This window comes from Gordonia sp. UBA7599, assembly GCA_002477755.1.
Lineage (GTDB): Bacteria > Actinomycetota > Actinomycetes > Mycobacteriales > Mycobacteriaceae > Gordonia.
The window spans coordinates 1-56,286 of the sequence record DLKD01000062.1 but is presented as its reverse complement, the minus strand read 5'-3'; the positions used below and the strand labels follow the sequence as shown (position 1 = coordinate 56,286).

Genomic DNA, 56,286 nt, shown 5'->3' with positions numbered 1-56,286 from the left:
GCGCCTCCTCTCCGATATGTGGCACTGCCACTATGTCCACCTCTGGCTTCGCGACCGTTGTCACGGCTGTCTCCCTCCGTCGCGCCCGATGGGCCCCTTTGACAGCGAGGCTAATATGAACACCAGGTCGCATATAAGTCTCGTTCGGAGGGCGTGTGACGGCGGAAAACCCCAGTTCAGGGCTTCGGAAGAAGCCGCAGCAGCAGCGATCGAGAGAGCTGGTCGCAAAAATCATCGCCGCGACGAGCGAATTGCTGCGCACTATCGGGCCCGACGCCATCACCACCAACCACATCGCCGAGGTCACCGGCATCGGCAAGGGCTCGATCTACCAGTACTTCCGCACCAAGGACGACATCATCGTCGCAGCGATCCAAGACACCGCGCGGAGTCAGACTCCGACGCTGCGCACCGCGCTCTCGCAGATCGCGCTCATGCCCCCGGAACAAATGATCGATTCCTCCATCGACATCCTCGTGTCGTTCAGCACCGACAACGCGGCAATGATCCGCTATCTCGCCACCCGCCCCGACATTTCACAAGAGGTCGAGGCGAACTCGGACATGTCTGTGCTCATGCAGACGATGGTCACCATGCATGTGCAGCAGTACCGCGATCGCTACCGCAGCGACCTCGCCCCGGAGAACATCGCCTGGCTCTTCATCAACTCGGCTATCGCCACGACACTGGTGTACTTCGAGACGGCGCCTTCGATCGACTTGGAACAGTTCCGAACCGGCCTCAAGCACATGGCGCACGGGCTGCTTGTCGGCGCCGCGGCAGCGAGTTCGGGATAGTCGTGGTTGCCCGACAGCGCGTCGGTGGCAGTATCGAAGGCATGACATATCCCGACGATGAGTCCGATCGGACTCCGACGCAGGCCGAGCTCGACGCGATGGACCTGGCCGCATTGACCCGCTCGTCGACGGAGTCCCACGTCGGGTACCCGGCGCGCCAAACGGCGGAGGGCCCGCCGCCGGCCGCGCTGGTGCGTGACGCCTGGGTGTTTTGGTGGATCGCCGCCGCCGCAGGCATCGCGTCGGCGGTCTACCTGCTGTTGAACATCGGCTCGATCTCCGATTCGCTCCAGCAGCGCCTCGTCGACGACATCGCCTCCGAAGGCCCCAACGCCAAGGCCCCCGCCGACCAGTTCAACGGCCTTGCCCACTTCTTGCCGCCGTTCATGCTGGTCGTACTGATAGTGCTGCTGGTCTTGCAGTACGTACTGCTGCGCGCGACGGGGGTCCACCACAGCCGCAACAGCCGCAACATCTTCCTGGCCCTGGTGCTGATCAATCTCGTCTGCATCCCCACCGGCATGGACTTGCTGCAGTTTGCCAAAGACGCGCCGACGATGGTCATCGTCGGGTGGATCCAGTTCGGGGCGCTCATCCTGGCGGCGCTGTGCACGCTGCGCCCGAGCCTCGGCCGGTGGCTGCCGCCCTCGCGGGGGTTGAGCCCGGTCAAAGCCATGCGTCGCGACGGCAGTCTCTGAGCACGTCAGAGGGTCCACGCGCCGAGAAGCAGTTGCACGACCCGAGAAAGATGGAGGAATGAAAAATGAGTATTGATCCTGTGTACCGCGTGACCTCGACGGCGACGGGCGGCGGACGCGACGGCCACGTCCAGTCCGAGTCCGGCCGCATCAATCTCGACCTGCGCCCGCCGGTGGAGATGGGCGGCAGTGGCGACGGCGCCAATCCGGAGGAGCTCTTCTCCGCGGGCTACGCCGCCTGCTTCATGGGCGCGCTGCGCCTAGTCGCGAAGAACGCCAAGGTTGCCGTGCCCGACGACGCCGCGGTGACCGTGACGATTGGGATCGGCAAGGACCCCGCCGACGGCGGCTTCGGCCTCGTCGCCGACATTGTCGCAGCGCTGCCCGGCCTGGACCAGGCGACCGCCGACGAACTCGTCCAGGCCGCCCACGGGTTCTGCCCGTACTCCAAGGCGACGAAGGGCAACATCGCCCACCACGTGTCCGCCACGGTGTGAGCCGCATCGCGATCGGCAGGCGGTCACCGATCCGGGCTACGGTACCGTGATCAATCGTGAAGGAATCTAATCTCGTCCTTGGCGGACTGCCACTCCTGCTGATCGCGGTCACGATCGCCGTCCTGGCGTTCGTCGCCTACCGTCGTCGCGAGTCGAAGGCTTTGGCCCGCGACGCCGCGCTGGCCCGTGAGCTGCGCGATGCCGCCTACGGTGATGCCGTGCGCCTGGCGGCGGTCGAGGAGTTCGAGACCACCATCTACCAGCGGTTGTTCTACACGTCGGTCGTCGGTCCGAAGGTACGTGCCGCGGCATTCTCGCTGCTCGGCCTGGCGTTGTCGCTCGGTGTTGCAGTGACCGTGGCACCGCTGTCCGGTCTCACCGCGACCACGTCCAAGACTATCGCCGCCATCCTCGCCATCGGGTTCGGCATTGCCACGGTCGTGTACGCGGGCTGGGCGGTTTACCACTTGGTGAGCACGCCGCGGGTCTCGTTCGCCGAGTCGTACGCGGACGACGACGAGGACTGACCTCTGGAGTCCGCCGCCACCGCGTGGTCCGACCGCGTGACCCGTCCTCGCCTTCTCATCGCCGGCGGGGCGGTCATCGTCGTCGCGCTGGTGTTGGCGGCGTGGGCACTCGCCGGTGACTCGCCGGCACAGGGCGGTCAGTCGGCACAAGGCGCGCAATATTCGACGGCGCTGGGGGCCCCGAACGAGCCGGACTCAGTCGTCACCAGTCGTGCGGTGTTTGCGCACTCGCCGTCGGCGATCCTGGTGCGTGACGACGCCCCGGCCGACGTCGTGGCGCGCAGCGCCGAGGCCGCGCATGCTCGGCACATTCCGCTGCTGACCGTCGGTCCGACATCGGTCGCGCCCGTGCGCGCCGAACTCACTCGGCTCGGCGTCGCCACCGTGGCTGCCGTGGATCCCGCCACGATCCCCGATGTCGGCCACACCGTTGTCGGGATCGATGCTGTCGGTACCCAATCGGCGCCGCTGACCGAGCCGACGCTGATACTCATCTCGTCGGGTCCGGGCAGTGCCGCCGCCGCGGCGACGGCTACCGCAGCCGGCGCGACCCCCGCCGTGGTCGGTCGTCCCGATCCACTGGCCGCGGCCGACTCCATCGACTGGGTCAAGCGCCACCCCGACGGACGGGTCGTCGGCGTCGGCGGGCAATTCGGCACCCCGGAGCTGCTCGCGTCGCGCGTCGAGACTGCGCGGCGCGCACCCGAACTCCCCGGTGGCGGCTACACCATCTTCCCGGGCCGGCGAATGGTGGCGCTGTATGGCTCGCCGGGCGCGCCCGCGCTGGGGCCGCTGGGCCGCCAGGACCTGCCGCGGTCAATCGCACGGGTGAAGCAGCTCGCCGCGAGTTATCAGCCGTTCAGTCCGGAGAAGGTGATCGGTGCGTTCGAGATCATCGTGACCGTCGCGTCGGCAGCACCGGGCGTGGGCAACAACTACACCAACGTCATCGATCCCAAGACGATCCTGCCGTGGGTCATCGAGGCCGGGAAGGCGGGTGTGTACGTGACGCTTGACCTGCAGCCGGGCCGCGTTGATTTCCTCACCCAGGCCAAGATCTACACCGAGTTGTTGAAGTATCCGCATGTCGGACTGGCACTCGACCCGGAGTGGCGCCTCAAGCCGAACCAGGTGCACCTCACGCAGATCGGCTCGGTGTCGGCGGCCGAGGTCAACCGGGTGGGGGACTGGTTGGCGGCGCTCGTGCGGGACAACCGGCTGCCGCAGAAGCTGTTCGTGCTGCACCAATTCGACTCGGACATGCTCGCCAACCGCAATCTCATCAGTACCGCCCACCCTGAGCTGGCGGTGATGATCCACGCCGACGGCCACGGCACGCCGCCGGTGAAAATGTCGACGTGGAACCGGCTGATCACCGACCTCCAACCCGGCATCTGGATGGGATGGAAGAACTTCTACACCGAGGATCATCCGCCCTTCACACCGAAGCAGACGATGGCGGTGCGACCCACCCCGTGGTTCGTCTCCTATCAGTGATGGCGGTCGGAAACCCGATTTCATCCCTGCGATCCGACGCGGTAAGCTGATCCAGGTTTGACACGGGGTATGGCGCAGCTTGGTAGCGCGCTTCGTTCGGGACGAAGAGGTCGTGGGTTCGAATCCCGCTACCCCGACGCAAGGTTGAGATTGCAGAAGAGGCCCTGACCAGGGAAATCTGGTCGGGGCCTCCTCGTTTATCGGAAGGTCGCGCGGTGAGCAGATCGGGCCGTCGGAGAGTCGTCGGTGTCGGATTCACGCTGGCCGCCGCGATGGTGGCGTGCCTGGCGCAGCCGGGGATGAGCGCTGCCGCCGTCGACCCGCTGTCCGGGCAATCAATCCACTCCACAACCGCAGACCTGGTCGGTATCGCACCGCGTCGGACCGGGTCGGTCGGCGGGAAGGCTGCCGCCGACTACGTGCAGAAGCGGTTCACCGGCGCCGGCCTGGACCGGGTCTACGTCGAAGAGGTCACCTCCTACGACTGGCAGGCGTCGAACGCAGGGCTCTCTGTCGGCGACAAACGGATCGACGCCTTTCCCGTCTCGCACTCGTTCATCCCGGCCGACGGGCGTGCCGGAGTCCGCTCCACCGGGTCGGACGGTCGAAGCGCGCCGGTCGTCGACATCGGCTCGGGCAAGGTCGGCGACCACGACGTGCGCGGCAAGATCGTCCTGTTCGACCTGGCCTTCTATCTCCCGACGGCTGGCCTGCTGCCGCTGGCCGAATACATCCACGACCCCGACGACACGCGTTTCAACCCGGGCGTCATGCTCACCGCAAACCCGTACCTGACGTCCCTGGAGTCGACGGTGCGCGCGGCACAGGCCGCCGGGGCAGTCGGGTTCGTCGGCGTGCTCCGCGACTACTTCAACTCGAATCGCTATCACAACGAGTACTACCGAAAACTCGCCATGACGATCCCCGGAATGTGGGTGACCAAGGCCGACGGCGCCCGGATGCGGGCGCTGTTGCCCGCAAGCGGCAATCGCGCGCGAATCGATCTGACGGTGCGGCGCAACGCCGTCGTCGGGCGCACCGTCGTCGGGATCCTCGACGGTAAGAGCCGCGACACTGTGATGGTCCAGTCCCATCACGACTCGGTCGGCCCGGGTGCGGTCGAGGACGCGACGGGAACCTCCGAGGTGATCGCGCTGGCCAATCACTACGGTCGGCAGGTGAAGCGGCCTGGCGGTCATCGGCGTGACAAGACGCTGATGTTCATCACTTTCGACACCCATTTCACCGGGTACCAGGCGCACCAGGCATTCGTCGACAAGTACATCACCCGCCGCGCCACGCCCTACAACATCGTCGCCAATGCGACCATCGAGCATGTGGGCAAGTTCGCGCGCAAGACCGACTTCGGTCGGCTGGTCACCACGAGGCTGCCGGAGCCGAAGGGTGTGTTCGAAAACCTCAACCTCGGTCTGAAGGTTGCGACTGCGCAAGCCCTTGCGCGCAACAATGTCCGGGCTGCCACGATGCTCAATGCGACGCCCTTCCAGTTGACCGAAACGGGTATTCCGACCGACGCGTCGTTCGTATTGCTTGCGGGAGTGCCGATCGTCAGCCTGATTGCCGGGCCGATGTACATGTACGACGACGCCGACACGATGGACAAGGTCGACCGGGGTCAGCTCCGTCCGGTCGCACTGTTCTTCCGCGACGTGGTGGACGCCATCGATACGACGCCAGGCAGCCGCATCGGACTGCTGCCATGATGAGGCGCCTCGTCGGGCTGGTGGCGGCGACGGCGCTCGCCGTCGCCGGTGCTGGCGTCGTCGGCGCCGGAACGGGCACCGCATCGGCGGAACCGGCGGTACTCACCCCGGTGAGCAACCCCGTTGTCGCATTGACGGCGGCCGGCCAGGCGTTCACGGTGCGCTACCGCTCGACCTCGGTCGTCGGGAAACCGGTCATGCTGACGGGTTCGCTCCTGTTGCCGAAGGGACCGGTCCCCAAGGGCGGCTGGCCGCTGGCCGTGTGGAACCACATGACCACCGGCGGGGCCGACGCATGCGCCCCGTCGCGCGCAACGAAAGCCAGCCCGTCGCTGGCCTACATGACGTCGGGCGATCGCATCGCGACGGACCTGCTCGGCAAGGGGTTCGCGGTAGTGCGGCCCGACTACGAGGGGATCGGAAGTCCCGGCCCGCACCCGTACCTCATCGGGAAGTCGCTGGCGCGCGCGGTGATCGACGCGGCGCGCGCGGTGGCCGCTGCCGAGCCTCGGGTCGGCCGCCGAGTGGTCGTCTCCGGTCACTCCGAGGGGGCCGTCGCGTCGCTGTTCGCGGCCGCTGCGCCGCGCGCCGAATGGGGTGCGCTTCAGCTGAAAGCAGTCGCCGCGGTCACCCCGCCGACCCGTCTGGGCGACATCGTGCACGTCGTCGCGCGGGTGCCGGTGCGCGCCGGATCGCCGACTGGCGAGCTCGTCGCGCTGGCGGCACTGCTGATCTCCGGTGCCTCAACCGTCGATCCCGCGTTCGCCGACCTGGTCACCTACGGAGGCGGCCTGAGCCCCGCCGCGACGGCACTGATGCCACTGGTCGAGAAGGTGTGCTACCGAGAACTGGCCGGCCCTCGCGCATTCGGCGCGCTGGCACCTGCTGACCTTCTGGGGGCCCGTGGTGCGCGGGCGCAGCAGCACCTCGCGACGATCGTCGACCACAACGACGTCGTGCACCTGAGACTGCCGACGAGTCTTCCGATCCGGATCGATTCGGGTGCCGTGGACATCGTGGCCCCGGCGCCGTTCATCAACGACCTCGTTGAGACCTACCGTGCACGGGGTAGTCGTGTTGACGTGGCCGTGCACCCGGGCGGGCACTCGCAGGTGCCGCGCGACCCGGTGACCGCCGCTGAGGTGGCCGACTGGCTTTCCCGCTGGTAACAGGTGTCAGGAATGGTCCTCGACCAGTGAGGGCAGCGACTCGACGTCGAACTCTGCGTCGCCGTGTGACACCGGTGTCAGCGTCAGCAGGGTGGCCTCGGGTCGGCAGGCGAACCGTGCCGGCGCATACGGCGAGGTGCCCAGGCCCGCACTGACGTGCAGCTTCATGTGGTTGCCCCAAACCGACGGCCCCTTCACGCGGGAGCGGTCGAGTTCGCAGTTGGTCACGATCGCGCCGAAGAATGGCAGGCAGAGCTGGCCGCCGTGGGTGTGCCCGGCCATCACAAGGTCGTAACCGTCGTCGGCGAAGCGGTCCAGAACACGCGGCTCAGGGGAGTGGGTCAGACCCAGGCGCAGTTGTGCGAGCGGATTGGGCCGACCGGCGATCGTGTCATAGCGATCACGGTCCAGATGCGGGTCGTCGACGCCCGAGGCCACGATCCGGGTGCCCGCCACCTCGATCTCGTGCGTGCGGTGGGTCGCGTCGAGCCAGCCGCGCTCGATGAATGCCGCGCGGAGGTCCCGCCAGGGCAGGGGTTCGCCGTGCTGGCGCTCGTGGTCGGTGTCGAAGTACTTCAGCGGGTTCTTCGGCGTCGGACCGAAGTAGTCGTTGGAGCCGAAGACGAACAGCCCCGGGTGCGCGAGCAGGCCGTCGAGGGACTGGATCACCGCTGGCAGGGCCTTCGGGTGGGCGAGGTTGTCGCCGGTATTGACCACCAGGTCCGGCTCGAGCGCGGCGAGCTCGGAGACCCAGGCCTGCTTGAGATACTGGTTGGGCATCATGTGCAGGTCGCTGATGTGCAGGACGCGAAGTGGCGTCGAGCCTGGCTCAAGCACCGGCATCGTGACGTGGCGCAGGGCAAAAGCGTTGCGCTCGATCACCGTCGCATAGAACAACCCGGCGGCTCCCGCCCCGACGGTCGCCGCGATTGCGCGACCGGCGGGGGTGGCTACCAGGGAACTCAGGCGGCCGAAACTGCGATCAGACATGCGGTCAAGGATACGCCGCGCGGCGCCCATCGCACGATCGGCGGGAATTCACGACGGCGGTCGAGTGCCCGCGACGAAGGACGGGCGGGCGTATCGAGACCCAGGAGTGTGTCGAGAACTCAGCCGGGGATCTGAATGATGACGGGGCCGACGCCGGGGACCTCGACCGTGGTCTCGGTCGGTCCGGAACTGCCGCTGCGCCGCCCGTCGCTCACATAGATCGTGATCGTGCTGCCCGGCATCGCCGAGTCCGACGGCGCGGTGAACACCACCGACCCCTGGGGGCGCGAACTCGCCGCAGACAGCTGCGTCACTTTGAACCCGGCGCGCTGCAGGCGTGCAGTCGCCTCACTGGCCTGCAGACCTGTCACGTTCGGGACGCGTCCGCGCGGGGTGCCGCCGACGTACTCCGGTGGGTTGGGAGGGAGGAACGTCGGCCCGAAGTTCCCGGCGACCGGGCCGATCGCGGCGAACCAGGTCCGTGCCGGCTCGCTCCCGCCGTAGAGGTTGCCGTAACCGCACTGGCGCAGCGGACCCGAGCAGAGTTCCGACGGCAGCGGGCCGTCGTTGTACGCGTAGACCGCGGCGGCCAGGTTGTTGGTGTATCCGAGGAAGGCCGACGAGCGGTGCGCCTCGGTGGTTCCGGTCTTGCTCGACAGGGGCAGGCTCCAACCCGCTCCACGGGCCGCTGCGGCGGCGGTACCGGCACCGACATCGTCCTTGCTCAGCAGATGGGCCATCGCGTTGGCCAGACCGCGGTCGACGACCTGCTCGCACTTGGGCACCGCGACCGGGACCGGGGCCTGAGCGGGCTTCCCGTCGGGGCCGATGATGACGTTGCCGTAGCGGTCGCGCTTGATCTTCGTGATCGACGCGATGGGATTGGGCGGGCACCACACGCCGCCCGAGGCGAGGGTGGCGGCGACGTTGGACAGTTCGAGCCCGTTCACCGGGAACGGGCCGAGGGTGAACGAGCCGAGGTTGCCCTCCTTGACGTACGTCGCGATCGACTTGTCGCCGAATCCGGAGGAACCGGGGATTGTGTAGCTGCGCAGACCGAGGCGCACGGCCATGTCGACGGTGGGCTTCACGCCGGTGCGCTGCAGCAGCTTCACGAACGCGGTGTTCGGCGACTGCGCGAGCGCATTGGTCAGCGACATCATCGCCGGGTACTTGCCGTCGTTCTTCACGCAGTAGTACATCGGTGGGCAACCGTTGACCCCACCGCTGTTACCCATGCCGGTGACCTGCAGCGTGGCCGGCACCGGGATCATCGCGTTGGTGCCCAGCCCCTTCTCAAGCGCGGCCGCCGTGGTGAAAACCTTGAACACCGAGCCGGCACCGTCGCCGATGAGGGAGAACGGCTGCGGTTGGACGGTCTCGCCGGCTTTGAGGCGCAAGCCGTAATTGCGCGACGACCCCATCGCGACGATCGCGTGCGAGTTGCGCCCGGGACGGATCACGCTGGACACCTGGGCGACGCCGTCGGCTTGCGGGGCCGCGTAAGCCTGTAGCGCAGCGACGGTGGATCGCTGGACTTCGGGGTCGAGAGTGGTGCGGATGATGTAGCCGCCGCGCAGCACGGTGTTGCGGGACAAGCCGTTCTCGGCGAGGAACTTCAACGCGTAGTCGCACAGGAATCCTGCGCTCTTGGCGGAGATGCAGCCCTGCTGGGCGATTCGGGGTTGCGGCAGGGTCCCCAGGGGAAGCTTCTTGGCGGCTTCCAACTCGTCGCGACGATCGGGGAAGTTGGCGATCATCTGGTCGAGAACGAGGTTGCGCCGCTCCGTCGCACCCTCGGGATTGGTGTACGGGTTCAGAGCCGAGCTCGACTGCACCATGCCGGCGAGCATGGCCGCCTGCTCGACTCGGAGCTTGCTGGCCGGGACACCGAAGTAGGTCAGCGAGGCTGCCTCGACACCGAAGGCGTTGTTACCGAACGGGACGGTGTTGAGGTAGCGCGTGATGATCTGCTTCTTGGCCTCTTGCTTGGCCTCTGCCGGGCCCAGGCCCTGTTCGCGCTTGGCCTGATCGGCCAGCGTCTGCTCCAGGGTCAACGCCATGCGGACCTCGCGCAGCTTGCGCGCAGGGGTGGTCTCGGTGGCGGCCTGCTTCTCGGCCTCGGTCCGCGACAGCACGAACAGCTGGTAGTTCTTGATGTACTGCTGGTCCAGCGTCGATGCACCCTGTTGGACCTCGCCCGACGACGAGTTCTTCAAGGCTGCGCGAATGGTGCCCTTCCAGTCGACGCCGTCGTGATCGAAGAAGCGCCGATCCTCGATCGACACGATGGCGCGCACCATGTCCGGTGCGATGTCGTTGAACCCGACTTGGTAGCGGTACTGGTCGTAGAGCAGTGCGATCGGCCGTCCGGTCACGTCGGTCATCGTCGTGACCTCTGGGACGGTTCCGTTCAACAACTCCGACGAGACGTTCTCCACCGCTGCCGCCGCGCGGTTCGACGCGACGCCGAGCCCGCTGGCGACGGGGAACAGCAAACCGGCGACGAGAAGGCCGGCGACGAACATCGCACCGACGAGCTTGCCGAGACTGCTCTTGTTCTCCGCTGTCATCGAGGCAGTGGTTTTGAGAGGCACACGTCACAGGATACGGGGTGGCGCCTGAGAAGTCCGAAGCTGCGTCCCGGCGGGCGCGTACGGAACTGTGAGAAGCGACCGTGACCGTTTCGTGACTATCGTTTGCGGCCTCTTTAAGGTCGCGACCAGCAGTGCTTGCTGCTGGTTAGCACGAATGTCCCATTTTTTCCGACCAGGTCTTGCTTTCTCAGCTGCCGCATACATAGATTTGACGGCGGGTGTGACCTACACAACAGTCTGTGCCAGCAGTGGCATAGCCAACGCGGTAGGTGAATTGGTCTTCGAGGTAGACAGGGATTTGGTAATGACGCCAACGACACTGACCACAGGGGAATCCGAAGCGCGACAGGCATGGGTTGCGCAGGCCAAGTGTCGAGGTGAAGACCCGGACCAATTGTTCGTCCGCGGGGCGGCTCAGCGAAAAGCCGCGACGATCTGTAGGCACTGCCCGGTCCAGCTCGAATGCGGCGCCGATGCCCTCGACAACCGTGTGGAGTTCGGTGTGTGGGGCGGTATGACCGAGCGCCAGCGCCGCGCCCTCCTGCGCCAGCACCCCGAGGTCACCTCCTGGGCCTCCTTCTTCGAAGCCCAGCGGCGCCGCCATCGCGCCGACGTCGGCTAGTACCGCGCGCGACATGCATTAAGGCGGTCGATCATTACCTCCACGAGGTAACGATCGACCGCCTTGATGTGACTGTCAGCCGCGGACGACGATCTGCTCGGCCACCACGCGCAGCGCCTTCGCGTCGGCGACCTCGAACGGCAGCGCCGGCACACCGACGAGCGGAACGTTCGGGTGCACCGTCGTGAACCGACCCAGCAAGTCCAGCTCCCGCCGCGCCGTACCCGCACGCAGTGCGTGCATCTCCAGGACGCCCTTCGTCAGCTCATCGTCGACCTTGTCCACGGTGGTCAGTGCCGTCGCCTCAGAGATCGACGTCAGATTCGGATGCGTGCGATTGACGATGAGTCCGGCAAGTGGCATCTGCTCGGTCGACAGGCGGTCGACGAAGAACGTCGCCTCGCGCAGCGCGTCGGGCTCCGGCGCGGCGACGACGGCGAACTGCGTGCCCGGCTGGTTCAGCAGCGAATAGGTGCGCTCGGCGCGCTCCTGGAATCCACCGAACATCGAATCCAGTGACTGGACGAACGTCGCCACGTCGCGCAGTGTGTCACCGCCGACGATGGTGGAGACGCCCTTCATCGCCAAGCCCACCGCGCCGGTGACGACGCGGCCGACACCGCGGCCGCCGCCGATCAGCACCTTGCTCAGGCGCCCGGAGAGGAACGAGCTGAGGCGCTTGGGCGCGTCGAGGAAGTCCAACGCATTGCGCGACGGCGGGGTGTCCACGACGATGAGGTCCCAGCGGTCCTCCTCGAGGAGCTTGCCCAGCTTCTCCATTGCCATGTACTCCTGCGTCCCGGAGAACGACGAGGCCACGGTCTGGTAGAAGGCGTTCGCCATGATCGCCTCGGCGCGCTCGGGGGTGGAGTGCTCGATCACCATGTCGTCGAAGGTCCGGCGCATGTCGAGCATCATCGCGTCGAGCGTTCCGGCGTCGGTGATCGCGTTGCCGTCGGCGTCGAAAAGTGGCACCGGCTGCGGCTCGTTGGTCAACGAGTTCACTCCGAGCGACTGTGCCAGCCGTTTGGCCGGGTCGATTGTCAAGACGGCGACGGTCCGGCCGTGCTCGGCCGCGTAGAGGGCCATGGCGGCTGCGGTTGTCGTCTTGCCGACGCCACCGGCGCCGCAACAAATGATGACCTTGGTCTTCGGGGAGAGGATGATCTGCCCCATCTTCAGCACGGCGGTCATCAGACGCCTTCCTTCCGCAGTACCTGCGCCAGTTCGTACATGAAAGCCTTGTCGCGCCCTTCGAGGTTGGGCAGTTCCAGCGTCGCCACCGGCGTGCCCTGCTTGGTCTCGACGGTGTCGAGCTGGCCGGACGCGACCTGCTGGGCCTGGTAGCGGACTGCGTGCTCGATGGTCTCGGTCAGCAAACCGGTCAGCTCTTCCTGGTCGAGATCGAGCCCGGCGCCGGCCAGATTCGACTTGATCCGGGCGCCATCGATGTTGCCCTCGGCGATCGCGTCGATGTCCTCGTCGGGCAGCAGTGCCGGCACGACGCGGTTGACGAAGATGACTCCGACGCGCAGGTCCTTGGAGAGCAACTCCTCGACGGCCTCGATGGTCTCCTGGATGGGCATCGCCTCCAGCAGCGTCACCAGGTGGACGGCTGTGTCGGCGGAGCGCAGCAACTGGGTGACGCCGTCGCTCTGGTTGCGGATCGGGCCGGTCTTGGTCAGGTCGGCCATCGCCTGGGTGACGTCGAGGAAGTTCCCGATGCGCCCGGTCGGCGGCGAGTCGACGACGATCGCGTCGTAGACGCGCGAGCCGTCCTTGTTCACCGCGATGACGCGTTCCTTGATCTTGCCGGTGAGGATGACGTCGCGCAGACCGGGGGCAACCGTCGTCACGAAGTCGATGGCGCCGATGCGCTTCATCGCCCGGCCGGCGAAGCCGAGGTTGTAGAACATGTCGAGGTACTCGAGCAGGGCGTATTCGATATCGATCGCGAGCCCGTAGACCTCGCCGCCCTCGACGGTGGCGATCAGGTCGTCGGTCGGGGGCAGGGGCGGACGGTCGAAGAGCTGCGCGATCCCCTGGCGGCCCTCGCACTCGACGAGGAGGACGCGCTTGCCCTCCTGAGCCAGTGCCAGAGCCAGGGCGCCCGCGACGGTCGTTTTGCCCGTCCCGCCCTTCCCGGAGATGAAGTGGAGCCGAGCCCGTTTTGCGGAAGTCGGCCAGGAGTCGGGCGATGCGACGCTCTCGTCACTATTGGATTTGGTGACCACGAGGTAAAGACTAGCCAGGTCGTGTCGGACGGATACGCTGGACTCCATGACAGAGTCCACATCAGCTTCCCGCACCGCGTGGGAATACGTCACCGTGCCGCTTCTGACCCACGCCACCAAGCAGATCCTCGACCAGTGGGGAGCCGACGGGTGGGAGCTCGTCAGCGTGCTGCCCGGCCCTACCGGCGAGCAGCACGTCGCCTACCTCAAGCGGGCGAAGGGCTAAGCGGTGGCTGCGCAAGGAGCCTGGTCGGCGCGCCTGGCGGAGCTGGGCCTGAGCCTCCCGCCGGTCGTCGCACCGCTGGCCGCCTACCAACCGGCGGTACGGACGGGCAACCTCGTCTACACCGCCGGGCAACTGCCTATCGTCGACGGTGAGTTGGCGCTGCGGGGCAAGGTCTCCGAAGGTGCCGAGGGCATCGTGACGCCGGAGCAGGCGAAGGCGGCAGCGCGCACGGCCGCCCTCAATGCGATTGCCGCGATCGACGACCTTGTCGGAATCGACTCGATCGTCCGCGTCGTCAAGGTCGTCGGATTCGTGGCGTCTGCCAACGGGTTCTCCGGGCAGCCGGCCGTCGTCAATGGTGCGTCGGAACTCCTCGGCGAGGTGTTCGGTGACGCCGGTAAGCATGCGCGCTCGGCGGTGGGGGTGAGCGAACTGCCACTCGGCGCACCGGTGGAGGTCGAGCTGATCGTCGAGGTCTCGCCGTGAGCGGCACCGATTCCGACGGTGTGGCGCCAGCACGGCCGCTGAGCCATCCCGCCTACGGTGAACTGCGGGAGGTGACACCGTTCGCGTCGGTGATCCTCTGTGAGAACCCGGGGATCATGGAGCTCGACGGCACCAACACGTGGATTCTGCGCGCCCCCGGCCACCCGGACTGTGTGGTCGTCGACCCGGGGCCGCGCAAGCACAAGAAGCACGTCAAGAAGGTCGTGGCAGCGGGCGGCCACGTCGTGCTGACGCTGATCACCCACCGTCACCACGACCACATAGGGGCCATCGGCGCGCTGCACAAGCGCACCGGTGCCCCGGTCCGGGCCAAGCGGCCCTCGCTGTGTCGCGGCGCCCGGCCACTCGTAGACCGCGAGGTCATCAAAGCCGCCGGTTTGCGCATCACCGTCCTGGACACGCCCGGTCACACCGGCGATTCGACGAGCTTCCTCGTCGAGTGCGACGGCAAGCGCGCGATGATCACCGGCGACACGATCCTGGGCTCGGGCACCACGGTGCTCGACCCGCGCGACGGTGGGCTGCGCGACTACCTCAATTCGCTGAACCGGCTCATCGTCGAGGGCAGTGGCCCGATGGAATCGGCGACGGCGCTGTTGCCCGGCCACGGTCCCGACCATCCCGACCTGGTGCCGGTGGCCCGCTACTACAAGCAGCACCGCGAGGAGCGGATCGACCAGATCCGGGCCGTGCTCGACGAGATGGGGGTGTCACCCCGCGACGCGAAGCCGATGAAGATCGTGCGGCGCGTCTACTCCGACGTCGACAAGACGCTGTGGCCGGCCGCACGGATGTCGGTCAAGGCGCAGCTGGAGTACTTGCGCTCAGAATGAGCGCACCGATGGACGTCGGATAGTCGGGTCAGCGGGCCCGGCGCGCGAGGCGCTCGGAGTCGGCGATCAGCACGCTCTTGCCCTCGAGGCGCAGCCAGCCGCGCTGGGCGAAATCGGCCAGCGCCTTGTTCACGGTCTCGCGCGAGGCACCGACCAGCTGAGCGATCTCCTCCTGGGTGAGGTCGTGGGTCACGCGCAGCGAACCGTTCTCCTGCGTACCGAAGCGCTGTGCCAGCTGCAGCAGCTGCTTGGCCACGCGCCCGGGGACGTCGGTGAAGATCAGATCCGCGAGGTTGTTGTTGGTGCGGCGCAGGCGGCGGGCCAACACGCGCAGGAGCTGCTCGGCGATGTCGGGGCGGTCCTGGATCCAGCCCTTGAGCGCGTCGCGGTCCATCGACACCGCGCGGACTTCGGTCACCGTCGTCGCCGACGAGGTGCGCGGTCCGGGGTCGAAGATCGAGAGCTCACCGAACATGTCCGACGGACCCATGATCGTCAGAAGGTTCTCGCGGCCGTCGGGGGAGCGTCGGCCGAGCTTCACTTTGCCCGACTGGATGATGTAGAGACGGTCGCCCGGCTCGCCCTCGTTGAAGATCACGTGCCCGCGCGGGAACTCGACCGGCTGAAGCTGCTGGGACAGCGCCGCCACAGCGCTGGGCTCGACGCCCTGGAAAATGCCTGCCCGTGCCAGAACCTCGTCCACGGTGAACCTCTCTTATCGCGTCACAACCTGGGGACGGGCCATTCAGCCCACCCGCTCAACAAATCACAAGGCTACTGGAAAGAAGGCCGGAATTGTTGGATGGGTCACGTTTGACCCGATGGGTTTCAGCTGGCTCGACGAGCGCTGTCGGCGGTGTCGGGGAAGGTCGTCGGCAGGACCGCGACCTCGGCCACCTCGACGATCTCGGCGTCGGTGACGCGGACTCCGGTCAACAGTGAATCCACCTGGTCCGGGCTCACTGCGCCCGATCCCCTCGTTACCAGTTTCTCCAGCCGCTCCATGCCAAGGGCGACCAGCATGAGAAGCAGAGGATAGAGAATCGCCGCCAGTCCCTGCATGTCGAACAGTTAACAACATTGCGGCGCCCCCGGCCACGGAACCGACGTGTCTTCACACCATCGTTACAACCGCCGTTGCCGATCGCGGCGGGTGCGCGGCGCAAAGCTACTCTGGGTTGGTGAGCACGGGAGGCAAGCAGCCGACGCACCTGTCCCTGGTGCGCCGTGCCCGCCGGATCAACCGGGAGCTGACCGTCGCTTTCCCCCACGTGTACTGCGAGCTGGACTTCACCACGCCGCTGGAGTTGTCGGTCGCGACAATCCTTTCCGCGCAGTGCACCGACGTGCGAGTGAACCAGACGACCCCGGCGCTGTTCGCCCGGTATCGCAGCGCGGCCGACTACGCCGGCGCGAACCGCGTCGAACTCGAGGAACTCATCCGGCCGACCGGGTTCTACCGCAACAAGGCGAATTCGATCATCGGCCTCGGCCAGGCGTTAGTGGAGCGTTTCGACGGCGAGGTCCCGGGCACGCTGGAGGAGCTCGTCACGCTTCCCGGATTCGGCCGCAAGACGGCAAACGTGGTGTTGGGCAACGCATTCGGTGTTCCGGGCCTCACCGTCGACACTCATTTCGGCCGACTCGTGCGCCGCTGGGGGCTGACCGAGGAGACCGATCCGGTGAAGGTCGAAAAAGTCATCGGTGGTCTTATCGAGCGCCGCGACTGGACCGACTACTCCCACCGCGTCATCTTCCACGGCCGCCGTGTCTGCCACGCTCGCAAACCGGCGTGCGGCGTGTGCTTCATCGCCCGCGACTGCCCGTCCTATGGCGAGGGCCCGGTGGAGAAGGAAGCCGCCGCCAAGCTGGTGAAGGGGCCCGAGACCGATCATCTGCTCGCCCTCGTCGGGATGAGTGCCTCGTGAGTGGGTGCCTCGTGACCAGGTGCGCTGTCACCGGGCTGATCGTGACCGGGTGGACGCGGTGAGCGGATCGGTGCGCGAGGTGTTGCGCTCATCGGTGTTCCGCTGGACCGTCGTGTTCGGCGTCCTCGTCTTTGCGATGGTGCTGGCTATCTGGCCGCGATCAAGCGCTCCTCAGACTGGCGCGCCGACCGCGTCGGGCGCTGCGCCGCGGCCCCTCCCGTCGTCGCGGCCCGACCCTGCCGAACTGGCCGAGGTCCGGACCCGAGCGGCCCTGCGGGGGTGCCCCGACACCGGCGGTGCCGTAGGGCCGAACTCGGTGCTGAACGGAGTGATGGTGACCTGTCTTGCCGACGGACGCCAGATCGACATCGGGGTGGCGACCGCTGGGCGTCCACTTGTCGTCAACATCTGGGCAACCTGGTGCGGGCCGTGTCGCCGCGAACTTCCGGTGCTGGATGCCTTCGCCGCCCGTGCCGGCGACAGCGTCACCGTCCTGGCCGCCCACGACAAACAGGGCGCGGACGCCTACCTTGCACTGGCCCTGTTGGCCGAGGTCGACGTCCATGTTCCGACGGTGCTCGACCAGACCGGCGCGATGGCGCGGGCGCTGGGCGTGCGGCAGGTCTTGCCGTCGACGGTGTTCGTACGGGCCGACGGGACCGTGGCCGGTGCGCCGGTGCGCCTGTATGAGAGCCCCGACGACCTCGCCGCCGACACCCGCAAGTACTTGGGGGTGGCAGTATGAGTGGCCGACCGATGCCGACGGGATTCCCCACCGGTCCGCTTGTCGACGATGGGTTGATCCCGCCGTGGATGCACGCGCTGACCGGCGACGTCACGCAGCTGACCACCATCGTCAACAACCGCGGCGGTGACCGCGCTCGGCTGGCGCGGATGATGGTGAAAGCCCGCAACCGCCGTGCCGCCGCCGTCCTGGTTCTGCTGTCCGGAAGGTTCGACGCTGATCCGGCGCGCCCGGGCGGGCTGCCCGACGACGCGGAGATCCTGTTGCTCGAGCGAGCCACCACGCTGCGCCAGCACAGTGGCCAGGTCGCTTTTCCCGGCGGTGCGCACGACGAGGGGGAGGACTACCCGGTGCGCACCGCACTGCGGGAGGCGCAGGAGGAGACCGGGCTCGACCCTGACGGCGTGCGCGTGCTCGCCAATCTGCCGTCGTTCTCCACGCTGCCCAGCCCGTTCGAGGTCGTCCCGGTCCTGAGCTATTGGGAGCGTCCGAGCCCGGTGTGGGCGGTAGATCAGGGCGAGACGGCGCGCGTCGCCCGCGTCCGCGTCGCCGAACTGCTCGACCCGGCCAACCGCTTCCAGGTGCGCCGCGACTTCCTGGGCGGCCGCGTGTATCAGGGGCCGGCGTTCCTCGTCGACGGGATGCTGGTGTGGGGCTTCACCGGCGGGCTGTTCGACGCGATCAGCAAAGCGTGTCGATGGGACGTGCCGTGGAATACCGACGACGTGCGGCCCCTCGACGAGGCGATCGCGTCGGCTCGCTCTGAGCAGGACCACGGGCTCCCGCTGGACCTGCCGTTCCCCCCGGACGCCGACGACTTCGACGGCGACGGTGACGACCTCGACGGTGACGACCTCGACGGTGACGAGGCCCCCGCGGGGGACAGGCGGTGAATGCCGGCCTGGTGATCGACGTCGGGATCGCGGTCCTGGTGGTCATCGCCGGGATCTCCGGCTATCGGCAGGGAGTGCTCGCCTCGGCGATGTCACTGGTCGGCCTCGTGATCGGGGCCGTCGCGGGCATCCTCGTGGCCCCGCGGCTGATCTCCGGGATCGACTCCGCGCCGACCAGGATGGTTGTCGGGATCGGTGCGCTGGTCGTCCTCGTCGTCGTCGGCGAAGTCGCCGGGATGATCGTCGGTCGGGCGATGCGCGAGCGACTCCGGTCGACACCGGTGCGCACCCTCGACAGTGTGGTGGGCATGGTCCTGCAGGCCGCAGCGGTGGTCATCGCGGCCTGGTTGTTGGCCACCCCGATCCGTGATTCCTCGCTCGCAGCGGCCGCCGGGGCGGTGGAGGACTCGCGGGTGCTCACCGCCGTCGGCGATGCTGCGCCGGGATGGCTGCGCGGCGTGCCCGACGGCTTCCGTGCGCTACTCAACGATTCGGGTCTGCCCGATGCCATCGGACCGTACGGGCGCACGACGATCACCCCCGTCGACCCGCCCAACCAGCGGTTGTCGCAGGTACCCGCAGTCGGGCAGGCGCGGAACTCGGTGGTCAAGATCCGTGGCGAGGCGCCGTCGTGCCAGCGGGCGCTGGAGGGCAGCGGATTTGTGTTCGCGCCCGAGCGGGTGATGACCAACGCGCACGTCGTGGCCGGGACGACGCGGGTCACCGTGCAGGCCGGGTCGGCAGTGCTCGCCGCGCGGGTCGTCCTGTTCGACCCGCAGGTCGACGTCGCCGTCCTCGACGTCCCGGGGTTGGAGCACCGCCCGCTGCGCTTCGCCGACGAGACGCTGGCCACCGGCGCGGACGCCGTGGCCCTCGGGTACCCCGAAGACGGCCCGTTCCGTGCGATCCCGTTGCGCGTGCGCGGCCGGGTCAACCTGTCCTCGCCCGACATCTACGGTGCGAATCCCGCACGGCGTGAGGCGTACATGCTGCGTGGTGACATCCGTCCGGGGAACTCGGGAGGTCCGATGATCACCCCGGAGGGTGAGGTGGCCGGCATGGTGTTCGGGGCCAGCGACAAGGCGAGCGATGAGACGGGCTTCGCGCTCACCGCCGCGCAGCTTCGCTCTCACTCCGCCCAGGGCGGAGAATCCGAGGCGGCGGTGCCGACCGGGGCGTGCGTGTCCGGCTGAGTCAGTCGTCCTTCGCGAGCCAGTCCAGCAGGAGTTTGGTGGTCCGGTCGGGCTGCTCCTCGTGGACGAAGTGTCCCGCACCCGGCACCTGCCAATAGTCGAATCGCGGAGCCCAGTCACGGCTGGCCGCCATCGTCGCGTTGGTGATGTAGGAGTCGTCGCGGCCCCGCAGCGCCAGGACCGGGACGCCCAGCTGGGTGTCCATCAGATCCATGAACCGCATGCCGTCCGGGCGGAACTGGGACCGGTATGCCCATCGCTGGTACTCCAGCATGCAGTGGGCGACGCCGGGGATCTGGATGGCCTCGCGATTGCGTGCGAGCACCTCGTCGAACTCCCATGACTCTTTCCAGCGCGCACCGGCACGGTCGCGGAAGTAGTCCAGGAGGTAGGCGCCGTTGTTCTTCGTCAGTGTTCGCTCGCCGAATCGTGGCAACTGCTTGTAGAGGAATCCGCCGAGGAACGCGTCCCGCTGATCCTTGTTGCGCAGCACCGCCCGACGCAGCGCGATCGGATGCGGAGAGGCGACAACGGCGATGCGCGACACGACGCGCGGGTGCAACGCCGCCGTGCCCCAACACACCAGCCCGCCGTCGGCGTGGCCCACCAGAGTGGCGTTCGAGTGGCCCAGTGAGCGGATGAGTCCGTTGGTATCACCGGCCAGCGTCCAGCCGTCATAGCCGCGCGGTGGCTTGTCGGAGTCCCCGTAGCCGCGCAGGTCGACCGCAACGGCTCGATAACCGGCCTCGGTGAGCGACGTGAGCTGGTGCCGCCAACTCCACCAGAACTCGCCGAACCCGTGCAGCATCAGCACCAGGGGTGCGTCGGCGGGCAGTCGAGGGGAGGCCTCGACGGCATGGAAACGAAGCCCGTTCGAACGGACATCGAAGTGCGTCCAGGGGCCTTCGAACCGGACGACAGACGGGTCGGGTGCGCTCACGCAGTCCTACGAGTCAGTGGGAGCGCACCGGCGGCAACTGCGGGTGCGCCGACGAGGAGCCGGGCTCGAGCTGCGACTGGCCGGGAATGACGGACTTCAGCGACGTCACCGACTCGATGGTCTTGCTCGGCGCGCGCATACGACGGAAGACGACGTATCCGAAGCCGGCGGCCGCGATCGTGATGATCAGCAGCAGTAGGAACACGATGCCGAACGCCGCCCATCCGGGCAGCCAGATCATCAGCAGTGCGCCGAGGAAGATGAAGAAGAACAGGCTCGTGTACAGCAGCATGACACCGGCGGCGGCGAGAAGACCGGTGCCCGCACCGGCCTTCTTGGCCTCCGCGGTGAGCTCGGCCTTGGCGAGCGCGACCTCGCCGCGGAACAGCGTCGAGACCTGTGCGGTGGCGTCTTTGACCAGATTGCCGATGGTCGGTTCGCCGCTGGGGCCCGCGTTGGCATCCGACAGCGGGATAGCCGGCACCGGCTGGGTCGGTCCGGGCACAGGCGAATGCGGCTTCTTACCGGTCACGTCGTCGTCCTCCGTAGATGGGTACCCAGGCTATGTTGCCATGCCCGGCACTGCGGGAGGACGACTACTGCCGCCGACTTCGGATGGCTTCGAAAACGCTCGGGTCGACCAGCGTCGAGGTATCGCCGAGTTCGCGGCCCTCGGCGACGTCCTTGAGGAGGCGCCGCATGATCTTTCCCGACCGAGTCTTCGGCAGCTCGGGCACGACGTTGACTTCGCGCGGCTTGGCAATCGGTGAGATCTCGACCGCCACGTGCTTGCGCAACTCCTCGACGAAATCGTCAGCGGTATCGCCGATCCCCTCGCGCAGGATGACGAACGCGACGATGCCCTGACCGGTGGTCTCGTCGGAGGCGCCGATCACGGCGGCCTCGGCGACATCGGGGTGGCTGACCAGGGCCGACTCGACTTCGGAGGTGGAGATGCGGTGGCCCGACACATTCATCACGTCATCGACGCGGCCGAGCACCCACAGGGCGCCGTCCTCGTCGTAGCGCGCGCCGTCACCGGCGAAGTACCAGCCCTGCTCGGCGAACCGTGACCAATAGGTGTCGCGGTAGCGGTCGTCGTCGCCCCAGATGGTCAGGAGCATCGACGGCCACGGCTGATCGAGGACCAGGTAACCCTGCTCGCCCTGCGGGACATCGTTGGCGTCGTCGTCGACGATGCGGGCGCTGATCCCCGGCAGCGGGCGCATCGCCGAGCCGGGCTTGGTCGCAGTGACGCCGGGCAGCGGCGAGATCATCGCCGATCCGGTCTCGGTCTGCCACCAGGTGTCAACGATGGGGCAGCGGTTGCCGCCGATCGCGTCGCGGTACCACCGCCACGCCTCGGGGTTGATGGGCTCGCCGACGCTGCCGAGCAACCGCAGGGACGACAGATCGTGAGCGTCGGGGATGTCGCGACCCCATTTCATGAAGGTGCGGATCAGGGTCGGCGCCATGTAGTAGATCGTCACCCCGTACTTCTCGATGATCTCGAAGTGGCGGTGCTCGTTGGGGGTGTTCGGGGTGCCCTCGTAGAGGATCTCGGTTGCTCCGTTGGAGAGCGGTGCGTAGGCGATGTAGGTGTGGCCGGTCACCCAGCCGATATCGGCGCCGCACCAGAACACGTCGCGGCCCGGCTTGTGGTCGAAGACGTTGTGGAACGTCGAACTGGCCTGCGTCAGGAAACCGCCGGAGCCGTGCACGATGCCCTTCGGCTTGCCCGTGGTGCCCGACGTGTACAGCAGGAACAGCGGGTGGTTGGAGTCGAACGCCTCCGCCTCGTGCTCGGGCGACGCCTCATCGACGGTGTCGTCCCACCACACGTCGCGGCCCCGGACCCACGGCAGGTCGGGGTCGTGGTTGGTGCGGCGCACCACGAGGACGTGCTCGACCGACGGGGCCGCATCGTCGCCGCTGCCCAGCGCTTCGTCGACGGCGATCTTGAGCGGTGCCGGCTGGCCGCGACGGTATTGGCCGTCGGTGGTGACGACGAGCTTGGCCTCGGCGTCGTCGACGCGCGAGCGCAGTGCCGCGGCGGAGAAGCCGGCGAATACGACCGAGTGGGTCGCGCCCAGGCGTGCGCAGGCGAGCATCGTGATGATCGCCTCGGGGACCATCGGCATGTAGATCGCGACGCGGTCACCGGCGCGGATCCCAAGATTGGTGAAGGCGTTGGCGGCCTTGCACACCTCGTCCTTCAACTGTGCGTAGGTGACGTCGCGGGAGTCGCCCGGTTCGCCTACCCAGTGCAGGGCGACACGGTCGCCGTTGCCGGCCGCGACGTGGCGATCGACGCAGTTGACCGCCACGTTGAGCTTGCCGCCGGGGAACCACTTCGCGAAGGGCGGGTTCGACCAATCGAGGACCTCGGTGAACGGGGTCTCCCAGTCGAGTCGGCGGGCCTGCTCGCCCCAATACTCAAGTCGGTCGGCATCGGCGCGGTCGTAGATGTCGGCGCTGGCGTTGGCCTGCTCGACGAACTCGGGGGGCGGGGGGTACATGGCCGGATTTGCAGACATATTGTGAGGGTAGTCACGACGGTCGCGCTCGCGCAGGGATGCCGGGAAGATCGGACATTCGAGTGCAACGCCCATGCAACGGAGCCGCTAATCGGCGAAGCGGGCCACCGTCACGCACGGCCGGATGTTGCGCATCAGCGGCCAGTTCGCGGAGGAACGCATGAGGGGGTTGCCCCACACTCCGCGACCTTTCGGGAGCATCACGTCGGCGGTGTCGGTGATGCGCGGAACACGCTTGGGGATCGCCGCGGCCTCGTCGACGGTGAGCGCGAACGGCATCGGTGGCGTGCGGTAGGTCTTCGTCAGGTCGAGTCCGGCGAGGGTCTTCTTGGAGAACCAGTGGGGGATCGAGTCGAACACCAGACCGCCGCCTGCAAAGCGCGCCGCCATGTCCGACAACAGCGCCCACACGTCGTCGGGCGGGAAGTACATGAACAAGCCCTCGGCGATGATGAGCACCGGTTGGTCGTCGGGCACGGCGTCGAACCAGCTGCGGTCCAGGGCCGACGTGGGGCACTCGATGATCTGCGGATCGGCGGGCAAGAGTCGGCGGCGGACGTCGATGACCGGCTCGAGGTCGACGCTCACCCAGCGGACGGTCGGGTCGCCGACGCGCCAGAAGCTGGTCTGCAGACCCTCGCCGAGGTTCACCACCGCCGCGCCCGGGTGGCGCGCGAGGTGGTCGCGGGTCGTGGCGTCGGCGAGCAGTGCGCGCAGCGGGTGGGTCTGACTCGGCTTACCGAACTTGTCGTAGTCGTAGTCGATCGTGTCGTAGAGCATGACGGCCAACGGGTCGTCGATGATCCCGTCGGGGCGCTTGGCCTCGACGGCGCGGTTGCGCAACGTCCAGAGGGTTGTCGCGGATACGCCTTGCAAGGTGTTGCCGTCGATGCGGTCCGTCATCCTACTAAGGTAACCCTAATTTCGGTGGGTCGGTAGGTGTCCGACGTACTCTTGGTGGCGATGACCACCGCTGCAGGGCCCGGACGCCCCGAATTCCCGCACCCTCTTGCACCGCTGGTCGCGCTGCCCGGGGTGGCGGCGGCAGCGGAACGGGCGCGCGATGCGCTCGCGGCGGTGCACCGCCATCCGGCGAATCTGCGTGGATGGCCGTCGACGGCGATGGAGGCATCGTGGCGAGGGGGTCGGAGTTCGGCCGCGATCGACGGCGGCAGTGTGGAACTGCGCCGTGACGGTGACTACGACGATCCGCTGCTCGCCGGTGCGATGCGCGTCGCGCAGGCGCTCGACGGGGATTCGCTGGAACAACTCGTCGGTGTCTACCGGCGGGCGCCCGCTCAGGCGCTGGCCCGGCTGCACATGCTCGCCGCTGCCGACTTGGTCGCTGATGCCGATGATCTCGGGCGTCCCCGGCCGGACCCCGATGTGAGTGCACGGCTGAACTTGCTCGCCCAGATCATCACCGCGCCGGCCGGAGTTCCGGCCCCGGTCGTCGTCGCCGTCGTGCACGGCGAGCTGCTGGCGCTGGCGCCGTTCGCCGAGGCGAACGGGATCGTGGCGCGCGGTGCCTCCCGGTTGGCGTGCGTAGCCACGGGTTTGGATCCGCACAACCTCGGCGTACCGGAAGTGGCGTGGCTCAAGCGGTCGCCCGAATACCACCGGTTGGCGCAGGAATTCGGTGCCGGGACGCCGGACGGGTTGGGTGCGTGGATCGTGCTGTGCTGCGAGGCGCTCGAGGCTGGGGCGGCCGAAGCGGCGTCCATTGCCGAAGCGGCCCGGCCCAGGTAGGACCCCCTAGACAGCGCTGCGGGCGGCGACCCAATGGTCGCCGCCCGCATAGCACGGACCCAAGTTACCAAGCGTGCAAGGTGGGTTGTGTTCTCACCTCGGCGAATGGGGTTGTCGATCCGAGACCGGCAATTCGCAGGTGCACAACGCTTTTGCCTCTATAGCGGCGCGCTCCGCGTGGGTGCTTGCCGCCCGTGCTGGGAATTCCGGTTGGGAGTTCGATCCTTCTCTTCCGGGTCGGACTTGGCCTTCCGGGCTTCCGTAGGATCAGTTCTACACCCGTGACCTACGTCACAGCAAGGGTTTCCCGGCTACAGATTCTCGCGCCGAAAACTGTGCACGTCCCCACTGGGAAGTGTGGGTTGCAGGGTCTTAGATATGCGCGCCGGGAGCCAGCCGCTTGCGCAGCCAGCCGTAGTAGAAGAGCGCGCCGACGGCGGCCACGCCGGCACCCGCCGCGGCCGACACGGCCACCGTGCGGGCCGACGGTGTGAGGCGGTCGGCGAGGCCGACGGGCCGGTCGAACGAGAGGATCGGCCAGCCGGCTGTCGTGGCCTCGCGGCGCAGTGCACGGTCAGGATTGACTGCAGTCGGATGTCCGACGGCGGCGAGCATCGGCAAATCGGTGATCGAGTCGGAGTAGGCGTAGCACTCGTTCAGGTCGTAGCCCTTGGTCTGTGCGAGTTCCCGGATGGCATCGGCCTTGGCCTCGCCGTAGCAGTAGAACTCGAGCTCGCCGCAGTACTTGCCGTCGACGACGGCCATGCGGCTGGCGCGCACTGCGTCGACGCCCAGCATGGCGCCGATCGGCTCGACCATCTCCAACCCCGACGCGGAGATGAGGACGACGTCGTGCCCGCGCGCCTGGTGGTTCGCGATGAGCTCGGTGGCCTCGGCGAAGACCAGCGGCTCGACGATGTCGTGCAGCGTCTCGTCGACGATGGAGCTGATCTGGTCGACCGGCCAACCCTGGCACATGTCGGTGACGTGGGCCCGCAGGCGTTCGACCTGATCCTCGTCGGCGCCGGTCAGTGTGAACAGGAGCTGGGCGTAGGCAGACTTGATCACCGAGCGGCGGTTGATGAGGCCGCCCGAATAGAACGGCTTGGTGAAGGCGAGCGCACTGGAGCGGGCGATCACCGTCTTGTCCAAGTCGAAGAAGGCGGCGATGCTGTTGCGGGTATTGGCCCTGCTGGTGGCGGGCGCGCCGACGGATGACACGCCCTTGAGGGTACGACCACGCCGACGTTCCGGGGCCGGGCACGAGAAAATGGCCAGGTCAGGCAAAACAGGTACTTGCCAATGCAAGTTGCTATTGCACATTCACAGGGAACGCGCGTAGAGTGAGTTTTACCCGGTTGAAGAAACCGGGTGATTTCAGCCCGACCCCCCGGGGCTGAAACGCGATGACCCCGGCCTTCTCCCCCCATTGGCCGGGGTCGTCCTCTTTCTCCGGCAGGTGTTGGACTGTGGTCCACTTGTCGTTCCATGAGCGCTCTTCGCGGTGATGTCTCTCCCCCTCACGATTACTTAGACGCATCCGGTGTCCGTTCGGTTCCATCGACTTGCATGTTGATCTGTGCGCTTCTCGCCTGACGGTCGTGGTGCCGGCGGTAGATTCTCGACAACACGACGGCACGGGGGAGGCGGCAGTGATGGCTGGACATGGTCGGGGGCGTCGATTCGGTCGACGATCCACGGGTACACGGCGGAGTGTGCGCGCCGTGCTTCTCGCCATCGCAGGTGGGCTCACCATCGCACTCGCAGCCGCGCCGCTGGCCGGGGCAGCGCCGCGCTACCCCGAGGATTTCAACTTCTTCTCCGGCATCCCGTACGAGCTGAGCAACCCCGGCGGCTCTCTGCCGGGGACCAACAACCCGCGGTGCAAGCCGTCCGCGGCCCACCCGCGCCCCGTCGTGCTCGTGCACGGCACCGGGGGCGGGCAACAGACGAACTGGGGGGCCTATGGGGGATTCCTCGCCAACGAGGGCTACTGCGTCTACGCGCTGACGTATGGCGCGCTGCCGCTGCCGTGGCCACTCACCGCACTGGGCGGGATGGGGGCGCAGGAGCAGTCGGCGCAGCAGCTGAAGGTGTTCATTGACGGCGTCCTCGCGGCGACCGGCGCGAAAACCGTTGACCTGGTTGGGCATTCGCAGGGAACGCTGATGCCGTCGTACTACCTCAAGCATCTCGGCGGGGCGACGAAGGTGACGAACTACGTGTCACTGGCGCCTTTGTGGCGGGGTTCGGGCGGGGCGTTGATGGAGCCGGTGTCGCGGTTCATCGGCCGGCTCGGCGCCCAGGACAAGTGGGTGCCGGTCTGCGCGGCCTGCGGCCAGATGATGCCCGGATCGGCGTTCCTGGACAAGGTGTGGAGCGGTGGGTCGCCCTACGTGAAGGGCATCAACTACACCAACATCTCGACACGATACGACGAGTTCGTCATCCCCTACATCAGCGGGCAATTGCCAGCTCAGCGCCCCGGCGAGAACGTGCGCAACATCGTGGTCCAGGACACGTGCGCGAGCGACTACAGCGATCACCTGGCGATCGCCGGGTCGCGCCGGGCCGCCTACATGGTCCTCAACGCGTTGGATCCGCAACGACACATCGCGGTGCCGTGCATGTTCGTGCCACCGCTCTTCGGCTGAGTGTCTGGATGACTCGCAGATCCGTGGAATCCGTCACTGTCGCGGCGCAGGGCTCCGGACGGCTCGTCGCCCATGCCCCTGCCCGCGCGCTGGTAGTCCCCGGGGTCGGACTCTCGGCACGGGCGTTCAGCATCCGCTACACGACGACGACGGCCCTCGGCGAGCTCATCGAGACCACCGGGACCGTGCTGGTGCCCACGCGGTGTCCGGCGCGACTCCTCGTCGGACATGCGGTCGGCAACCAGGGCCTCGCTCCGCGTGCGGCCGCCGTGTCGACGTTGCTGCGGTACGGCGTCGAGTACGAGGCCCTGGCTTTCGAGAACGCGTTGCGGCACGGCTTCGCGCTGGCGATTCCGAACTACCCGGGGTTGGGTGATGATTCGGGCACGGTGCATCCGTCGGTCATCGGGCGCTCGCTGGGGCCCGCGGTGCTCGATTGCATCACTGCTGCGCGACAGCTTCCCGATGCCGGGCTCGACGAACTGCCCGTCGTCGTCGAAGGCTATTCCGAGGGTGGCTGCGCAGCGGCATGGGCGCTCGAGTTGCAACCGGCGTACGCGCCGGACCTGCCGGTCATCGCCGGGGCCGCCGGCGGGGTTCCCGCGGACCTGATGGCGGTCTACGAGGCGAACAAGCGCGGCATCGCGTCGTTCATGCTGCTGTACGTCTTGATCGGCCTCGATAGCGCGTACCCCGACGTCGACATGGAGCGCTTCCTCACCCGGCGGGGTACTCGGCTTGTCCGGCTGTTCCGGCGCACCACCATCGTCACCGGCCTGGCGCTGGGCCTGGTCACGACGGCGTGGATGAACATCGGCTCGATCACCGAGCCGTTGCCGTTCGACGATTCCGCGGTCCGCGCACGCATCGACGAGAACCGGTTGGGTACGCACGCTCCCGCCGTTCCGACACTTCTCGCCGTCGCGACGCGCGACCAGGTGATCCCGGTGCCGCAGACCGTCGCCCTCGCTGAACAGTGGCGTGCCGCGGGCGGGGAGGTCGACCTGCGCGTCTACAAGTCCGCCGAGCACCTCGTCGGTGGCATCCGGTTCTACCGCGACGCGATGAGGCACTTCGAGGCCGTCGTCTAACGGTTGGGCGCGTAGCGACCGAGTTCGGTCCGGTCGGCGCAGTCGGTCTTCGTCATCGCGCGGTAGACGTGTCCTTCGACGGTCCTCGTCGACAGCCCCAGTTCATCGGCGATCTGTCGATTCGTCAGTCCCCGGCCGATGAGACCGACGATCTCCCATTCGCGTCGGGTCAGGTCGGTGGGCGCGGTCATCGCGCGCAATGCGGGGGTGGTGAAACCGTGGGCTGCGGCGATGCTCCGCGCCGCCTCACCGGCTTGTTGTGCGCGGCTGCGCTTGTCCGCGCCGGCGTAGACGACGGCGGCCTGGGCCGCGGCATCGGCGGCCGCAATCTGGTCGCCCAACGCGGCCCACTGACGCGACGACTCCCACAATGCGTCGGCGTCGTGCTCGGCCAGTGCTTTCGCGTGCCGGGCGGCGTGGGCGGCGCGCGGCCCCTGCACCGTCGCGGCAAGCTCGGCCAGCCGGATGTGCGTCGAGTCGTCGCCCCATTGGGTCGCCACCTGCAGGGCGACGACTTCGTTGCCGGCCTCCCCGCGCTCGCGGGCCAGCGCGATGGCCTCCGCGGCGTACTCGAGTGCACGGGTGAGTTGTCCCCGCGCCGTGCAGACCCATCCGCGCGACAGCAGGATCTCGGTGTCGACGTAGGACATTGACGGGTGCGGGTGCTCATCGATCCAGGTGTGTTGTCCGGCTGCCTTGTCCGGGTCACCGGCCAGTGCGTACAGCGTTCCCAGGCGGTTCCGGCAGGCGTACTCCCAGCCGGCGGTTGCGCGGGGGTCCTCGGCGAGCCGAGTGACCACGCCGCGGATGCAGTCGGCGGCCTCGGTGATGTCGCCGCGGAAATAGGCCGCGTAGCCGCGCATGTAGGTCGTCAGCGTGCGGGCGAAGCCGGGCAGGTCGCTGGCCTCGGTGCTGTACGTCGCCGCGATCTCGTCGGCGACAGCGAGGTCTCCGGCGATCGCGGCGGCCTGCAACTCCAGAGTCAGCAAGCTGTAGCGGATCGCGCCGGGGGCACTGATTGCCGCGTCTGTGTGCGCCCGTTCCCGGTAACCGTCGATCTCGGTGTAGCGCCCGGTCGCACCCAGGCTGATGGTCCGTCCCATCGCCGCGAAGATGTGGGGCACGCCGATGAGCGAGGTATCCATGAGAACTTCGGCGGTGAAGCGCAGCGCATCGTCGGGGCGGGCGCGGTACGCGGCTAGTGCTCCGCGCAGCGCGGTCAGGATCGTCGGCTCCTCGCCCGGAGCGACACCGGCCACCGCTTCGGCGAGGATCGCCTCGGCCTCCAGCGGCCGCTGTAGCACCCAGTGGCGGTTGCCCGCGCGCATGAACGTCAGCAGTGCGCGCTGGTCGTCGGCCAGGTCCGGCTTGGCCAATAGCACCGCCAGTGCTTCTTCGGCCTCAGGTCCCTGGTTGCCGTTCGTCAAGGTGTAGGCGTACAGCATTTCGGCGGGGAGGCCGCCGCCCGCATCGATGGCCGCCTTCGACAGCGACAGCGTCAGTGCGATGTCGCACCATGCTGTCGCCGCTGCGGCGCCGGCCAGGAAGAGCCCCGGATCCTGCTGTCCCGACTCGGCGGCCGTGACGGCTCGCAGGATCGTGTCGCGGGGATTGCCGGTCGGGTGGGCGCCCATTGCGTCGGCCACTGCGCCTTGAAGGCGGGCGCGGCGTAGCCGGCCAATCCGGTGCAGGCGGACCTCGGCGTAGAGCGGGTGGACCAGGCGGACGGTGGCCGGCTCACCGTCGACGACTAGTAGCCCGGCTTTCTCCGCCTTGTCGATGAGTTGCGGATCGATACCCCCAATGGCGGTGAGGGTGCTGGTGTCCAGCGCGCCGGCGATCGCTAGGACGTCGACGAGCTCGGCGATCGGATCGGCCAGGTCGCCCAGCTGTTTGTCGATGAGCTCGGTGAGCGTCTCGGTCACCGACGGACCGCCCTGCCACAACCATTCGCCACCGTCGTCGGCCGCGAGCCGTCCCGACGCGAGGTCGGCGTTGACGATCTCGCGAATGTAGAGCAGGTTGCCCGCCGTCAGCTTCCACAGGTCTTCGGCGGTCTGGCGGTGCAGCCGGCCGCCGAGGACCTGCTCCAGCAGATTCCGTGTCGCGGTGAAGGTCAGTGGCAGCAGTGCCAGGTGGGCGAGGGTTTCGTCGCGCCACAGTTCGACGATGGGCTCGGGTGCGTTCTCGAGGGTGCGGATCGCGACGACGACGAAGGCCGACCGTCGGGAGGCGAGCCGGTTGACGACGGTGGCCGACGCGTCGTCGAGCCATTGCGCGTCATCGACGATGACGATCGGCAGTGCCGTACCGGGGGCCGGGTCGCCGACGATGGCGTCCAGGACCGCTTCAAGGAGGGCGGCGGGTTCGGCCGGGGCCGCGCCGACCCAGGCCGACGTGGCGCCGAACGGAATCTCGCTCAGGGCGGAGAAACCGGTGATCCGGACGATCCTGCGGCTCGATTCGGCGGCGGCGAACTCGTCGAGCAATCGCGACTTCCCGACACCGGCGTCGCCGGTCACGAGGATCCCCGCTGACTGCGAGCGCAGTGCGTTGATCAGCGTGTTCAGTTCGTTGTCGCGCCCGGTCAGTCCCCACCGATTCCCCATGCGGAGAAGGATAGTCAAAGGGGTGTTGCCGCAGCGTTTTCCACAGACCTGGGTTTTCCACAGGTGTCGGGGCTCAAGGGCTTCTCCGGGGTGGCGTGGTCGGATGGGCGGCCCAGACTCGGGGCATGGATGAGCTACTGGTTCTGGTCGGGGCAGATCTCGTCGACGACGTCGGCCGGTGTGCAGTGGCGGCCGGCTATCGCGGGGTCGTGGGCACCGGCGCGGGAGACGTCGTGGCGTGGCAGCGCGCTTCCGCGGTCGTCGTCGACGTCGAGACGGTGGGCGCTCTTGTCGACCCCGAGATCGTCCGCCGGCACTCGGTGTTCCTGGTATGCGGGCCCGACGAGTCGGCAGACCTGTGGCGCGAGGCCTTCGAGCTCGGGGTGCGCGACGTGATCGCGCTGCCCCACGACGAGGGTCGGCTCGTCGCGGCCTTGACCGACCTGCGAGCACCGGTCCGCGACGGCGGGCGGGTAGTCGCGGTTCTCGGTGGTCATGGTGGCGCCGGGGCGACGACGTTGGCCGCAGCGGTCGGGCTGGCGGCGACACACGGAGTCTCGGGCCGTGGCGTGCTCCTCGTCGGGCCCGACGAGGTCGGTGCTGGGATCGATCTGATGCTCGGCATCGAGGATGTGCCCGGCCCGCGGACGTGCGATCTGAACGCAGTGGGCGGACGGCTGAATCATGCCACCCTGCGCGAGGCTCTCCCACGAGTCGGACAGCGGCTGTCGGTGCTTGCAGCCGGGGAACGCGCAGCCCCCTCGCGGGTCGAGTCGGTGGCGGCTGCAGTGGACTCCGGTCGTTTCGGCGGCGACATCGTCGTCGTCGACGTGCCGCGGACCAACCCGGCGCTGCGGACCGAGTTGCTGCGCCGCGCCGACTTCACGGTGCTGGTCAGCCAAGCGACACTGTCGGCCGTCGCCGCGACCCGTGCCACCCGAGCCGACATCGATGACGTGGTCGGCCACATCGAGCTGGTACTGCGCGGGCCCGCGCCCGGGGGACTGCCGGCCGACGAGATCGCCTGGGCGGTGGGCGTGGCGCTGCTCGGCGCCTACCGCAGCGATCCGTCGCTGACCGCACGAATGGAGGGGGGATCGCTGCGGCCGACGCGGCGCAGTCCACTGGGAAAGATCGCGGAGTCGGTATGCCGACGTCTCGACGAGGTCGTGCGGTGAGCGCGCGCGTGCGGGTGGGGTCGGTGTCGACTGCTGCTCCGGTAGTCGACCCAGTCGTCGTCGAGCGCGTTCGCGAGCGGCTGGTAAACCGCGCCGACGGTGGATCATTGGTGCCCACGGTCGAGTCGATGGCCGCGGCGATCCGTGCGGAATCCGGCGGCGTGCTCGGCGACACCGACCTGCTGGCCACCCTGCGTTATCTGCAGACCGAGTTCGTCGGCGCGGGGCCGTTGGAAGGACTGCTCTCCGACCCGGACACGACTGACATCCTCGTCGTCGGGCCCGAAGCGGTGTGGGTAGACCGCGGCGCGGGGCTGGTACTGACCGAGGTCTCCTTCGACGACGAGGCCGCTGTGCGTCGCCTGGCCACTCGCCTAGCACTCGGTGCAGGGCGTCGCCTTGACGACGCGCAGCCGTGGGTCGACGGCCAACTCCACGACATCGGTCGGCACGGTGTGACGGTACGGCTGCACGCGGTCATCCCGCCCGTCGCCGCCGACGGCACGTGCCTGTCACTTCGAGTTCTGCGTCCGGCGCGGCAGGACTTCGAGTCGCTGGTCGCGTGCGGAGCGCTGCCAGCTACGGTGTGCGACCTGGTCCGCGAGGTCGTTTCGGCGCGGTTGGCGTTCCTCATCGCCGGTGGCACGGGTGCGGGAAAGACGACGCTACTGAACAGCCTGCTCGGGCTGGTCGACCCCGCCGAACGGATCGTGTGCGTCGAAGACGCGCCCGAGTTGCGCCCCCAACACCCGCACACCGTCCGGATGGTGTCGCGTGCGGCTAATGCCGAGGGCGCCGGCGAGGTGCCGATGCGCACGCTGGTCCGTCAGGCACTGCGAATGCGTCCGGACCGGATCGTGGTCGGCGAGGTGCGCGGGGCGGAGGTGGTTGACCTGCTTGCCGCGCTCAACACCGGCCACGAGGGGTGCGCGGGCACCGTCCACGCGAATTCTGCAGCCGAGATTCCGGCCCGGATGGAGGCGCTCGCCGCGTTGGGCGGGCTCGACCGGTCGGCGCTGCACAGCCAGTTGGCGGCAGCGCTGCGCGTCGTCTTCGTCGTCGGGCGCGACCGCGACGGGACGCGGGGGCTGACTCAGATCGGCCTGGTCGCCCGCAATGACGCCGGGTGGGTCGAGATTGAGCCGGTGTGGACGCGCCCCGCGGGTTTCGTACCGGCGCTAGCGCGCCTGCGGGTGCTGCTGCGGGAACGGGCATGAGCGCGGCTGCGCTGCTGTGCCTCGCGACGGCGACCCTTGTGGGCCCGCGTCCGCCGGCGCACTTCCGATTCCGGGCGGTGTTCGCACCGGACTCGCCGCGTCGTGGACAAATCGATCTGCAGCGGTGGATCGTGCCTGGCGCGATAGCCGTCGTCGGCGTCGCAGCCCTCACCGGTTCGGTTGGGCTGGTCGTCGCCGCATCGATCGTCGTGGTGACTGTTGGATGGTCGGTCCGCGCAGCGATGCGCGACCGGGCGGCCCTCACGCGCGACGACGAGTTGCTCCAGGCGGTCGGCGTGGTCATCGCGGAACTCTCGGTCGGGTCGCCCACCGCCCTCGCATGTGCTCGGGCGAGTGCCGAAATTCTGGCCGACGATGCATCGTCGCCCGTGGGGTGGCACCTGTCGATCCTCGCCGCCCGCGTCCGATTGGGCGGTGGCATCGCACCGGAGAGTGCTGGGTCGGTCCACCGCATCGCTTCGCTCTGGGCGGCGGCAGCCCGTTACGGACTGCCGCTGGTCGACCTTCTCGCGGCGAGCCGGGCCGATCTCCTGGCCCGCCAGCGATTCGCGGCACGCACTCGCGCCGGGTTGGCGGGGCCTCGTGCGACGGCCCGCGTCCTGGCCGTGCTTCCAGTATTCGGTCTGGTCCTGGGACAGGGGATCGGGGCCGACCCGCTGCGCGTCTTGCTGGCGCCAGGCGCCGGTTCGGTGCTCCTTATCGTCGGGACTGCGCTCGCCGCTGCGGGAATCGTGTGGTCCGAGCAGATCGTCGCGAGCGTGCTGCGATGAGCGCCGCACTGTTTCTCGTCGCGGGCGCCCTCCTCGCATGGCCACCGGCCGACTGGCCGTTGCGGCGCCTTTCCCGGGAAGTCGCGACTCCCGTCGTAGAGGTATCCGCTGCGCACGACCCATTCGCCGAGGCAGGAGTGTTCGACCTGCTCGCGGTCTGCCTGCGCAGCGGACTGTCGGGGGCGGCGTCCGCGTCGGCCGTCGCCGACTCGTCGACCGGTGGGCTGGCGACATCGCTGAGGCGCGTCGCCGATCTCCTAGCGCTGGGCACCGATGCGGCTCAGGCGTGGCAGCGCGAGGCCGGTGATCGAGGTGGGTTCGACGACCTTGCCGCACTCGTGCGGCGGACAGCGTCATCGGGAGCCGCCTTCGCCGACGGGCTCACCGAACTCGCGCGCCGGCGCCGGGATGACGCCGCCGACGCGGCGGTCGAGCGGGCGGAGCGCGCCGGTGTGCGGATCAGTGGACCGCTGGGGTTGTGCTTCCTACCAGCCTTCATCTGCTTGGGGATCGCGCCCGTGGTGATCGGATTGGCGTCGTCGGTTCTCGGCGACTTGTGACTGTGGCGGCCCGACCGTCGGGCCGCAGGAAGAGGGGAATGAGATGACAGGCAGTGGAAAGGCTGGGAGGTTGACCCGGTTGGTTCGGGGGCTGGTCGTGGACGAGTCGGGGATGAGTACCGCGGAATAATCCATAGTTCGAGTTTGATACCGCCTGTCAAGGCCCTGTTGTTGGATAACTCTTCACTGACACAACCGAATTCATGCCGGGCGGCACCGCCGCCCGCGGGTGACTCCTCGAACCACTGAGGAGGTCACCATGTCCACCGATTACACGCCTAAGGTCTGGCTCGGCTGCCTGGCCTGCTACAACGAGGGCCGACTCACCGGCCACTGGTACCCGGCCTCCGAGGCCGGCGAGGTCACCCCGAGCCAGCTGCACGGTCGGCCCATCCGTCCCGAGACGCACGAAGAGCTCTGGTGCTTCGACCATGAAGGAATCCCGGTCGACGGCGAGCTCGACCCGGTCACAGCGTCGAAGTGGGGCGAGCTCTACGACGAGCTCGACAGCCCCGAGCTGTGGCCCGCGTTCTGCGCGTGGGTCCGCAGCGGCAGTTACGTCGAGGATGGCGACGGCATGCCGAGCATTGCCGATTTCACCGAGCGCTACGCGGGCACCTGGGACTCGTTCCTCGACTACGCCGAACATCTCGCCGAGGAGACCGGCACCTTCGCCGGCGTCCCCGAGGACCTGCGCTCGTACATCGACATGGCTGCCTGGGCCCGCGACATCGAAGCCGACTACACCACCGAGAACGCGCCCGATCACCAGGTCTACGTCTTCCGATCCTTCTGACCACCGAGGAGGTCCATCGTGTCCGCATCCACCATCGCCTGGCTCGATCCCTGGGTCGAGCGCCAGATCAGCGCCGGCCGGCTCGCCCCCGACGCCCGCGGCATGTCCCGCGCCGACGCCGCTGAGCAGTACAACCAGGCCAACGCGTTCACCCCTGCTGACCAGGCCTTCCTCTACACGCCAGAGCAGGCTCAGGCTGTCGCCCGTGAAGCGCTGGGGGCCGTCGGCATCGACGTCGACGCCGCGGCCACCGTCGCCCTCACTGACGGCGCCACCGGCCCCTGGTCACAGGCGTACCGGGTGAACCCCGGCCAGGTCGAGACGGGTCTGGAGCAGCTGTACCTCATCACCGGCGAGCACCTCGCGGCCGAGGCTGTGCTCAGCCAGCTGCCGTGGCACTGACCACGCCCGACGGCCCTGTGGCCGCCGTGGCTGTCTCAGAGCTCTACTGCGGCGCTGTCCTGGTCGGTCGAGACGGCCTGCTCGGCCGGGTCATCGAGATCCGCGATGGCCCGGACGGCCAGCTTCTCGTCGGCGTCGTGCTGCGGCGCGGTGCCACGCGCCTGGGCACCTACGAAGCCGCCGTTCGCCCCGACGAGGTCGTGTTCATCAGGCCATCGCCGCGGCCTTGGGGGTGACCTGCGCCAGCCCCGCACCAGAGATGGTGCGGGGCTGCGCTTTTCCACGCTTTCCACATCGCTCTGCCGAGAGCGGCCACGCGCCGGCCTCGTACCTCGGCAGGCCCGTGGTCGGAGGTGTCAGTGGTCACCTTCGTAGCCACCGCAGCCGCCGCGGCGCGGTGGCGGAACAGTGCTGGTCCACCGAACGAACGACGTGCGGCACCCCACCGCTTGTGCTTTGCCGGATGATCCGTAATCTAGTGGCCGTTGCACTAGTGCAACAACGAATGAGAAATGAATACTGCGGGGGAACAACTGTGCAGGTCTACGTGACAAAATCGCTGGGTGCCGAAACCCAAGCCCGATTCTCTGACGCCTCACCAGCGGTGGGTGCGTGACGTGCGTCGGCAGGCACTCGCAGCGGCCCTCATCGCTGCACGCGAGCAGCAGGGACTCACCAGGGCGGAGCTTGCCGAGCGAGCTCGCATCGACCGGACAATGCTCTATCGCATCGAGACGGGCAGAACGTCGCTCAGCGTTGATCTGCTCTGGGATATCTGCCGGGCCCTCGGCATCACGCCATCGGCCCTGCTGGCAGCCGCCGAGGCCGACGACGCTGCAGCTCAGACTCTTGGCGACGAGGGCTGACCGAGTACCTACATCACTTCCCCCGCATCCTCCGAAGGGATGCACATGACACACCGCCACCGCCGACGGCACACGGCCGTCGCCATGTTCCTGCTCCTGGCCCTGGTCGCCACGCTCACCGCCTGCAGTGAGGGCGGGACACCTCTGCCCACCGGCCTCGGGGCCGGTTCCGACCGGTCATCCGCCCAGGGCCCGGTCGGCGGCAGCAGCCAGGCCGAGGACGCGATCAAGCTCCGCTACGCGGCGTGGAAGGGTCGCGGTCAGACTGCGCCCGACTACGCGGTGGTCCTCATCTCCGAGACGCAGCTGCCGAGCGAATACAGCCTCGTGAAGGACGAGCCCGAGCTGCTCTCAGGCAGTGTCTCGGGCTACACCGGCGTGCGCCGAGGCCTCAACCAGCTCCAGGACCGGTCGGTCACGGTCACGGTACCGATCTTCAACGAGGCGCGCTCCGACTACAGCGACGATGCCCTGCTCATCGCCACGATCGACCAGCAGGGTGCCCTGCTGTCGTCCACCCGCTATGACTGGCCCGCGGCCGACCGGCCCGAACCGTTCGACTTGGCCCGCAAGGCCACGGACGGTTACGCCCGCGTTGTCGCCGCCGAGGGCTCCGGCATCACCATCCCGTCGGCCGCCGCCGGCGACCGGCCGGAGAAGGTCTACATTACTTCGATCATGGGGGACGCCTTCGACGACAAGCTGCTGTGGGCGATGGTTCGAGGTAGCAGCTCGGTCTACAAGGCCCAGATCCAGAAGCTGGGGGAGTGAGTGATCATGAAGCGCTTCTCCACAGCACTCGCAGTCCTGGTCATCGCTCTCATGGCCGCCCTCGGGCTCGGCACCGCAGCTCCCGCCCAGGCCGCACCCGCTGGCGGCATTGAGAACGGAACCTACTGGTTCCACAGCCCCGGCTACTTCGGCGCGGTCAACCGTGATCCGGCGACCGTCCGCGGCGGTGTCCTCAGTGTCCGCTACGGCCCCGTCGTCAACCACTACCGCTTGGCCCGCACCTCCTACGGCGCGATCCACGACAACGGCGTCGGCTTCCGCATGGCGCTGGTCAAGCGCGCTCCCGGCCGGTACGGCGGCACGCTGTACTACTACGGCATCCCGGGCGGCCAGATCAGTCTGACCAAGCGCTGACCCACGTGAAACCCCCGGAGCGGCACCCCGCTCCGGGGGGTTTCGTCTCTGCGTCAAGGCGCGGAGCCAGTTGTTAGCAATGCAAAACAAAGTGCGGCTTATATATAGACGCGACGTGCTGGTTGTTGTGTCAGTGCTCACCGGCATGATTGGTGCATGCCGCGAAACCCGAAATCCCGCAAGGGTAAAACGAAGCCCGCCGCTGAGGCGGACAAGCCCTTACCCCTTGCGCCAGAGCTGTTCCCGGAACTGAACGCAACCTTCTACACCGGCGACCCCGCAGAGTTCTTGAGGCTCCGAATCGAGGCCCTCTCGCTCATGGCGCTACCGACCGAGCAGATCGCGCCGCTGCTGGCCACGCCCCGCAGGATTGGCTCGCTGGAGATGACTCCCACCGGCCCGCCGACCGACGAAGTGCGTGAGCGCTACATCGCCACTGAGTCGGTGATGCTCTTCCATCACGCCGCCGAGATGATCCTGCGCCTGTTTTACGCACACGTCGAGAAGCCAGATTGCCCCTGGCTCGGTATGTCAGCCTCGACCAACTTCGCCGCGTTCAAGGAAAAGGTCGCCAAGAGCCGGGAGAGCGGATTCAGCGAGTCCGACATTGCCATGGTGTTCCTCGGCGGTACAGACCCTCGTGATGCCGCAATCGCGGCCTCCGACGAGGAGTTCGCCGCGACCGTCGACGCCATCAAACTTCTTCTGGGCTACAGCGCCGCACGACTCCTGGACGAATCGTTCCTCTACAACGCGGCCAAGCACGGGCTGACGACAGTGCGTGTCGATACCAGCAAGATGTCGATCAAGACCGACGACGATGAGTTCCCTCTTCATAATGGCGGACTACTCGTCTACCTACACGGGCCGGCTGGCCCGCGGGCACCAAAGGACGGCCCGAAGCATCACATCAGCATGATGGCCTCGTTGCCGGACCAGGATCTGGCTACCGCGACAATGATCTACCACGCGATCGCTGACCTGTGGCAAGTAGCGCGTCGCCGCTACACCTGCCAGTCAGGAAAAGTCATGCTCTTCACCCGAGATGATGTGCGGCAGTGCATCTCCGGGCCCGTACGTGCCTCAGGCGGCATCATGCGGACAACGGTCATGGAACTGACCAAGAAGCGCCCCGACGGCTCCCTGACCGACATCGGCATCACCGTAGAGGCCAACTTCATGCCGCGTGCAGAGGGCGACGCGGACGCAAGGCCCCCTATACGCACCGTGGCGCTTCCCGTTCGACAGCGCGACAAGCAGGTCATCAACCCGTCGCGTCGGTGGCTGCTGCCATTCTCGCCGGAGGGATCGTCGCGGGTGTAACCCAGCTCGCACATCCGTGCGTTCCATTCGGGTCCACCCCGACCGTCCGGCACTCCGATGCCGGATCAGCCGTCACAACAGGGGCGGCCGTGGAGTCCTGCGCCGGTGTCTCAGCCACATCCAGCACCCTCACGGCACTGTCCGTAAGCCGGTCGGTCACCGAGACACTTACGACGACCCCGTCGCCGCGCCATCCGCTCAGGTCGAACTGTCTCATAAGACCCGTACGGCGATAGTCGCACTGAGGGTGCCTCTAACGTACAATCGAGGCATGAAGATCGGCTACGCCCGTTGCTCGACCGACGAGCAGGACCTCACTGCCCAGATCGACGCGCTGCAGCGCCTGGGTGTCGAGCCTGCGCACATCTACACCGACCTCGGCTACACCGGCACCAACCGAAACCGGCCCGGGCTGCAGCAGGCGCTCGCCGCCGCCAGCCGCCCCGGCGATGAGCTGGTGGTAACCAAGCTCGACCGCCTGGCCCGCAGTGTCCCTGATGCCCGAGACATCGTGGCTGGCCTCACCGACCGCGGCGTGCGACTCCGCATCGGCGAGAGCCTGCACGACCCCGAGGACCCGACGGGCCGACTGCTGTTCAATGCGTTGGCCATGGTCGCCGAGTTTGAGGCCGACCTCATCCGGGCCCGGACCCGCGAGGGCATGGCCGTGGCCAAGGCCCGCGGTCGCCTGCGCGGCAAGCGGCCGAAGCTGCCGCCCAGCCAGGAGCGCCGTCTCGTCGAGCTTTTCCGGTCCGGCGAGCACACCGTTGGCGAACTGGCCGAGGACTTCGGTGTCAGTCGGGCCACCGTCTACCGTGCTGTCCAGCGTGTCGGAGGTCCATGAGCACAATTGACGTCGAACCCGAGCAAGTCCAGCCAGATCCGGGTGGTCCGTTAGGAGACGGCGTCCCGGCGAATCGAAAGACCGTATCCACTTGACCAGCATTGACACCGCAAAGAACAGTAGTCTGCGATCGGCGCGGAGCGCGATGCCGGGAGGCGCCCGTGGCAGGCCGGGTCGCTGCGCTCCCGGCCGACCACGGTTCGACTGCCGTGGTGCCGGTTGGTGCGGTGTACTGGGGGCGTGGAAGACGAGGACATGACCGAGGCCGAGATCGACGCGCTGTTCCGTGCGACCCAGCCCATCGGCAACGCGATCAACGCTCTGGCTCAGGCCGAACTGATCGTCGCGGCCGTCGACGACGGCATTCCGCCCCACGTTCGCGCTCGTCTCGACGCCACCCTGCGCGACCTCACCGACGACAAGGACACCCCATGAGCGACCCCGGCTTCACGCCGGCCACCGACGCCCAGATCGCCCTGGCCTTGGCCCAGGCCGACGGCGCACTGGCCGCGGCCGGCCACTATCTCGACCCGGCCGACCGCGCCGCGTCCGACGCTGAGATCCCCGCGGCCATGCGCGGTGAGCAGTCCTTCGACGACGCCGTCGCCGCCGGGCTGGCCCGCATCACCGGAAAGGATCCCGCATGACCGCGCAGGACCCACTGCACGTCTTCTTCCGACTCCCTGACGAACGCCTCGCTCGTCATCTCGACCGCATGATCCACGACGCGGGCGGCGATCCTGACCGCTGGCTCGCCGACATCATCGAAGCCGACCAGGACCGTTGTCGAGCCGAGGTCCAGGCCCGGCTGGCCGCGCTGGCCGAGAAGGTCAGCGCACACATCGACCGCGACGCTGTGGCAGCGTGGGACGGCAAAGCGCCGCCCATCGACGGCGAAGTCCGGCGGCCACGCCGTCCGAGGCCGTCGTCGGAGTGGCGCACGCGTTGAGCCGGAATCTGCGCATCAGATCAGCGGTGTTAGGTACGGATTGTCGCCCTCGTCTCGCGCGGTGTGCCGGTGGAATCGACCCATGTCACGAGGCAGTCGACAGCGTTCGGCGACCCCATCGCCAATAGCAGAGGGAGCCGGATCTCTTGTCCGGGCGGAATGGTTCCAAGTGGCTGTTCATCCCGTACAACACGGAACATCGCGTGTTCTGGCAAGTCTTGGAACTCGAAATCGACCTCGGACGCGGGTCCCTTCGACATGTTGTGGAGCACCAGCGACCAGCGCCGTTTCGTTTTGACACGCCCTCTGCTGTCGGTCTCGACGTTCTCACGCACTTCAGCTCTAGGCCAAACTCCTTCGGCTGGATCAGGGGTTTCGGCGTCGTTCTCACTCACCTTCGACGACTCGACCGACTGCTGGAACCGTCCCGTTGCCCGACTCAGAAAGTTGTTGATGTGCCCGACGAGTGCGCCGTCGTCGGAGTAGTCGAGCACGATCGCCGACTCCCGGACCTCGGCCAAGTAGCCATCCAGCCTCTGTCGTTCCGACAGGCGTTCGCCGCTCAGCGGAGCTCGGGGTGCGGAACTCACCAGAATCGCCACGGATTTCCCCGCGGCGACAAGCTTCTTGATCTCTTCGACGGTTCCAGACTCGGCCTCACCCGTCGGCGTGCCCAAGCGATCGCAGAATACGGCGATGGCCATGTCCGACTCGTCGACGATCTGGTCATTGAGGATCGCCTGCGGTCGCTCGCCGAACTCGGCCGCTGCATGCTCAGTCCAGGACACAGGAAGGACGGTGAGACCAACGGTGCGGCCGAAATTGAGATTCCACTGGCTGATCGTCTTACGGATCAGTGCCAGATCCGGTCCAGGAACATCACCGGGCGCTGAGACGAGAAGATGGAGCGCGAGAGTTGGGTAGGCCATGGGTGGTTTCCTTCGTGCTGGATCGGTTCATACGGCCGCGTCACGGTTCGCGAACCTGATTCTGGCAGCAGCATCTGACATACGCCGCGGTGCCGCCGGCTCCGTGCGGCGCCGCCTGGTCAAGGCGCCCCGTGGAGAAGCCGCGATATGTCGTACCTGCTCACTATGGTCGTGGTCAGCTGTCCGCCGGAGTCGGCGGGGCGGAGTGGAGGAATGCCATGGAGACCATCGACGTGTGCTTGGGGCGCGATCGCGTGCCGATAAGTTTGGACGTGTTCCGCACGTTGTTCCAGAACTCCAGCGTGAACATGTACCGCGGATACTCCCGGGCGATCGAGAACGGGCGGATTCCGTTCAGCAACTTGAAGTTTCTCGCCGGTCGCGCCGAGATCCCCTATCCACTGTTCTTCGCTCCGCTTCCACTCGTCGAAGCGCAGGTCAAGGCGAAGACTGACAAGCTCCTCGCTGGGACCAGCAAGACGACGTTCTCTGTCAACTCCAGAGGAGACGTCGATCTGAACGAGGTCGGATTGATCGTGAAGGATCTGCTGCGCAAGCAGGAGACGCTCAAGCGACTCGACCCCGGCCTGAAGAAGAACCAGATCGTCGGCCTGTTGCGCAGGCCCGGGCTCACTCCTGAAGCCGACGCCCTCGTGCTCCGGGACGCGCTCGGGCTGTCCAGGGACGAGATGCTCGGCGCGCGGAACCGCGAAGCCTTGCTGGACCTGATGATCGCTCGCCTTGAAGCGAACCAAGTGCTGGTGTCGCAGAGCTCGCGCACCGCCATGCCGCAGCTGCTCAGAACCGAGTTCAGCGGCTTGACGCTCAAGGACAACAAGATCCCGTACATCTTCTTGGCCGGCGACCCAGTCGCCGAAGAACCCGTCGGCCGCAAGATCTTCACGCTCGCACTGCTGACGGTGCTCGTCGCGCGGAAGATCTTCGCGCCGGTGCGGATCGGAGCGCACAGCGAAGGCGCCGAACCAGGTCGCGAGTATGACATCGCCGCGGCAATGCTCATGCCTGGGGACGAAGTCGCCAGCCTCGACCTGGAGACGCTCGACGACATCACGGCGGCGGCCGAGAGATTCAAGGTCACCCCAAGCGCGATGACCATCCGGGCGATGCGGCTACGCCTCGTCGAACCCGACGCTGCCGGCGAGTACCTGGCCGAGCTCCGACGTGCGTTCGCCTCCCGCGCGAAGAGCGGCGGCCGGACCCCCTACATTCAGAACGCCATGCGCAAGTACGTCGGACGCGAGATGGCGAGGAGGATGTTCGACGTACTCGACGCCGGGAGGATCTCTCCTGGCGAATTCAGCAGGGTGGTCTGCGTCAAGAAGATCGCGCCCGCTGACTTCGATGCCTTCCGGGAGGCTGTCCGGTGAGCAACAGCATCTACCTCGTGGACAACAACGCTCTGGCGAGACTGACTCGCGACCAGCGGTCCAGCCGGTTCTTCGCAGACTTCTGCCGCATCCCCACCGACGTGCTGGAGGAGGCAAGCGGCTTCCCCGACATCGACCAGCTGCGCAAGGTCGAGTACAAGACGACGGTCTCAGTACTGGAGCGACTGATTGAAGTCATGAAGACCGTGCCGTCCGAAGACACTGAGCTCCTCGACCTCTACGGCAACAAGGGGCGCGCCGATCCCGTCATCGTTGCCTGCGCGCTCGACGCGCACGCCGACGAGACGGCCACGCTGCTGCCGCAGACCATTGTGATCGTGACGCACGACAAGGCTGTGCGGGACAAAGCCACGGAGTTCGGCTTCATCGTTGAGACGAGCGAAGAGCTCGCTGCGGCGATCGACGCTACCTAACGGTGCCGCTAACGCGCTGTTGGTCTGCTATTCGATAGACCCGGCTGTTATTGCCTGCAGTCCAGGCCTCCGTGACGGAATCGCCGGGCAGCCTCGCGTAATCGGGGCCGACTCTTGTCGGACCTGGAAGCTAGTGTGCGGCGCATGGCGCCAAATCACAGCCCGTCGCGCGGGAAGACGTACTTGTACATCTATCGAAACGACGTGCTCAACCGCGTCTATGTCGGCATAGGATCGAGTCCGGCTCGTGCTTGGCAGCCGCACAACCCCGCAGTAGATACCCTGCGGGCGCACTCAGACACCGAGGTGTTCATTACAGACGCGCCGTTTCCGGACCGGCCATCAGCTGAAATGGCAGAGTCTGCAGCGATCTGTGCCGCGGCTGCCGCCGGAACCGAGGTGTTATCCGACCGGGATGATCTCAGCGCACTAACCAACATCGCGAAGGTCAGCTCATCCAAACATCTTCGAGTCGCGGTCTATCGGCGGGATGGAGTCGTGAGATTCGACGATCTCGAACGCACCGCTCTCGTCACACTCTCATTCGATGCCATCGGACGTGGGAGCACTCGTCGGCCTGTCCTACACGGAGGAAGGAGCGCACAGGTGTTCCATAAGCGGGCCACCAGGTTTTGGGGCCTGAGTGCCGCTGATCAGCGTCGGCGGCGTAAACAACTTCCCGATGGCACTCTCCCACGGGACGTCGAACGCCTCATCGCGGTGCAGAAGTCAACCCATACCATCCTCGGCGCATGGACGCTCGACGATCGTCAATGGCGACAGACATCCGGTGGTTGGGTATTCATCACGAGGGACGAACTGCCGGAACTGCGCGGACAACAGCTCGACTGGTGCGGTGCTCAGCCAGGCAACTTGCTGACGTGGAGTCCGGACATAAGGGCAGAGATCAAAGCCTGAACGGGTTGGCCGAACGAGTGCTATGCGTCGGTGTCGACTGCTCACACGAACGGCACCGACAGCTTCTCCACCGCTGCGCGCCGGGCCTCGATCCCGCGCCGGTCGTAGCCGGCCGTCGTCGACGGTGAGGTGTGCCCGACGATCTTCGACACCGACGACAGGTCCGCACCCGCGTCCAGCAGGTCTCCGACGAACGTCCTTCGCAGATCGTGCGGCCGCACAGTCGCGTCCTCACCGGCGAACCGCCGCTTGACCGCGGCCGCGACGGCGTTCACCGACAACCGCCGACCGGTCTCGGCCACCCGCGGCACCGTCTTGCTCATAGGCGTCAGCAGGGGGCCGGGTTCGTCGCAGCGCACCTCCAGCCACGCGACTATCGCCCGGCGTACGCCTGGCGCCAGCGGCACCGACCTGACCACCGCGCCCTTGCCCGTCACCACCAGCGTCTCGCGCCCACTGTCCAGGTCCGCCAGGTCCAGCGCCGCCGCTTCCTCGCGCCGCAGGCCGGCACCGACTAGCAGCGCGATCAGCGCGGCATCGCGCCGGGCAGTGGGGGACTCGTCGGCGGCCATCGCCGCGAACGCGGCCTTGACCGCCTCGCGGCCCAGGTGTCCGCGTGCCTGCTTCTCCTCGTCGCGGCCAATCTTCTCCGGCCGCAGCGCGCTCAGCGCCACCGTCGCCCGATCATGCGTCATCAATCCGGCGTCGCGGCAGGCGCGCACCACCGCACGCACGCTGTCGCGCATCGCATTGCGCGTCGACGGCGCACCCCACGTCGCGCCGATCGAGCGGTCGAGCGCTTCGTAGGCCGCGCTTGGCAGTGTGCTCCAGTCGGTCGACCACACCGCCACGGGGGAGTCGACCTGTCCGGTCGACATCACCACTCGGGCCAGCCGCTCCAATCGCAGTCGCGCCGTCTTCTCCGACCCGCGCGCCACCGCCAGCGCCACTGACCGGTGCACGCCCGTCGGCACCGGGCTGCGCGCGTCGTCGACCGCCGCGCGCACCACCGCGGCCGGCACATGCGCCGGTGCCGTCAGACTCTCTCGGTCCAACCCCTCGTACACCTCGATGTCCATGCGCCCAGCGTACCGGGAATGATTTGTCGATAACATACATTAGCGCTATACGATGTGAGAGGCTGGAGGACCGATACGTGATTCAACCGCGCTGGTAACCGGCCCATGGAGTCCGGGATCTGTCTGAGGCGTCTCCTACAGTTGGTCGGGCCAGATGGGCGCTACCGACCAGTGGAGAAGACTTGACTGACAATCCCGAGCTCGACGACACGACCCGTCTCGTTGCTTTCGTGCGACGGCTGCGCAGAATCGCTGCTCATCCCCTGATCGCTGCCGATGGCGGCGAGAGCATGCGGGACCTTGCCTCGAGCAAGTTCAAGATGGTCGTGTTCCCGCAGACCGGCGACGTGATCATGAAGCATGAGGTGCCCGAGGAAGTCTTATTCGAGTCGATGGCTGCGCGTCTGCGGCCAATGACGCTGACCCGCGACGACTTGGCTCACAAGAAGGTGATGCAGTCGCTCGAGGCCTGTACCGACACCAGCCACCCGCGGGTCGCTGTGGCCTTGGCCAAGATGCGAGCGGACTGGGCCGAGGTGACTGTACGCGACGCACGCAACCCCGGCAAAGTTGGACAAGCGTTCAACCTGGTCTCAGGAAATCTCGACGGTGCTGAGGTAGAGACGATGACTGATGTCGATCTCGCCTACGCCTGGCTGTACGGCGACTGCATTCACGGTGATGTCAAGAACTTCGGCGGTTCCTCGAGTCGTGATCGTTACCATGCCGCCACCAGCGTCTTTGCGAGGATCGCTGTAGTGGCAATGGGTACGCTCGAATACATTCGGCATCTCGTGGACGAGGGGCTCCTGTCGCTGCCGGAAGAAGCGTTCACCGACGCCGTTGTCGTTTCGGAGACGTACTGGGAGACCAAGGGGAAGGCGTACGCCAGCGCCGACGGCACCGTTCCGGATCTCGGCGCGATAGCCGACCTCGCCTCGGTACCGACAGGTATGATCCCCATTCACGACGCAATCACACCGCATCTGGAACCGTTGGGCGACGACGAGTAGCCGCGCAGCCGCCACTGATGACCTCCTTGAATCCGATTCGAGGAGGCCTTTCATGTCCACACCCACGAACCCCGCCACGCGCAGTGGCTCCCGCGTCCGCGTCGTCCGCACCGATCCGCACCGACGACGTGATCGCCGGCGCCGCTCCGGTCATCTCCGTCCGCAGTGACAACGCCGACGTGCTTGACCTGAACCCCACGACTGCGAGGGCCCTGGCCGACATGCTCACCCGCGCGGCCGATGCCGAGCCGGTGCCGCCGAGCCCGCAGCAGCGCGCCCGCGACGTCCTGCGCGGCATCGGCATCGACGTCGCCGACGGACGCTCGGTCGTGCTCACCGACCGCGACGACACCGGCGAGCGCGTCTTCACCTACCTGATCAACCCCGGCCAGCTCGCGGCCGCCTGCGAGGAGTTTCGGCTCACGACCGGTGAGTCGATCGACTACGAGGGCTTGGAGAGCGCCCTGCCCTGGCTCGACACCGAGGAGGACTTCTGATGACCAACTCACCGCTGCGGCCGAGCGTGACCATCACTGAACCCGACCGGCCACGGTGTTGGATCGGCTCCCTCGCCGCGTACAACGGCTCGCACGACGGCGTGCCCCGACTCATCGGCGACTGGTTCGACGCCACCGACGCCGGCGAGGTCACCGTCGCCGAGCTACACAAGGGCACCGGCGTGCCGTTCGACCCCGACGACGAGCTCTGGGTCATGGACCTGGACGGCACCTGGCCAGTCCAGGTGGAGATGGACCCGACCACCGCGGCGAAGTGGGGCGAGATCTACGACGAGGTCGGCCCCGAGCAGTGGCCGGCCCTGTGCGCCTGGGTGCGCAACGGCAGCTACGTTGCCGAGAGCGATACCGACTACCCGGTGCTGTCCGACTTCGAGGAGCGGTACGTGGGCGAGTGGTCGACGTTTCGGGAGTACGCCGAACAGTTGGCCGACGACATCGGCCTGTTGACCGACGTTCCCCAATCGCTGCAGCCCTACTTCGACTGGGCGAGTTGGACCCGCGACTTGAAGTACGACTACTCGGTCGAGGACGCACCGAACGGAGGTGTCTACGTCTTCCGTGACCTATGAACCGCACGAGCCTGAGCTCGCGGATTTCACCATCGTCGCGGTCCACGACCTTCGCGATGGCGATGTTCTTCGCGACCTGGGTACTGAGCCAACTGGGCGGATCACCATGCTGCACAGCGTCGATCTGTCCGAACCCGGCGATCACGGCCTTGCTGAACGCTCCGTCGTCCTCTGCTGGCGAGATGAGGAGCTCATACGCACGACGATCATCGCCGACCAGATTGACCTGCGCGTCATCAAACCCCGAGAGGAGCTGTCATGACCAGCCCGATCGCGATCACCGTCTACATCACGAACTCGTACCCGGTGTTCGGCCGCGCGTTCATGCGCGACGAGGTCGTCACCGTCGACGCGCCGATGGCCGCGGTGATGGCCGAACCCGACTCGCTCGCCGACTGGGCGCAGGACCAGCTCATGGACCTCACCGGCGAGGGGCCCGATTACTCGGCTGTCCACGGTGTCTACGAGATCGTCGTCACCGCTGCGTCGGTCGGCTACAAGGCCCTCGTCGGCCTAGCAGCATACGCCGAGGGATGAGGGTGTCACAGCGCCTGCTGCGAGGATCAGCGCGGCAGGCGCTGTCATTTGTGATGCCTTCGCCCTGTGCCGACCACCACGATCACAGTGACGGACAGTTGTGTCGGTGATGTCTGAGATAGTGAGAGACATGCAGATCAAGACGCGCCAGCGGGTTCGAGACCTCGCCGAGGTGTACACCCACTCACGCGAAGTTAACGCCATGCTCGATCTGGTCCCGACCATGTTCCCCAGTGCTGAGGACCCAGGTAACACCGACCGCAAGTTCTTCGAGCCCGCGGCCGGCTCCGGAAATTTCCTCGAAGAGATCTTGGTCCGCAAGCTCGCCTTCGTGACTCGGGAGCGTTATCAAACCGGCCAGCAATACGAGCACCGTATCCTTCGGGCGCTGGCGTCGATCTATGCCATCGACATCGACGCCGAGAACGTCGCCGAGTCCAAGCAACGGTTGCGCGCTGTCATCATCGCGCACCTGGACAACGATCTGAACACCCGCGAGACCACCCCCGGCTTCGCCGGTGCGGTCGAGGCGATCTTGGCGACCAACATCGTGCAGGCCGACACCCTCACCGACCTCGACTCGATCGAGTGGGTTGACTACCGTGCCGGCCGCAACGGCACATTCACTCGTGAATGGTCGACTGTCGCGGCCGAAGAGGATCAGCTCGACCTGTTCGCTGTGCCGAAGCTCGACACAACACCGGTGCCTTACGCATTGCTGCTGGCCAATCCCGAGCCGGTCATCGGCCAGGTCAAGAGGATCGGCGCATGAGCCGATTCGACCAGCACGTCCCCGACATCCTCGACTGCCTCGCGCAGTTGTCCAATGACGAGGTTCCGACTTCGCCGAAGTTGGCCAGCGCCATGCTCGACCTGTTGCCTGAGCATGTCTGGCACGAGCCGAACTATCGGTGGCTCAATCCGTTCAGCAAGTCGGGGGTGTTCCTACGTGAGATCGCCACTCGACTGCTCGACGGCTTGGAAGCCTGGGAGCCCGACTTCCTTGCTCGCCGAGAGCACATTTTCCGCAACATGCTCTACGGCGCGGCGATCACCGAGATGACCGGCATTATCTCCCGGCGCAGCGTCTACTGCACCGCCGACGCCTCTAGCGCCTACAGCGTCGTGCGGTTTGACGACCCGGACGGCAACATTCCGTATGTCCCATCCACGCACGATTTCAACGCCGATGGAAGATGCCGCCTATGCAATGGGCCAAGGGATCTTGAGCGCGGCGATATGCGCGAGAACTACGCCTATTCGTTCATCCATGGCACTTACCCCACCGAGGAGCTGGCTGACATGAAGTTCGACGTGATCGTTGGCAACCCGCCCTATCAGATTGATAGCGACGGCAACACGCGCACGATGCCAGTCTATCAGAAGTTCGTCGAGCGGGCCATCGAAATGGACCCCCGTTACGTCTTGATGATCACCCCGTCGCGGTGGTTCACCGGCGGGCTCGGTCTGGATGAATTCCGGGCCCGGATGATCGCCGACCGCCACCTCTCGAACCTCGTCGACAACCCGAAGCTGTTCGACTGCTTTCCCGGCGTTGAGATCAAAGGCGGCGTCAGCTACTTCCTCTGGGACCGTGACCACGACGGTGATTGTGAATTCTCCACCCGCGTGAACGGCAAGATCATCTCAACCATGACCCGAGATCTGCGCGCAGGTGACGGAGTGCTCATGCGCGACAACCTCGCCGCATCGATCGTCGAGAAGGTCCGTGCGCGATCTCTCCCCACGGTGGAGGCCCGATTCGCACCGCAGGTCCCTTTCGGTTTCCGCACGAACTACGGGGGCGCTAGTGATGAACCATTCTCGGGCGGCATCCCCCTCGTCTACGGCAACAAGGTCGGCTATGTTCGACCTGACCAGCTAGAACGGCTGCACGATTGGGTTGACCGCTGGAAGGTTCTCATCCCGAAGGCAGGTGACGGCCACGGGCGAGAGATCTCGTACGTTCTCGGCGAACCGATCGCACTCGCACCGGGATCGGCGTGCACGCAGACATACCTGATCGCGGCGTCGTTCGATTCTGAGGAAGAAACTCGCAACTACGCCAACTACATGGCAACGAAGCTCTACCGATTCCTCGTGCTGCAGCGCAAAGTGACCCAGGACCTCACTTCAGACCGCTTCCGATTCGTACCGATGCTCGACATGACGCGACCGTGGACCGACGGGCAGCTCTATGACTACTTCAATCTGACCGACGACGAACGCAGATACGTCGAATCCTCAATCGCACCCAGAGGAGTCAACTGGTCCCTCGACTCGCCGATCCCGGCCAGCCACCTACCCGGCGGCTCCAAGTACAAGCCCGGCAAGTCTGCTGACGCTGACGACGAGGACTAGACGAGTGAGCAACCGTATCTACGCCTACACCGTTATCGGCAAGGACAATGAACCCTGGGAGCGCCCGGATGGGGAGACCTTGACCACTGGCCGTGGCCTGATCAAGGTCGGTCAGACCACCAAGGGCACCGCTCGCGCACGCATCAAGCAGCAGCTGGGCACTGCCTATCCGAGCCTCAAAGGTGTGCAAATCCTGCTCGATGAGCCCGCGGTGCGCATCGACGGGACCGAGTTCTCTGACCACGACGTCCATTCAGCTCTGGTCGCCGCTGGAATCCACCGCATCGGGGGCGAATGGTTCGAGGCGACCCTCGACGAGGTTAAGGCAGCAGTCGCCACCGTGGTCTCAGGCACCGCCTACCAGCCGACGCGCACACAGACCTTCCGGCCGCGACCCGAACAACAGGCCGCGATCGACCAGACCGCCGCCTACTTCCGGGCTCACACCGGCACGCAGGCCCCCAAGTTCCTGTGGAACGCCAAGATGCGGTTCGGCAAGACGTTCGCCACCTACGAACTGGCCAAGGAGATGGGCTGGCAGCGCGTTCTGGTGCTGACCTTCAAGCCCGCCGTGGCCACCGCCTGGCACGACGACCTAGTCAGTCACGTCGACTTCGACGGTTGGCAGTACGTCGACAAGAACACTCCCGACGACGAGCGCGACGCTGCCGCGGACTACGAAGGCCCCGTGGTTTGGTTCGCCTCCCTGCAGGACCTGGGCGGCCGCGACGCCGACGGCAACATCAAGGCCCGCAATGAGGTCATCCACCTCGTCGACTGGGATGCCATCGTGCTCGACGAGTACCACTTCGGCGCCTGGCGAGACTCCGCGCGCGCACTGTACGACTCGGTCGACAAGAGCATTGCCGAGGCCGAGGAGCCCGACGATCAGGTCACTGCCGACGAGATCGACGAAGAGCTGGCCGTGCACGCCGATCACTACTTGTACCTATCGGGCACCCCTTTCCGTGCCATCACCGAGGGTGAGTTCACCGAGGACGCGATCTTCAACTGGACCTACATCGACGAACAGCGCGAGAAGGAGCACTGGGAACCGGGCGCGGGCCCGAACCCCTACCTGTCGCTGCCGCAGATGCAGATGTACACCTACGACATGGGTGCCGGCGCGGCCGAGTACGCCGAGGACGGAGAGTTCGCGGGATTCAGCCTCAATGAGACCTTCAAAGCGACGAAGGGTCCCGGCGGTTACAGCTTTGAGCATCCCGATGAGGTTGCCGAGTTCCTGGAGATGCTCCGCGGAAAGCTCAGCGAGCAGATGAAGCTGCAGGTGCAGGTACAGGACAAGCCGCCGTTCCCGTACGAAGCCCATCGGTTCAAGTCCGCAATCAAGCACTCGGTCTGGTACCTGCCCAGCGTCGCATCGTGTTTCGCCATGGCCGACATGCTCAGCGACCACCCGTACTTCACACAGTTCGAGATTGTCGTCGCCGCTGGGAACAAGGCCGGCCAGGGCGCTGCGGCACTGCCACCTGTCGAGGCCGCGATAGCCGAGGTCAAGACTGCTGGCGGGCCCGGATCGATCACCCTGTCCTGCGGCAAGCTGATGACCGGCGTCACTGTGCGCGAGTGGGGAGCCATCTTCATGCTTCGCTCACTCAAGAGCCCGGAATCCTACTTCCAAGCCGCCTTCCGCGTTCAGTCCCCGTGGGCGCACCGCGACGCGGAGGGGAACCTCGACGTCCACAAGCCCACCTGTTACGTCTTCGACTTCGACCCCAACCGCGCATTGAGCCTCGTTGCCGAGTACGGCTCGAAACTCGCCACCACCGGCGAGTCCACCCCGACCGAGGCGATCGGCGAGCTGATCAACTACCTGCCGATCTTCGGCTTCACCGGCGGTGCCATGACTGCGCTCGATGCCAATGCGGTGCTGGACTGGGCGACGGCCGGCATCGGCGCTGCGGCTCTGGCCAGGCGATGGAACTCGCCGCTGCTGGTCGACATCAATGAGCGCACCCTGGCCGCCGTGCTCGATCGCCCTGACTTGATGGAGACCCTCAGCAACATTGAGGACTTCCGGGCACTGGTCGACAACGCCGCGCAGGTCATCACCAATACGAAGGACTTGAAGAAGGCCAAGCGTGAACAGGGAGGCAAGCTCGACGCCGATCAGAAGAAGCAGCAGAAAGAGACGGCGAACAAGCGAAAGGAGATCCGCGAGAAGCTGCAGAAGTTCCTCGCCAAGATCCCGGTGTTCATGTACGTCACCGACTTCCGCGAGGAAGCCCTCAAAGACATTATCGAGTCTCTCGACTCCGACTTGTTCGAGCGGGTGACCGGGCTAACTGTCAATGACTTCCGAGCTCTCAACGAGATCGGACTGTTCAACGCCGCGCATCTTAACCACGCGATCTACCAGTTCAAGCGCTTTGAATCGGCCAGTCTCGACTACGCCCTGACGCCTGAGGAGCGCGAATGGCGTCATGCCAACGAACAGATTGGCCTCTGGGACACCGTCGAGACTGGTTGATCCGCCCTGGCTGGTGGAGTTCTGTGGTCTTGGAAACAAGGATGGGTTCATGCTCATGATCACCCGGGGAGCGCCGAGCGACTCGGGAGCGAACCAAGCCGAGGCGCTGTCCTTCTTGCTTCCATTGCAGAAGACCGGTCGCCGCCCAGAGCCGTGTCCATCGAGCACGATCAGGTCAGCGGGCTCGGCCATCGCACGAATCGTTGCGGCCACGTTTTCGTTCGTGGCGCCCCGCGACCTGATCTCGATTCCCGGGATGCGCTGGCCCATCTGGGCCAGTCCGTTGGCGGTTCGTCCCTCGATGTGTGAAGACGCGCGTGCGCAAGTGATTCGACATGCGCGGCACCATAGTTGTTTTTCGACGCGGGGCCCGGAATCTCCCTTGGTTGAGACGGCCAGCAACGTTATGGCGTTCGTCACACCCAAGTGTCGATTCGGGTAGAGTCTCTGGTCGTGAACCAGCAGTACTGGGCCGATCTCGTCTACGAGGGCGAGAAACTGACTGAAGTCGCCGAAGGCGTCCCGCGTGACCTGAGCGAGAACATCTCCCGATCGGAAGCTGGGCGCGCCCAGACACGACTTGACGCCGAGCGATACCGCGCACTCGTGAACGACACACGCCCGCGCGACCCGAATCGGCAAGAGCACCAGCTGCAGGACGTGATCGACGCCTACCGATGGAACCACCGCGACGCCGCGCGCGAGGTCCAGCACGGTATCGGCTTTACTCGTCCGGGTCGATAAGAGCCCGGTTTCGGCGAGTTTCGTGGCTCAGCACGAGGCGTTCGTCTAGCCGGGGCGCCGCTAGCTGGACCGACAGTCCGAGGAGACATCCTGTCCGGCCCCCGTGATACTGTTTGATCAATAGTTCGGCCCGCACCAGGACGTGTTCCTGGGAGCGGGCCGGATGTCTTTTGTAAGGTGTTTCGGCATGACCCGCCCGCTCAAGTCATGGCTGTCGATTGAGGACCAGATCCAGCAACTCGCGGACCGGGGAATGCAGATTCCCGATCACGCCCAAGCGGAACACGCTCTCGCCACGATCGGCTACTACCGACTCAGCGGCTACTGGTACCCATACCGCGAACCCGATCCAAGCGACCCCTACCGCCGGCTCGATACATTCCTTCCCGGCACGGACTTCTCCGAGGTGATCGATCTCTACGACTTCGACCGTGCACTCAAGACCCAGGTGCTCCACGGTATAGAACGAGTCGAGGTCGCGTTCCGCAGCCGCATTGGATACCTGATCGGCAAGCATGGGGCACTCGCGCATACCGACCCAACGCGCTTCCGCTCGACCTTCGACCATGCGAAATGGTGGGGCACCGCGCAGCGGCGGATCAATCGAGCCCGCGGACGGGACGAAACCGTCGACCATCACGACAAGTACTACGGCGGAGACATCCCCATCTGGGTGCTGACTGACCTGCTGGACTTCTCAGACCTATCCATGCTGTACGCCGGGATGATCGCCAACGACCAGAAGGAACTCGCTCAGTGGTTCAAGGTGACCGTCGCCCCCGACGCCTCGCAGTCGGCGCGTCGGGCATGGGCCCGTCGTCCTCCACTCGTCAACTGGCTCGAGCACCTGACGATCGTCCGCAACATCTGCGCTCACCACGGGCGGTTGTGGAATCGGCAACTAACCCCGCTTGGTGTGCCGCTGCGCATCCACCACCTGCCAGTATTCTCCGAGGTCGTCGCGACGTTCGACCCAACGCGTCCAGATGCGCACCAGATCGAGCGAGTGTTCGGCACGATCTGCGTCATTAGCTACTTGCTTGAGTCCGTCGAGCCTGGCAACAAGTGGCGCAAGTCCATCGACAAGCTCGTGGATACTTCGTTTCCAGGCGGCCATCACCGCAGTGTTGCCGAGATGGGATTCCCCAACCTCTGAACCTCGACGCCAACTTCGCCAGCGGTCCTACTTCTTCAGTGAGGCTGTTTTCAGCGCCTCATCGACGGCATCCACAAGCGACCGCAGCCACACGATGTCGTCCTTGAACTCGCCCCCGTCGACGTTCTGTCGCTTGATGCTACGTGGGCGCGACTGACGCTGCAGGTCTCCTTCGTGGACGATCTGATTCCTGCGCCGGACGATGTGATCCAGTCGGTCCTTGATCTCCGACACCGACTGCGCTGGTGTGATGTGCTCTTTGATCTTCGAGAAAGCCTTTCGTACGCCCAGCATCTGCATCGCCGTTTCCACGTTGCGACTGCTCTGGAAGGTCTTCGTCAATATCACTCGTTCAAGAACGTGGCGTGCGCGTACCTTGGGCCGAATGGGGCCTGACCCCGGTTCTTGGACACGCTGAATCCAGCACTTGGTGCTGGGGAAGCGAGATGATCCGAGAACCATGGCCAGGAAGTACTACTCCGAAGAGTTCCGTCGTCAGGCCGTCGACTTGTACGAGTCCACCCCGGGCGCGACGCTGAAGGGCATCGCCACCGATTTGGGGGTCGCGCGGGGCACCCTGAAGCACTGGGTGGACCAGTACGGCACGGGCAAGAAGACCGCACCCGACGGCACCACGATCCCGCGTCTCGCGAGTCCGGGCGGGCCACCCCCGCCGGACGGACCGGAGACGCCCGAGCAGGAGCTGGCCCGGCTCCGGGCGCGGGTGCGTGAGCTCGAGGTCGAGACCACCAAGCTCTCCACCGAGCGCGAGATCCTCCAGCGGGCGGCCAAGTATTTCGCCGGGGAGACGAACTGGTGA

At 66.7% G+C, this 56,286-nt stretch carries 62 protein-coding genes, 1 tRNA gene and 1 pseudogene (1 of these 64 only partly in view); 48 read left to right on the top strand and 16 right to left on the bottom strand.

Going from position 1 to position 56,286, the window contains the following annotated elements; all coding sequences use genetic code 11:
- A protein-coding gene (locus tag B4L26_RS07875) for an oxygenase MpaB family protein (protein ID WP_290717734.1) crosses the window boundary here: on the bottom strand, positions 1-31 show its beginning. It extends 1,007 nt beyond the left edge of the window; only the first 31 of its 1,038 coding nucleotides appear in the window; its start codon is at positions 29-31; the stop codon falls past the left edge of the window.
- A 124-nt stretch (positions 32-155) separates the two neighbouring features.
- On the opposite strand from B4L26_RS07875, the gene B4L26_RS07870 reads away from it, so the two are divergent.
- From B4L26_RS07870 to B4L26_RS07835, 8 genes are all read left to right on the top strand, one after another.
- A complete protein-coding gene (locus B4L26_RS07870) occupies positions 156-797 on the top strand; it encodes a TetR/AcrR family transcriptional regulator (protein ID WP_290717732.1) in 642 nt (213 codons plus the stop codon).
- Positions 798-838: 41 nt separating this feature from the next.
- Positions 839-1,495, top strand: a complete 657-nt coding sequence (locus B4L26_RS07865; RefSeq protein WP_290717730.1) for a hypothetical protein — start codon at positions 839-841, stop codon at positions 1,493-1,495.
- 65 nt (positions 1,496-1,560) lie between these two features.
- On the top strand, positions 1,561-1,992 hold the full coding sequence (locus tag B4L26_RS07860) for an organic hydroperoxide resistance protein (RefSeq protein ID WP_290717728.1): 432 nt from the start codon (positions 1,561-1,563) through the stop codon (positions 1,990-1,992).
- Between the two features lie 56 nt (positions 1,993-2,048).
- Complete coding sequence (locus tag B4L26_RS07855) at positions 2,049-2,519, top strand: hypothetical protein (RefSeq protein WP_290717726.1); 471 nt, start codon at positions 2,049-2,051, stop codon at positions 2,517-2,519.
- Between the two features lie 36 nt (positions 2,520-2,555).
- Positions 2,556-4,016, top strand: coding sequence for a hypothetical protein (locus tag B4L26_RS07850; protein WP_290717724.1), 1,461 nt, complete (start codon positions 2,556-2,558; stop codon positions 4,014-4,016).
- Positions 4,017-4,079: 63 nt separating this feature from the next.
- Positions 4,080-4,153: transfer RNA gene (locus B4L26_RS07845), tRNA-Pro, on the top strand.
- A gap of 78 nt (positions 4,154-4,231) precedes the next feature.
- Positions 4,232-5,740, top strand: a complete 1,509-nt coding sequence (locus B4L26_RS07840; RefSeq protein WP_290717722.1) for a M28 family peptidase — start codon at positions 4,232-4,234, stop codon at positions 5,738-5,740.
- A complete protein-coding gene (locus B4L26_RS07835; RefSeq protein ID WP_290717720.1) occupies positions 5,737-6,909 on the top strand; it encodes a lipase family protein in 1,173 nt (390 codons plus the stop codon). Before B4L26_RS07840 ends, B4L26_RS07835 begins: the two co-directional genes overlap by 4 nt.
- Before the next feature lie 6 nt (positions 6,910-6,915).
- Here B4L26_RS07835 and B4L26_RS07830 read toward each other — a convergent pair whose 3' ends face one another.
- Together B4L26_RS07830 and B4L26_RS07825 are read right to left on the bottom strand one after the other, a co-directional pair.
- Positions 6,916-7,899 carry a metallophosphoesterase gene (locus B4L26_RS07830; protein WP_290717718.1) on the bottom strand — a complete coding sequence of 328 codons (984 nt, stop codon included), beginning with the start codon at positions 7,897-7,899 and terminating at the stop codon, positions 6,916-6,918.
- Positions 7,900-8,018: 119 nt separating this feature from the next.
- On the bottom strand, positions 8,019-10,472 hold the full coding sequence (locus B4L26_RS07825) for a penicillin-binding protein (protein WP_409563549.1): 2,454 nt from the start codon (positions 10,470-10,472) through the stop codon (positions 8,019-8,021).
- 328 nt (positions 10,473-10,800) lie between these two features.
- On the opposite strand from B4L26_RS07825, the gene B4L26_RS07820 reads away from it, so the two are divergent.
- On the top strand, positions 10,801-11,118 hold the full coding sequence (locus B4L26_RS07820) for a WhiB family transcriptional regulator (RefSeq protein WP_290717716.1): 318 nt from the start codon (positions 10,801-10,803) through the stop codon (positions 11,116-11,118).
- A gap of 75 nt (positions 11,119-11,193) precedes the next feature.
- Here B4L26_RS07820 and B4L26_RS07815 read toward each other — a convergent pair whose 3' ends face one another.
- Both B4L26_RS07815 and B4L26_RS07810 read right to left on the bottom strand, forming a co-directional pair.
- Complete coding sequence (locus B4L26_RS07815; protein WP_290717715.1) at positions 11,194-12,312, bottom strand: ArsA family ATPase; 1,119 nt, start codon at positions 12,310-12,312, stop codon at positions 11,194-11,196.
- Positions 12,312-13,352 carry an ArsA family ATPase gene (locus B4L26_RS07810; RefSeq protein WP_290717713.1) on the bottom strand — a complete coding sequence of 347 codons (1,041 nt, stop codon included), beginning with the start codon at positions 13,350-13,352 and terminating at the stop codon, positions 12,312-12,314. Before B4L26_RS07810 ends, B4L26_RS07815 begins: the two co-directional genes overlap by 1 nt.
- Before the next feature lie 46 nt (positions 13,353-13,398).
- Between B4L26_RS07810 and B4L26_RS07805 the strand changes: the two genes are divergently transcribed.
- From B4L26_RS07805 to B4L26_RS07795, 3 genes are read left to right on the top strand one after another with little or no spacing between them, the layout of a single operon-like run.
- Positions 13,399-13,578, top strand: a complete 180-nt coding sequence (locus B4L26_RS07805) for a DUF4177 domain-containing protein (RefSeq protein ID WP_290717711.1) — start codon at positions 13,399-13,401, stop codon at positions 13,576-13,578.
- A 3-nt stretch (positions 13,579-13,581) separates the two neighbouring features.
- Positions 13,582-14,064, top strand: coding sequence for a RidA family protein (locus B4L26_RS07800; RefSeq protein WP_290717709.1), 483 nt, complete (start codon positions 13,582-13,584; stop codon positions 14,062-14,064).
- Positions 14,061-14,918, top strand: coding sequence for an MBL fold metallo-hydrolase (locus B4L26_RS07795; protein WP_290717707.1), 858 nt, complete (start codon positions 14,061-14,063; stop codon positions 14,916-14,918). The genes B4L26_RS07800 and B4L26_RS07795 overlap by 4 nt, the downstream gene beginning before the upstream one ends.
- 28 nt (positions 14,919-14,946) lie before the next feature.
- Here B4L26_RS07795 and B4L26_RS07790 read toward each other — a convergent pair whose 3' ends face one another.
- The gene (locus B4L26_RS07790) at positions 14,947-15,621 is read right to left on the bottom strand and encodes a Crp/Fnr family transcriptional regulator (RefSeq protein ID WP_290717705.1); all 675 of its coding nucleotides are present in this window, start codon (positions 15,619-15,621) and stop codon (positions 14,947-14,949) included.
- Between the two features lie 125 nt (positions 15,622-15,746).
- The gene (locus B4L26_RS07785) at positions 15,747-15,941 is read right to left on the bottom strand and encodes a hypothetical protein (RefSeq protein ID WP_290717703.1); all 195 of its coding nucleotides are present in this window, start codon (positions 15,939-15,941) and stop codon (positions 15,747-15,749) included.
- A gap of 158 nt (positions 15,942-16,099) precedes the next feature.
- Here B4L26_RS07785 and nth point away from each other — a divergent pair, with 158 nt between their 5' ends.
- Genes nth through B4L26_RS07765 form a run of 4 tightly spaced genes read left to right on the top strand, consistent with a single transcriptional unit; the run spans position 16,100 to position 19,677 of the window.
- A complete protein-coding gene (nth, locus tag B4L26_RS07780; protein WP_290717701.1) occupies positions 16,100-16,846 on the top strand; it encodes an endonuclease III in 747 nt (248 codons plus the stop codon).
- Positions 16,847-16,895: 49 nt separating this feature from the next.
- On the top strand, positions 16,896-17,591 hold the full coding sequence (locus B4L26_RS07775; RefSeq protein ID WP_290717699.1) for a TlpA family protein disulfide reductase: 696 nt from the start codon (positions 16,896-16,898) through the stop codon (positions 17,589-17,591).
- Positions 17,592-17,602: 11 nt separating this feature from the next.
- Complete coding sequence (locus B4L26_RS07770) at positions 17,603-18,484, top strand: NUDIX hydrolase (RefSeq protein WP_290717698.1); 882 nt, start codon at positions 17,603-17,605, stop codon at positions 18,482-18,484.
- Complete coding sequence (locus B4L26_RS07765; protein ID WP_290717696.1) at positions 18,481-19,677, top strand: MarP family serine protease; 1,197 nt, start codon at positions 18,481-18,483, stop codon at positions 19,675-19,677. Before B4L26_RS07770 ends, B4L26_RS07765 begins: the two co-directional genes overlap by 4 nt.
- 1 nt (position 19,678) lies before the next feature.
- Here the strand turns inward: B4L26_RS07765 and B4L26_RS07760 are convergent, their stop codons facing one another.
- From B4L26_RS07760 to B4L26_RS07745, 4 genes are all read right to left on the bottom strand, one after another.
- Positions 19,679-20,617 carry an alpha/beta fold hydrolase gene (locus tag B4L26_RS07760; RefSeq protein WP_290717695.1) on the bottom strand — a complete coding sequence of 313 codons (939 nt, stop codon included), beginning with the start codon at positions 20,615-20,617 and terminating at the stop codon, positions 19,679-19,681.
- Positions 20,618-20,630: 13 nt separating this feature from the next.
- On the bottom strand, positions 20,631-21,149 hold the full coding sequence (locus B4L26_RS07755) for a phage holin family protein (protein ID WP_290717694.1): 519 nt from the start codon (positions 21,147-21,149) through the stop codon (positions 20,631-20,633).
- A 64-nt stretch (positions 21,150-21,213) separates the two neighbouring features.
- Entirely contained in the window at positions 21,214-23,154 is a 1,941-nt protein-coding gene (acs, locus tag B4L26_RS07750; RefSeq protein ID WP_290717693.1) for an acetate--CoA ligase, read from the bottom strand.
- A gap of 87 nt (positions 23,155-23,241) precedes the next feature.
- Positions 23,242-24,057 (bottom strand): class I SAM-dependent methyltransferase, encoded by an 816-nt coding sequence (locus B4L26_RS07745; RefSeq protein WP_290717691.1) that lies wholly within the window; start codon positions 24,055-24,057, stop codon positions 23,242-23,244.
- A gap of 60 nt (positions 24,058-24,117) precedes the next feature.
- Between B4L26_RS07745 and B4L26_RS07740 the strand changes: the two genes are divergently transcribed.
- The gene (locus B4L26_RS07740; RefSeq protein ID WP_290717689.1) at positions 24,118-24,903 is read left to right on the top strand and encodes an oxidoreductase; all 786 of its coding nucleotides are present in this window, start codon (positions 24,118-24,120) and stop codon (positions 24,901-24,903) included.
- Between the two features lie 372 nt (positions 24,904-25,275).
- On the opposite strand, the gene B4L26_RS07735 is transcribed toward B4L26_RS07740, so the two are convergent.
- Positions 25,276-26,124: an HAD family hydrolase gene (locus tag B4L26_RS07735; protein WP_290717687.1), complete on the bottom strand. Its 849-nt coding sequence runs from the start codon at positions 26,122-26,124 to the stop codon at positions 25,276-25,278.
- 434 nt (positions 26,125-26,558) lie between these two features.
- Between B4L26_RS07735 and B4L26_RS07730 the strand changes: the two genes are divergently transcribed.
- Complete coding sequence (locus B4L26_RS07730) at positions 26,559-27,557, top strand: esterase/lipase family protein (protein WP_409563509.1); 999 nt, start codon at positions 26,559-26,561, stop codon at positions 27,555-27,557.
- A gap of 23 nt (positions 27,558-27,580) precedes the next feature.
- The gene (locus B4L26_RS07725; protein WP_290717683.1) at positions 27,581-28,648 is read left to right on the top strand and encodes a lipase family protein; all 1,068 of its coding nucleotides are present in this window, start codon (positions 27,581-27,583) and stop codon (positions 28,646-28,648) included.
- Here B4L26_RS07725 and B4L26_RS07720 read toward each other — a convergent pair.
- A complete protein-coding gene (locus B4L26_RS07720) occupies positions 28,645-31,257 on the bottom strand; it encodes a helix-turn-helix transcriptional regulator (protein WP_290717681.1) in 2,613 nt (870 codons plus the stop codon). The genes B4L26_RS07725 and B4L26_RS07720 overlap by 4 nt on opposite strands.
- A 125-nt stretch (positions 31,258-31,382) precedes the next feature.
- On the opposite strand from B4L26_RS07720, the gene ssd reads away from it, so the two are divergent.
- From ssd to B4L26_RS07645, 15 genes are all read left to right on the top strand, one after another.
- The gene (gene ssd / locus B4L26_RS07715) at positions 31,383-32,435 is read left to right on the top strand and encodes a septum site-determining protein Ssd (RefSeq protein WP_290717678.1); all 1,053 of its coding nucleotides are present in this window, start codon (positions 31,383-31,385) and stop codon (positions 32,433-32,435) included.
- Positions 32,432-33,652: a TadA family conjugal transfer-associated ATPase gene (locus B4L26_RS07710; RefSeq protein ID WP_290717676.1), complete on the top strand. Its 1,221-nt coding sequence runs from the start codon at positions 32,432-32,434 to the stop codon at positions 33,650-33,652. Before ssd ends, B4L26_RS07710 begins: the two co-directional genes overlap by 4 nt.
- Positions 33,649-34,443, top strand: a complete 795-nt coding sequence (locus B4L26_RS07705) for a type II secretion system F family protein (RefSeq protein WP_290717674.1) — start codon at positions 33,649-33,651, stop codon at positions 34,441-34,443. Before B4L26_RS07710 ends, B4L26_RS07705 begins: the two co-directional genes overlap by 4 nt.
- Positions 34,440-35,003 (top strand): type II secretion system F family protein, encoded by a 564-nt coding sequence (locus B4L26_RS07700; protein ID WP_290717672.1) that lies wholly within the window; start codon positions 34,440-34,442, stop codon positions 35,001-35,003. The genes B4L26_RS07705 and B4L26_RS07700 overlap by 4 nt, the downstream gene beginning before the upstream one ends.
- A 259-nt stretch (positions 35,004-35,262) precedes the next feature.
- Positions 35,263-35,799: an antirestriction protein ArdA gene (locus tag B4L26_RS07695; protein ID WP_290717670.1), complete on the top strand. Its 537-nt coding sequence runs from the start codon at positions 35,263-35,265 to the stop codon at positions 35,797-35,799.
- An 18-nt stretch (positions 35,800-35,817) separates the two neighbouring features.
- On the top strand, positions 35,818-36,201 hold the full coding sequence (locus B4L26_RS07690) for a hypothetical protein (RefSeq protein WP_280476163.1): 384 nt from the start codon (positions 35,818-35,820) through the stop codon (positions 36,199-36,201).
- The gene (locus B4L26_RS07685; protein WP_168700890.1) at positions 36,192-36,437 is read left to right on the top strand and encodes a hypothetical protein; all 246 of its coding nucleotides are present in this window, start codon (positions 36,192-36,194) and stop codon (positions 36,435-36,437) included. The genes B4L26_RS07690 and B4L26_RS07685 overlap by 10 nt, the downstream gene beginning before the upstream one ends.
- Positions 36,438-36,764: 327 nt before the next feature.
- Positions 36,765-37,067 carry a helix-turn-helix domain-containing protein gene (locus B4L26_RS07680; protein WP_280476166.1) on the top strand — a complete coding sequence of 101 codons (303 nt, stop codon included), beginning with the start codon at positions 36,765-36,767 and terminating at the stop codon, positions 37,065-37,067.
- A gap of 45 nt (positions 37,068-37,112) precedes the next feature.
- Complete coding sequence (locus tag B4L26_RS07675) at positions 37,113-37,838, top strand: hypothetical protein (RefSeq protein WP_290717664.1); 726 nt, start codon at positions 37,113-37,115, stop codon at positions 37,836-37,838.
- Between the two features lie 6 nt (positions 37,839-37,844).
- Positions 37,845-38,213: a hypothetical protein gene (locus B4L26_RS07670; RefSeq protein ID WP_168700893.1), complete on the top strand. Its 369-nt coding sequence runs from the start codon at positions 37,845-37,847 to the stop codon at positions 38,211-38,213.
- Between the two features lie 156 nt (positions 38,214-38,369).
- The gene (locus B4L26_RS07665; RefSeq protein ID WP_290717660.1) at positions 38,370-39,536 is read left to right on the top strand and encodes a hypothetical protein; all 1,167 of its coding nucleotides are present in this window, start codon (positions 38,370-38,372) and stop codon (positions 39,534-39,536) included.
- Positions 39,537-39,807: 271 nt separating this feature from the next.
- On the top strand, positions 39,808-40,380 hold the full coding sequence (locus tag B4L26_RS07660) for a recombinase family protein (RefSeq protein ID WP_039586620.1): 573 nt from the start codon (positions 39,808-39,810) through the stop codon (positions 40,378-40,380).
- A gap of 240 nt (positions 40,381-40,620) precedes the next feature.
- Positions 40,621-40,815, top strand: coding sequence for a hypothetical protein (locus tag B4L26_RS07655; protein WP_039586618.1), 195 nt, complete (start codon positions 40,621-40,623; stop codon positions 40,813-40,815).
- Positions 40,812-41,027 (top strand): hypothetical protein, encoded by a 216-nt coding sequence (locus B4L26_RS07650; protein WP_039586617.1) that lies wholly within the window; start codon positions 40,812-40,814, stop codon positions 41,025-41,027. The genes B4L26_RS07655 and B4L26_RS07650 overlap by 4 nt, the downstream gene beginning before the upstream one ends.
- Positions 41,024-41,329, top strand: coding sequence for a hypothetical protein (locus B4L26_RS07645; RefSeq protein ID WP_039586615.1), 306 nt, complete (start codon positions 41,024-41,026; stop codon positions 41,327-41,329). The genes B4L26_RS07650 and B4L26_RS07645 overlap by 4 nt, the downstream gene beginning before the upstream one ends.
- A gap of 29 nt (positions 41,330-41,358) precedes the next feature.
- Here B4L26_RS07645 and B4L26_RS07640 read toward each other — a convergent pair whose 3' ends face one another.
- The gene (locus B4L26_RS07640) at positions 41,359-42,258 is read right to left on the bottom strand and encodes a hypothetical protein (RefSeq protein ID WP_052227359.1); all 900 of its coding nucleotides are present in this window, start codon (positions 42,256-42,258) and stop codon (positions 41,359-41,361) included.
- A 218-nt stretch (positions 42,259-42,476) separates the two neighbouring features.
- Here B4L26_RS07640 and B4L26_RS07635 point away from each other — a divergent pair, with 218 nt between their 5' ends.
- From B4L26_RS07635 to B4L26_RS07625, 3 genes are all read left to right on the top strand, one after another.
- A complete protein-coding gene (locus B4L26_RS07635) occupies positions 42,477-43,646 on the top strand; it encodes an ImmA/IrrE family metallo-endopeptidase (protein WP_152640973.1) in 1,170 nt (389 codons plus the stop codon).
- Positions 43,643-44,080, top strand: coding sequence for a hypothetical protein (locus tag B4L26_RS07630; RefSeq protein WP_039586611.1), 438 nt, complete (start codon positions 43,643-43,645; stop codon positions 44,078-44,080). The genes B4L26_RS07635 and B4L26_RS07630 overlap by 4 nt, the downstream gene beginning before the upstream one ends.
- Before the next feature lie 144 nt (positions 44,081-44,224).
- Positions 44,225-44,998 carry a hypothetical protein gene (locus B4L26_RS07625; RefSeq protein WP_152640972.1) on the top strand — a complete coding sequence of 258 codons (774 nt, stop codon included), beginning with the start codon at positions 44,225-44,227 and terminating at the stop codon, positions 44,996-44,998.
- Between the two features lie 41 nt (positions 44,999-45,039).
- Here the strand turns inward: B4L26_RS07625 and B4L26_RS07620 are convergent, their stop codons facing one another.
- On the bottom strand, positions 45,040-46,077 hold the full coding sequence (locus tag B4L26_RS07620) for a tyrosine-type recombinase/integrase (protein WP_039586610.1): 1,038 nt from the start codon (positions 46,075-46,077) through the stop codon (positions 45,040-45,042).
- Between the two features lie 182 nt (positions 46,078-46,259).
- Between B4L26_RS07620 and B4L26_RS07615 the strand changes: the two genes are divergently transcribed.
- From B4L26_RS07615 to B4L26_RS07570, 10 genes are all read left to right on the top strand, one after another.
- On the top strand, positions 46,260-47,090 hold the full coding sequence (locus B4L26_RS07615; protein WP_039586609.1) for a hypothetical protein: 831 nt from the start codon (positions 46,260-46,262) through the stop codon (positions 47,088-47,090).
- Positions 47,091-47,173: 83 nt separating this feature from the next.
- A complete protein-coding gene (locus tag B4L26_RS07610; protein WP_290717652.1) occupies positions 47,174-47,587 on the top strand; it encodes a hypothetical protein in 414 nt (137 codons plus the stop codon).
- Positions 47,587-48,177 (top strand): antirestriction protein ArdA, encoded by a 591-nt coding sequence (locus B4L26_RS07605; RefSeq protein ID WP_052227357.1) that lies wholly within the window; start codon positions 47,587-47,589, stop codon positions 48,175-48,177. Before B4L26_RS07610 ends, B4L26_RS07605 begins: the two co-directional genes overlap by 1 nt.
- Positions 48,167-48,439: a hypothetical protein gene (locus B4L26_RS07600; protein ID WP_039586602.1), complete on the top strand. Its 273-nt coding sequence runs from the start codon at positions 48,167-48,169 to the stop codon at positions 48,437-48,439. The genes B4L26_RS07605 and B4L26_RS07600 overlap by 11 nt, the downstream gene beginning before the upstream one ends.
- A complete protein-coding gene (locus B4L26_RS07595; RefSeq protein ID WP_039586601.1) occupies positions 48,436-48,714 on the top strand; it encodes a hypothetical protein in 279 nt (92 codons plus the stop codon). The genes B4L26_RS07600 and B4L26_RS07595 overlap by 4 nt, the downstream gene beginning before the upstream one ends.
- Before the next feature lie 130 nt (positions 48,715-48,844).
- Positions 48,845-49,486 (top strand): type III restriction endonuclease subunit M, encoded by a 642-nt coding sequence (locus tag B4L26_RS07590; protein ID WP_235367222.1) that lies wholly within the window; start codon positions 48,845-48,847, stop codon positions 49,484-49,486.
- Positions 49,483-51,075 (top strand): Eco57I restriction-modification methylase domain-containing protein, encoded by a 1,593-nt coding sequence (locus tag B4L26_RS07585; RefSeq protein ID WP_039586600.1) that lies wholly within the window; start codon positions 49,483-49,485, stop codon positions 51,073-51,075. Before B4L26_RS07590 ends, B4L26_RS07585 begins: the two co-directional genes overlap by 4 nt.
- A 4-nt stretch (positions 51,076-51,079) precedes the next feature.
- Positions 51,080-53,566, top strand: coding sequence for a GIY-YIG nuclease family protein (locus B4L26_RS07580; protein ID WP_052227356.1), 2,487 nt, complete (start codon positions 51,080-51,082; stop codon positions 53,564-53,566).
- A 453-nt stretch (positions 53,567-54,019) separates the two neighbouring features.
- Positions 54,020-54,310 (top strand): hypothetical protein, encoded by a 291-nt coding sequence (locus tag B4L26_RS07575; protein ID WP_039586598.1) that lies wholly within the window; start codon positions 54,020-54,022, stop codon positions 54,308-54,310.
- 187 nt (positions 54,311-54,497) lie between these two features.
- Positions 54,498-55,466 carry an Abi family protein gene (locus tag B4L26_RS07570; RefSeq protein WP_039586597.1) on the top strand — a complete coding sequence of 323 codons (969 nt, stop codon included), beginning with the start codon at positions 54,498-54,500 and terminating at the stop codon, positions 55,464-55,466.
- 27 nt (positions 55,467-55,493) lie between these two features.
- Here the strand turns inward: B4L26_RS07570 and B4L26_RS07565 are convergent, their stop codons facing one another.
- Positions 55,494-55,808, bottom strand: coding sequence for a HEPN domain-containing protein (locus tag B4L26_RS07565; protein ID WP_290717639.1), 315 nt, complete (start codon positions 55,806-55,808; stop codon positions 55,494-55,496).
- Between the two features lie 118 nt (positions 55,809-55,926).
- Between B4L26_RS07565 and B4L26_RS07560 the strand changes: the two are divergent.
- Positions 55,927-56,286 (top strand): annotated as a pseudogene (locus tag B4L26_RS07560) (transposase); the annotation flags it as partial.

Bases quoted from the DNA above. Each gene is read 5' to 3' on its own strand.
- B4L26_RS07865 (WP_290717730.1), top strand. From the start codon at position 839: ATGACATATCCCGACGATGAGTCCGATCGGACTCCGACGCAGGCCGAG.
- B4L26_RS07860 (WP_290717728.1), top strand. From the start codon at position 1,561: ATGAGTATTGATCCTGTGTACCGCGTGACCTCGACGGCGACGGGCGGC.
- B4L26_RS07835 (WP_290717720.1), top strand. From the start codon at position 5,737: ATGATGAGGCGCCTCGTCGGGCTGGTGGCGGCGACGGCGCTCGCCGTC.
- B4L26_RS07830 (WP_290717718.1), bottom strand. From the start codon at position 7,899: ATGTCTGATCGCAGTTTCGGCCGCCTGAGTTCCCTGGTAGCCACCCCC.
- B4L26_RS07825 (WP_409563549.1), bottom strand. From the start codon at position 10,472: ATGACAGCGGAGAACAAGAGCAGTCTCGGCAAGCTCGTCGGTGCGATG.
- B4L26_RS07820 (WP_290717716.1), top strand. From the start codon at position 10,801: ATGACGCCAACGACACTGACCACAGGGGAATCCGAAGCGCGACAGGCA.
- B4L26_RS07815 (WP_290717715.1), bottom strand. From the start codon at position 12,312: ATGACCGCCGTGCTGAAGATGGGGCAGATCATCCTCTCCCCGAAGACC.
- B4L26_RS07805 (WP_290717711.1), top strand. From the start codon at position 13,399: ATGACAGAGTCCACATCAGCTTCCCGCACCGCGTGGGAATACGTCACC.
- B4L26_RS07785 (WP_290717703.1), bottom strand. From the start codon at position 15,941: ATGCTGGTCGCCCTTGGCATGGAGCGGCTGGAGAAACTGGTAACGAGG.
- B4L26_RS07770 (WP_290717698.1), top strand. From the start codon at position 17,603: ATGCCGACGGGATTCCCCACCGGTCCGCTTGTCGACGATGGGTTGATC.
- acs (WP_290717693.1), bottom strand. From the start codon at position 23,154: ATGTCTGCAAATCCGGCCATGTACCCCCCGCCCCCCGAGTTCGTCGAG.
- B4L26_RS07745 (WP_290717691.1), bottom strand. From the start codon at position 24,057: ATGACGGACCGCATCGACGGCAACACCTTGCAAGGCGTATCCGCGACA.
- B4L26_RS07740 (WP_290717689.1), top strand. From the start codon at position 24,118: ATGACCACCGCTGCAGGGCCCGGACGCCCCGAATTCCCGCACCCTCTT.
- B4L26_RS07730 (WP_409563509.1), top strand. From the start codon at position 26,559: ATGGCTGGACATGGTCGGGGGCGTCGATTCGGTCGACGATCCACGGGT.
- B4L26_RS07720 (WP_290717681.1), bottom strand. From the start codon at position 31,257: ATGGGGAATCGGTGGGGACTGACCGGGCGCGACAACGAACTGAACACG.
- ssd (WP_290717678.1), top strand. From the start codon at position 31,383: ATGGATGAGCTACTGGTTCTGGTCGGGGCAGATCTCGTCGACGACGTC.
- B4L26_RS07705 (WP_290717674.1), top strand. From the start codon at position 33,649: ATGAGCGCGGCTGCGCTGCTGTGCCTCGCGACGGCGACCCTTGTGGGC.
- B4L26_RS07700 (WP_290717672.1), top strand. From the start codon at position 34,440: ATGAGCGCCGCACTGTTTCTCGTCGCGGGCGCCCTCCTCGCATGGCCA.
- B4L26_RS07695 (WP_290717670.1), top strand. From the start codon at position 35,263: ATGTCCACCGATTACACGCCTAAGGTCTGGCTCGGCTGCCTGGCCTGC.
- B4L26_RS07675 (WP_290717664.1), top strand. From the start codon at position 37,113: ATGACACACCGCCACCGCCGACGGCACACGGCCGTCGCCATGTTCCTG.
- B4L26_RS07670 (WP_168700893.1), top strand. From the start codon at position 37,845: ATGAAGCGCTTCTCCACAGCACTCGCAGTCCTGGTCATCGCTCTCATG.
- B4L26_RS07665 (WP_290717660.1), top strand. From the start codon at position 38,370: ATGCCGCGAAACCCGAAATCCCGCAAGGGTAAAACGAAGCCCGCCGCT.
- B4L26_RS07660 (WP_039586620.1), top strand. From the start codon at position 39,808: ATGAAGATCGGCTACGCCCGTTGCTCGACCGACGAGCAGGACCTCACT.
- B4L26_RS07650 (WP_039586617.1), top strand. From the start codon at position 40,812: ATGAGCGACCCCGGCTTCACGCCGGCCACCGACGCCCAGATCGCCCTG.
- B4L26_RS07645 (WP_039586615.1), top strand. From the start codon at position 41,024: ATGACCGCGCAGGACCCACTGCACGTCTTCTTCCGACTCCCTGACGAA.
- B4L26_RS07640 (WP_052227359.1), bottom strand. From the start codon at position 42,258: ATGGCCTACCCAACTCTCGCGCTCCATCTTCTCGTCTCAGCGCCCGGT.
- B4L26_RS07635 (WP_152640973.1), top strand. From the start codon at position 42,477: ATGGAGACCATCGACGTGTGCTTGGGGCGCGATCGCGTGCCGATAAGT.
- B4L26_RS07625 (WP_152640972.1), top strand. From the start codon at position 44,225: ATGGCGCCAAATCACAGCCCGTCGCGCGGGAAGACGTACTTGTACATC.
- B4L26_RS07620 (WP_039586610.1), bottom strand. From the start codon at position 46,077: ATGGACATCGAGGTGTACGAGGGGTTGGACCGAGAGAGTCTGACGGCA.
- B4L26_RS07605 (WP_052227357.1), top strand. From the start codon at position 47,587: ATGACCAACTCACCGCTGCGGCCGAGCGTGACCATCACTGAACCCGAC.
- B4L26_RS07595 (WP_039586601.1), top strand. From the start codon at position 48,436: ATGACCAGCCCGATCGCGATCACCGTCTACATCACGAACTCGTACCCG.
- B4L26_RS07590 (WP_235367222.1), top strand. From the start codon at position 48,845: ATGCAGATCAAGACGCGCCAGCGGGTTCGAGACCTCGCCGAGGTGTAC.
- B4L26_RS07585 (WP_039586600.1), top strand. From the start codon at position 49,483: ATGAGCCGATTCGACCAGCACGTCCCCGACATCCTCGACTGCCTCGCG.
- B4L26_RS07570 (WP_039586597.1), top strand. From the start codon at position 54,498: ATGACCCGCCCGCTCAAGTCATGGCTGTCGATTGAGGACCAGATCCAG.